Origin of the sequence: Cryobacterium sp. Hz7, from assembly GCF_004402815.1 — a bacterium.
Taxonomy (GTDB): Bacteria; Actinomycetota; Actinomycetes; order Actinomycetales; family Microbacteriaceae; genus Cryobacterium; species Cryobacterium sandaracinum.
Genome location: NZ_SOFB01000057.1, coordinates 1 through 56,605, shown reverse-complemented (window position 1 = coordinate 56,605; position 56,605 = coordinate 1). Strand labels below are relative to the sequence as shown.

General features: G+C 66.5%; 54 protein-coding genes and 7 tRNA genes (1 of these 61 cut by a window edge). 22 read left to right on the top strand and 39 right to left on the bottom strand.

Annotation, left to right across the window (positions count from 1 at the left end):
* The 19 genes from E3N86_RS15255 to E3N86_RS15165 form a co-directional block, all read right to left on the bottom strand.
* On the bottom strand, positions 1-2,019 hold the 5' portion of the coding sequence (locus E3N86_RS15255; RefSeq protein WP_104100492.1) for a bifunctional (p)ppGpp synthetase/guanosine-3',5'-bis(diphosphate) 3'-pyrophosphohydrolase. It extends 255 nt beyond the left edge of the window; only the first 2,019 of its 2,274 coding nucleotides appear in the window; it begins with the start codon at positions 2,017-2,019; the stop codon falls past the left edge of the window.
* Positions 2,020-2,122: 103 nt separating this feature from the next.
* Positions 2,123-3,136 (bottom strand): protein translocase subunit SecF, encoded by a 1,014-nt coding sequence (secF, locus tag E3N86_RS15250; RefSeq protein ID WP_104100491.1) that lies wholly within the window; start codon positions 3,134-3,136, stop codon positions 2,123-2,125.
* Complete coding sequence (gene secD, locus E3N86_RS15245; protein ID WP_104100490.1) at positions 3,136-4,872, bottom strand: protein translocase subunit SecD; 1,737 nt, start codon at positions 4,870-4,872, stop codon at positions 3,136-3,138. Before secD ends, secF begins: the two co-directional genes overlap by 1 nt.
* 67 nt (positions 4,873-4,939) lie before the next feature.
* A complete protein-coding gene (yajC, locus tag E3N86_RS15240; RefSeq protein WP_134371519.1) occupies positions 4,940-5,326 on the bottom strand; it encodes a preprotein translocase subunit YajC in 387 nt (128 codons plus the stop codon).
* Positions 5,327-5,423: 97 nt separating this feature from the next.
* Entirely contained in the window at positions 5,424-6,473 is a 1,050-nt protein-coding gene (ruvB, locus tag E3N86_RS15235) for a Holliday junction branch migration DNA helicase RuvB (RefSeq protein ID WP_369827955.1), read from the bottom strand.
* Between the two features lie 14 nt (positions 6,474-6,487).
* Positions 6,488-7,111: a Holliday junction branch migration protein RuvA gene (gene ruvA, locus E3N86_RS15230; RefSeq protein ID WP_134371517.1), complete on the bottom strand. Its 624-nt coding sequence runs from the start codon at positions 7,109-7,111 to the stop codon at positions 6,488-6,490.
* Positions 7,108-7,710, bottom strand: a complete 603-nt coding sequence (ruvC, locus tag E3N86_RS15225) for a crossover junction endodeoxyribonuclease RuvC (RefSeq protein ID WP_104100487.1) — start codon at positions 7,708-7,710, stop codon at positions 7,108-7,110. The genes ruvA and ruvC overlap by 4 nt, the downstream gene beginning before the upstream one ends.
* Before the next feature lie 6 nt (positions 7,711-7,716).
* Positions 7,717-8,481, bottom strand: a complete 765-nt coding sequence (locus tag E3N86_RS15220) for a YebC/PmpR family DNA-binding transcriptional regulator (RefSeq protein ID WP_104100486.1) — start codon at positions 8,479-8,481, stop codon at positions 7,717-7,719.
* A gap of 150 nt (positions 8,482-8,631) precedes the next feature.
* Positions 8,632-9,174, bottom strand: coding sequence for a DUF1697 domain-containing protein (locus tag E3N86_RS15215; RefSeq protein ID WP_134371515.1), 543 nt, complete (start codon positions 9,172-9,174; stop codon positions 8,632-8,634).
* 9 nt (positions 9,175-9,183) lie between these two features.
* The gene (pdxT, locus tag E3N86_RS15210; protein ID WP_134371513.1) at positions 9,184-9,777 is read right to left on the bottom strand and encodes a pyridoxal 5'-phosphate synthase glutaminase subunit PdxT; all 594 of its coding nucleotides are present in this window, start codon (positions 9,775-9,777) and stop codon (positions 9,184-9,186) included.
* Positions 9,778-9,787: 10 nt separating this feature from the next.
* Entirely contained in the window at positions 9,788-10,684 is an 897-nt protein-coding gene (pdxS, locus tag E3N86_RS15205) for a pyridoxal 5'-phosphate synthase lyase subunit PdxS (RefSeq protein WP_104100483.1), read from the bottom strand.
* Positions 10,685-10,752: 68 nt separating this feature from the next.
* Positions 10,753-11,316, bottom strand: a complete 564-nt coding sequence (locus tag E3N86_RS15200; RefSeq protein ID WP_104100482.1) for an HIT domain-containing protein — start codon at positions 11,314-11,316, stop codon at positions 10,753-10,755.
* A 1-nt stretch (position 11,317) separates the two neighbouring features.
* Positions 11,318-13,240: a threonine--tRNA ligase gene (gene thrS / locus E3N86_RS15195; protein ID WP_233191359.1), complete on the bottom strand. Its 1,923-nt coding sequence runs from the start codon at positions 13,238-13,240 to the stop codon at positions 11,318-11,320.
* A 162-nt stretch (positions 13,241-13,402) separates the two neighbouring features.
* A tRNA-Val gene (locus tag E3N86_RS15190) sits at positions 13,403-13,474 on the bottom strand.
* A 25-nt stretch (positions 13,475-13,499) separates the two neighbouring features.
* Positions 13,500-13,573: transfer RNA gene (locus E3N86_RS15185), tRNA-Cys, on the bottom strand.
* Positions 13,574-13,622: 49 nt separating this feature from the next.
* Positions 13,623-13,694, bottom strand: a tRNA-Gly gene (locus E3N86_RS15180).
* 179 nt (positions 13,695-13,873) lie between these two features.
* Positions 13,874-13,945 (bottom strand) — tRNA-Val (locus E3N86_RS15175).
* A gap of 39 nt (positions 13,946-13,984) precedes the next feature.
* Positions 13,985-14,058, bottom strand: a tRNA-Cys gene (locus tag E3N86_RS15170).
* A 49-nt stretch (positions 14,059-14,107) separates the two neighbouring features.
* Positions 14,108-14,179 (bottom strand) — tRNA-Gly (locus tag E3N86_RS15165).
* Positions 14,180-14,334: 155 nt separating this feature from the next.
* Between E3N86_RS15165 and E3N86_RS15160 the strand changes: the two genes are divergently transcribed.
* Positions 14,335-14,407: transfer RNA gene (locus tag E3N86_RS15160), tRNA-Val, on the top strand.
* 76 nt (positions 14,408-14,483) lie between these two features.
* On the opposite strand, the gene E3N86_RS15155 is transcribed toward E3N86_RS15160, so the two are convergent.
* Together E3N86_RS15155 and E3N86_RS15150 are read right to left on the bottom strand one after the other, a co-directional pair.
* The gene (locus E3N86_RS15155; protein WP_134371589.1) at positions 14,484-14,645 is read right to left on the bottom strand and encodes a hypothetical protein; all 162 of its coding nucleotides are present in this window, start codon (positions 14,643-14,645) and stop codon (positions 14,484-14,486) included.
* 61 nt (positions 14,646-14,706) lie between these two features.
* Positions 14,707-14,880, bottom strand: a complete 174-nt coding sequence (locus tag E3N86_RS15150) for a CsbD family protein (RefSeq protein WP_104100480.1) — start codon at positions 14,878-14,880, stop codon at positions 14,707-14,709.
* A 78-nt stretch (positions 14,881-14,958) separates the two neighbouring features.
* On the opposite strand from E3N86_RS15150, the gene E3N86_RS15145 reads away from it, so the two are divergent.
* Entirely contained in the window at positions 14,959-15,669 is a 711-nt protein-coding gene (locus E3N86_RS15145; protein ID WP_134371511.1) for a M50 family metallopeptidase, read from the top strand.
* 24 nt (positions 15,670-15,693) lie between these two features.
* On the opposite strand, the gene E3N86_RS15140 is transcribed toward E3N86_RS15145, so the two are convergent.
* The 7 genes from E3N86_RS15140 to E3N86_RS15115 all read right to left on the bottom strand — a co-directional run bounded on the left by E3N86_RS15140 (position 15,694) and on the right by E3N86_RS15115 (position 21,999).
* Positions 15,694-16,197, bottom strand: coding sequence for a GNAT family N-acetyltransferase (locus E3N86_RS15140; protein ID WP_104171045.1), 504 nt, complete (start codon positions 16,195-16,197; stop codon positions 15,694-15,696).
* Positions 16,198-16,656: 459 nt separating this feature from the next.
* A complete protein-coding gene (locus E3N86_RS16945; RefSeq protein ID WP_166785111.1) occupies positions 16,657-16,803 on the bottom strand; it encodes a hypothetical protein in 147 nt (48 codons plus the stop codon).
* Between the two features lie 97 nt (positions 16,804-16,900).
* The gene (locus E3N86_RS15135) at positions 16,901-17,098 is read right to left on the bottom strand and encodes a hypothetical protein (RefSeq protein ID WP_134371509.1); all 198 of its coding nucleotides are present in this window, start codon (positions 17,096-17,098) and stop codon (positions 16,901-16,903) included.
* A 339-nt stretch (positions 17,099-17,437) separates the two neighbouring features.
* A complete protein-coding gene (locus tag E3N86_RS15130) occupies positions 17,438-18,169 on the bottom strand; it encodes a YqjF family protein (protein ID WP_134371507.1) in 732 nt (243 codons plus the stop codon).
* A 152-nt stretch (positions 18,170-18,321) separates the two neighbouring features.
* Positions 18,322-19,767, bottom strand: coding sequence for a flotillin family protein (locus E3N86_RS15125; protein WP_158250210.1), 1,446 nt, complete (start codon positions 19,765-19,767; stop codon positions 18,322-18,324).
* 132 nt (positions 19,768-19,899) lie between these two features.
* Entirely contained in the window at positions 19,900-21,660 is a 1,761-nt protein-coding gene (locus E3N86_RS15120) for a LuxR C-terminal-related transcriptional regulator (protein ID WP_134512243.1), read from the bottom strand.
* Between the two features lie 72 nt (positions 21,661-21,732).
* Entirely contained in the window at positions 21,733-21,999 is a 267-nt protein-coding gene (locus E3N86_RS15115; protein WP_134371503.1) for a hypothetical protein, read from the bottom strand.
* A 566-nt stretch (positions 22,000-22,565) separates the two neighbouring features.
* Here E3N86_RS15115 and E3N86_RS17555 point away from each other — a divergent pair.
* On the top strand, positions 22,566-22,709 hold the full coding sequence (locus tag E3N86_RS17555) for an SHOCT domain-containing protein (protein WP_134371587.1): 144 nt from the start codon (positions 22,566-22,568) through the stop codon (positions 22,707-22,709).
* A gap of 64 nt (positions 22,710-22,773) precedes the next feature.
* On the opposite strand, the gene E3N86_RS15105 is transcribed toward E3N86_RS17555, so the two are convergent.
* Entirely contained in the window at positions 22,774-24,045 is a 1,272-nt protein-coding gene (locus E3N86_RS15105) for an ammonium transporter (protein ID WP_134512242.1), read from the bottom strand.
* A 213-nt stretch (positions 24,046-24,258) separates the two neighbouring features.
* Positions 24,259-25,308, bottom strand: a complete 1,050-nt coding sequence (gene zapE / locus E3N86_RS15100) for a cell division protein ZapE (RefSeq protein ID WP_134400863.1) — start codon at positions 25,306-25,308, stop codon at positions 24,259-24,261.
* Positions 25,309-25,489: 181 nt separating this feature from the next.
* Here zapE and E3N86_RS15095 point away from each other — a divergent pair, with 181 nt between their 5' ends.
* Genes E3N86_RS15095 through E3N86_RS15085 form a run of 3 tightly spaced genes read left to right on the top strand, consistent with a single transcriptional unit; the run spans position 25,490 to position 27,675 of the window.
* Positions 25,490-26,392 carry a sulfurtransferase gene (locus tag E3N86_RS15095; RefSeq protein ID WP_134420633.1) on the top strand — a complete coding sequence of 301 codons (903 nt, stop codon included), beginning with the start codon at positions 25,490-25,492 and terminating at the stop codon, positions 26,390-26,392.
* A gap of 60 nt (positions 26,393-26,452) precedes the next feature.
* A complete protein-coding gene (locus E3N86_RS15090) occupies positions 26,453-26,890 on the top strand; it encodes a SufE family protein (protein WP_104099618.1) in 438 nt (145 codons plus the stop codon).
* Positions 26,887-27,675 carry a dihydrofolate reductase family protein gene (locus tag E3N86_RS15085; protein ID WP_134512241.1) on the top strand — a complete coding sequence of 263 codons (789 nt, stop codon included), beginning with the start codon at positions 26,887-26,889 and terminating at the stop codon, positions 27,673-27,675. Before E3N86_RS15090 ends, E3N86_RS15085 begins: the two co-directional genes overlap by 4 nt.
* Here E3N86_RS15085 and E3N86_RS15080 read toward each other — a convergent pair.
* Positions 27,596-28,780, bottom strand: coding sequence for a S9 family peptidase (locus tag E3N86_RS15080; protein WP_166785110.1), 1,185 nt, complete (start codon positions 28,778-28,780; stop codon positions 27,596-27,598). The genes E3N86_RS15085 and E3N86_RS15080 overlap by 80 nt on opposite strands.
* A 111-nt stretch (positions 28,781-28,891) precedes the next feature.
* On the opposite strand from E3N86_RS15080, the gene E3N86_RS15075 reads away from it, so the two are divergent.
* From E3N86_RS15075 to E3N86_RS15060, 4 genes are all read left to right on the top strand, one after another.
* A complete protein-coding gene (locus tag E3N86_RS15075; protein ID WP_134512239.1) occupies positions 28,892-29,482 on the top strand; it encodes a DUF3000 domain-containing protein in 591 nt (196 codons plus the stop codon).
* Positions 29,475-30,671, top strand: a complete 1,197-nt coding sequence (locus E3N86_RS15070; protein WP_104099614.1) for a ribonuclease D — start codon at positions 29,475-29,477, stop codon at positions 30,669-30,671. Before E3N86_RS15075 ends, E3N86_RS15070 begins: the two co-directional genes overlap by 8 nt.
* Positions 30,672-30,746: 75 nt before the next feature.
* A complete protein-coding gene (locus E3N86_RS15065; RefSeq protein ID WP_104099613.1) occupies positions 30,747-31,952 on the top strand; it encodes a thiolase family protein in 1,206 nt (401 codons plus the stop codon).
* A complete protein-coding gene (locus E3N86_RS15060) occupies positions 31,949-34,120 on the top strand; it encodes a 3-hydroxyacyl-CoA dehydrogenase NAD-binding domain-containing protein (protein ID WP_134512238.1) in 2,172 nt (723 codons plus the stop codon). Before E3N86_RS15065 ends, E3N86_RS15060 begins: the two co-directional genes overlap by 4 nt.
* 481 nt (positions 34,121-34,601) lie before the next feature.
* Here E3N86_RS15060 and dxs read toward each other — a convergent pair whose 3' ends face one another.
* The 5 genes from dxs to dut form a co-directional block, all read right to left on the bottom strand.
* Positions 34,602-36,554: a 1-deoxy-D-xylulose-5-phosphate synthase gene (gene dxs, locus E3N86_RS15055; RefSeq protein ID WP_104099611.1), complete on the bottom strand. Its 1,953-nt coding sequence runs from the start codon at positions 36,552-36,554 to the stop codon at positions 34,602-34,604.
* A gap of 110 nt (positions 36,555-36,664) precedes the next feature.
* Positions 36,665-39,514 carry an aconitate hydratase AcnA gene (gene acnA, locus E3N86_RS15050; RefSeq protein WP_104099628.1) on the bottom strand — a complete coding sequence of 950 codons (2,850 nt, stop codon included), beginning with the start codon at positions 39,512-39,514 and terminating at the stop codon, positions 36,665-36,667.
* Between the two features lie 217 nt (positions 39,515-39,731).
* Positions 39,732-40,529, bottom strand: coding sequence for a DUF3159 domain-containing protein (locus E3N86_RS15045; protein ID WP_104099610.1), 798 nt, complete (start codon positions 40,527-40,529; stop codon positions 39,732-39,734).
* A gap of 11 nt (positions 40,530-40,540) precedes the next feature.
* The gene (locus tag E3N86_RS15040) at positions 40,541-41,170 is read right to left on the bottom strand and encodes a DUF3710 domain-containing protein (protein WP_104099609.1); all 630 of its coding nucleotides are present in this window, start codon (positions 41,168-41,170) and stop codon (positions 40,541-40,543) included.
* The gene (dut, locus tag E3N86_RS15035) at positions 41,167-41,643 is read right to left on the bottom strand and encodes a dUTP diphosphatase (RefSeq protein WP_104099608.1); all 477 of its coding nucleotides are present in this window, start codon (positions 41,641-41,643) and stop codon (positions 41,167-41,169) included. The genes E3N86_RS15040 and dut overlap by 4 nt, the downstream gene beginning before the upstream one ends.
* A gap of 38 nt (positions 41,644-41,681) precedes the next feature.
* Between dut and E3N86_RS15030 the strand changes: the two genes are divergently transcribed.
* Positions 41,682-42,137 carry a DUF3093 domain-containing protein gene (locus E3N86_RS15030; protein WP_104099607.1) on the top strand — a complete coding sequence of 152 codons (456 nt, stop codon included), beginning with the start codon at positions 41,682-41,684 and terminating at the stop codon, positions 42,135-42,137.
* A 6-nt stretch (positions 42,138-42,143) separates the two neighbouring features.
* On the opposite strand, the gene E3N86_RS15025 is transcribed toward E3N86_RS15030, so the two are convergent.
* Positions 42,144-42,437, bottom strand: coding sequence for a DUF4193 domain-containing protein (locus E3N86_RS15025; RefSeq protein WP_104099606.1), 294 nt, complete (start codon positions 42,435-42,437; stop codon positions 42,144-42,146).
* Positions 42,438-42,633: 196 nt separating this feature from the next.
* Here E3N86_RS15025 and sepH point away from each other — a divergent pair, with 196 nt between their 5' ends.
* Both sepH and E3N86_RS15015 read left to right on the top strand, forming a co-directional pair.
* Positions 42,634-43,785: a septation protein SepH gene (gene sepH / locus E3N86_RS15020; RefSeq protein WP_134512237.1), complete on the top strand. Its 1,152-nt coding sequence runs from the start codon at positions 42,634-42,636 to the stop codon at positions 43,783-43,785.
* Between the two features lie 88 nt (positions 43,786-43,873).
* Positions 43,874-44,914: an aromatic acid exporter family protein gene (locus E3N86_RS15015; protein ID WP_166785109.1), complete on the top strand. Its 1,041-nt coding sequence runs from the start codon at positions 43,874-43,876 to the stop codon at positions 44,912-44,914.
* Positions 44,915-45,161: 247 nt separating this feature from the next.
* On the opposite strand, the gene E3N86_RS15010 is transcribed toward E3N86_RS15015, so the two are convergent.
* Complete coding sequence (locus tag E3N86_RS15010; protein ID WP_134371481.1) at positions 45,162-45,725, bottom strand: YceI family protein; 564 nt, start codon at positions 45,723-45,725, stop codon at positions 45,162-45,164.
* Positions 45,726-46,043: 318 nt separating this feature from the next.
* Here E3N86_RS15010 and E3N86_RS15005 point away from each other — a divergent pair, with 318 nt between their 5' ends.
* Positions 46,044-46,589 (top strand): hypothetical protein, encoded by a 546-nt coding sequence (locus E3N86_RS15005; protein ID WP_134512235.1) that lies wholly within the window; start codon positions 46,044-46,046, stop codon positions 46,587-46,589.
* Positions 46,590-46,756: 167 nt separating this feature from the next.
* Here the strand turns inward: E3N86_RS15005 and E3N86_RS15000 are convergent, their stop codons facing one another.
* Positions 46,757-47,956: a glycoside hydrolase family 3 N-terminal domain-containing protein gene (locus tag E3N86_RS15000; protein WP_241986181.1), complete on the bottom strand. Its 1,200-nt coding sequence runs from the start codon at positions 47,954-47,956 to the stop codon at positions 46,757-46,759.
* 96 nt (positions 47,957-48,052) lie between these two features.
* Between E3N86_RS15000 and E3N86_RS14995 the strand changes: the two genes are divergently transcribed.
* From E3N86_RS14995 to E3N86_RS14965, 8 genes are all read left to right on the top strand, one after another.
* A complete protein-coding gene (locus tag E3N86_RS14995) occupies positions 48,053-48,814 on the top strand; it encodes an oxygenase MpaB family protein (protein ID WP_241976868.1) in 762 nt (253 codons plus the stop codon).
* A gap of 49 nt (positions 48,815-48,863) precedes the next feature.
* Complete coding sequence (locus tag E3N86_RS14990) at positions 48,864-49,367, top strand: Lrp/AsnC family transcriptional regulator (RefSeq protein ID WP_134371477.1); 504 nt, start codon at positions 48,864-48,866, stop codon at positions 49,365-49,367.
* Positions 49,368-49,477: 110 nt separating this feature from the next.
* Positions 49,478-50,632: a pyruvate dehydrogenase (acetyl-transferring) E1 component subunit alpha gene (gene pdhA, locus E3N86_RS14985; RefSeq protein WP_134512234.1), complete on the top strand. Its 1,155-nt coding sequence runs from the start codon at positions 49,478-49,480 to the stop codon at positions 50,630-50,632.
* Complete coding sequence (locus E3N86_RS14980) at positions 50,629-51,642, top strand: alpha-ketoacid dehydrogenase subunit beta (RefSeq protein WP_134343468.1); 1,014 nt, start codon at positions 50,629-50,631, stop codon at positions 51,640-51,642. The genes pdhA and E3N86_RS14980 overlap by 4 nt, the downstream gene beginning before the upstream one ends.
* Complete coding sequence (locus tag E3N86_RS14975; RefSeq protein WP_134371473.1) at positions 51,642-53,081, top strand: dihydrolipoamide acetyltransferase family protein; 1,440 nt, start codon at positions 51,642-51,644, stop codon at positions 53,079-53,081. The genes E3N86_RS14980 and E3N86_RS14975 overlap by 1 nt, the downstream gene beginning before the upstream one ends.
* 818 nt (positions 53,082-53,899) lie before the next feature.
* Complete coding sequence (locus E3N86_RS14970; protein ID WP_134371471.1) at positions 53,900-54,742, top strand: phosphatidylinositol-specific phospholipase C/glycerophosphodiester phosphodiesterase family protein; 843 nt, start codon at positions 53,900-53,902, stop codon at positions 54,740-54,742.
* A gap of 350 nt (positions 54,743-55,092) precedes the next feature.
* Positions 55,093-55,374 (top strand): hypothetical protein, encoded by a 282-nt coding sequence (locus tag E3N86_RS17170; RefSeq protein WP_206751014.1) that lies wholly within the window; start codon positions 55,093-55,095, stop codon positions 55,372-55,374.
* A 640-nt stretch (positions 55,375-56,014) separates the two neighbouring features.
* Positions 56,015-56,512, top strand: a complete 498-nt coding sequence (locus tag E3N86_RS14965; protein WP_134371469.1) for a GNAT family N-acetyltransferase — start codon at positions 56,015-56,017, stop codon at positions 56,510-56,512.
* The last annotated feature ends 93 nt before the right edge of the window (positions 56,513-56,605 follow it).

Genomic DNA, 56,605 nt, shown 5'->3' with positions numbered 1-56,605 from the left:
GGGCGCCCAATCGACGTCGATCATGCGCTCGGGTTCCTTGAGCAGGGACTGCACGTTGCGACAGGATGCCTGGTGCACCGATACCCCAGCGCCGCGCGTGATAAACCCCACGACTTTGTCGCCCGGCACGGGAGTGCAGCACCGGGCAAGCTTCACCAGGATGTCGGGGGCGCCGCGCACGAGGATGCCCGAGTCGCTGTTGCGGAGCGTCTGGGTGCGGCCGTGGGGCGCGAACGGCAGGTCCGTGGCGTCGCTCTCCTCGACGCTCTGCAGGGTGGCAACCACCTTCTCCAGCACCGACTGCGTCGACACATGCCCCTCGCCGACGGCGGCGTACAGCGCAGAGACGTCTTCATACTTCATCACCGCGGCAACTTCGGCGAAGGAGTCCTGGTTCATCAGTTTCTGCAGCGGCAGGTTCTGCTTGCGCATAGCGCGTGCGATGGCGTCGCGGCCCTGCTCGATCGCCTCGTCGCGGCGCTCCTTGGTGAACCACTGGCGGATCTTGTTGCGAGCCCTGGGGCTCTTGACGAAGTTCAGCCAGTCCTTGCTCGGCCCGGAGTCGGGATTCTTCGACGTGAACACCTCGACGACGTCACCGGTGACGAGAGGGCTCTCCAGCGGGACGAGGCGCCCGTTGACCTTGGCGCCCATGGTGCGATGGCCGACCTCGGTGTGCACGGCGTAGGCGAAGTCGACCGGGGTGGCGTCGGCCGGCAGACCGATCACCCGGCCCTTGGGGGTGAAGACGTAGACCTCTTTGGCGCCGATCTCGTAGCGCAGCGAGTCGAGGAACTCTCCCGGGTCGGCCGTTTCGGCCTGCCAGTCGGAGATGTGGGCGAGCCAAGCCATGTCGGTGTCGCTCTGCGGGCCCGGACCGGAACTCTTGCCGGTGGTCTGCTCCTTGTACTTCCAGTGCGAGGCCACGCCGAATTCGGCGCGCTGGTGCATTTCCTGGGTGCGGATCTGGATCTCCACGGCGCGCCCGCTCGGGCCGAGAACCGTGGTGTGCAGCGACTGGTACAGGTTGAATTTGGGGGTGGCGATGTAGTCCTTGAACCGGCCGGGAAGCGGCGTCCACCGGGCGTGGATTGCGCCGAGAACCGCGTAGCAGTCCCGCACCGAGTTGACGAGCACTCGAATGCCGACCAGGTCGTAGATGTCGTCGAACTCGCGCCCGCGCACGACCATCTTCTGGTAGATCGAATAGTACTGCTTGGGCCGGCCGGCGACCTTGCCCCGGATGCGGGCGGCCTTCAGGTCGTCGACGATCGAGTCGATGACGTGCTGAACGAACTCTTCGCGCTGCGGAGTGCGCTGCTTGACAAGACTGTCGATCTCGGCGTAGAGCTTGGGGTACAGCACCGCGAACGAGAGGTCTTCGAGCTCCCACTTGATGGCCTGGATGCCCAGGCGATGCGCGAGCGGCGCGTAAATCTCCAGCGTCTCGGTCGCCTTCCGAACCGCGGACTCGGCAGGCACGAATCCCCACGTGCGCGCGTTGTGCAGCCGGTCGGCGAGCTTGATGATCAGCACACGAATGTCCTTAGACATCGCCACGATCATCTTGCGCACGGTCTCGGCCTGGGTGCTGTCGCCGTACTTGACCTTGTCCAGCTTGGTGACGCCGTCGACCAGCATGGTGATCTCGTCGCCGAAATCGTGCCTCAGCTGGTCGAGAGTGTACTCGGTGTCCTCCACGGTGTCGTGCAGCAGTGCCGCCGAGACGGTCTTGGGGCCGATGCCCAGATCCGCCAGGATCTGCGCGACCGCGACCGGATGTGTGACGTACGGCTCTCCGCTGCGGCGAAACTGGCCCTCATGCGCCTGCTCCGCGGTGACGTAGGCCCGCTCGATGATCGAGAGGTCCACCTTGGGATGGTGCATCCGCACGGTCTTCAGCAGCGTATCGACCGCGCCGACCGGTTGGGCCCGGGAAAAGATCCGAGGCACGAGGCGCCGCAAGGATGCCGGCGGGAGCGGAGCCGGGTAGGCAGGAGGAGTCGTCAGTTCAGTCATCTGGCCACCTCCATCCGCTTGATCAATTATTACTGCTCCCGAGCCGGATCGGGTACCACTTCCGGCTCGGGTGCGGGCCTCCTCCGGCGGTGATCAGGGCCGACTAGGTGCTGACTTCGGCGGCCACCTTCAGCGCGGGGCCGGCCTTCGCGCGCTGGGCGAGAACCTTCTGGTCGGCCCGGCGCACGGCCGGCTCCGCGGAGCGGATTTGAGCGTACAGCGGCGACGCGATGAAGATCGTCGAGTAGGCGCCGGCGACGATGCCGATCAGAAGTGCCAACGAGATGTCCCGAAGGGTTCCTGCCCCGAGCACGAGCGTTCCGATGAAGAGGATCGAGGCGACCGGCAGCACCGCGACGACGGAGGTGTTGATCGAGCGCACCAGGGTCTGGTTGACGGCCAGGTTCACGGATTCGGCCAACGTGCGCGTCTCGGCGCCCGCCTCCGAGGTGTTCTCGCGGATCTTGTCGAAGACCACGACCGTGTCGTAGAGCGAGTAGCCGAGGATCGTGAGAAATCCGATCACGGCAGCCGGGGTGATTTCGAAACCGGTGATGCCGTAGATCCCGGCGGTGATGACGAGGTCGTGCATCAGCGCGGTCATGGCCGCGACCGACATCTTCCAGGTGCGGAAGTACAGTGCCATGCCGATGGCGGCGAGCACGAGGAAGATGAGGAGTCCGCGCACGGCCTGGCCGGTGATGTCCTGGCCCCAGACCGGACCGATGAAGGACGCGGTGACCTGCTCGATCGGCACGGCGTAGGCATCCGCCAGCGCGGCGCGAATCTCCCGGGTCTCGTCGCTGGTGAGCTGGTCGGTCTGCACGCGGATGCCGGTGGTGCTGACGCTCGACACCCTGGGCGTCGCCAACGGGACGACCTCGGTCACGGCATCGGCGGCAGCTCGCTGGTCCTGGTCGGCGACCTGGGAGATCTTGAACTCGGAGCCTCCCGTGAACTCGATGCCGAAGACGAAGCCGCCACGCAGCTGGGGAACGACGATGGCCACGAAGAGTGCCACGACCGCGACCAGGTACCAGGTCTTGCGCCGCCCGACGATGTCGAACGAGCGCTTGCCGGTGTGCAGGTCGTTGCCGAACTGGGAAAAGCTAGCCATTAGGAATCCTTCCCGTCGGTCGTTCGATCCGCACTGGAACCGACGAGTTCTGACGCCTTGCGCTCGGCGATGGTCTGGCGCTTGGCTGCCTCACGGCTGGCCGAGGACAGTTTGGCGGAAGGGAGGTCATCCGAGGGACGGAATTTCGCCCGCCCGCGGTAGGTCGCGCCCAGGGCCCGCGGGTCGAGGCCGCTGAACTTATGTCCGTCGCTGAAGAACTTCGTGCGTGCCAGCAGCTGGAGCATCGGGTGGGTGAAGAGCATGACCACGAGCACGTCGACGAGGGTGGTCAGCCCCAGGGTGAGGGCGAAGCCCTTGACGTTGCCGACGGCGACGATGAACAGGACGCCGGCGGCCAAGATGTTGACCGCGTCGGAGGCGAGGATGGTGCGCAGGGCGCGCTTCCAGCCGGCCTCGACGGAGGATTCGAGCCCTCGTCCGTCCCGGAGCTCATCACGCACCCGCTCGAAGTAGACGATGAAGGAGTCGGCGGTGATGCCGATCGCGACGATCAGACCCGCGACGCCGGCCAACGACAGCCGGTAGCCCTCGCGCCAGGACAGGATCGTGATCAGCAGGTAGGTGATGATCGCGGCGACCGTGAGCGACGCCACGGTGACGAGGCCGAGCAGGCGATACTGGATCAGCGAGTAGAGCACGACCAGTACGAGTCCGATCAGGCCTGCGATCAGGCCGCCGGTGAGCTGGCTCGAGCCCAGGGTCGCCGAGATGGTGTCCTGGCTCTGCACGGTGAAGCTGATCGGCAGGGCGCCGAACTTGAGCTGGTCGGCGAGGGCCTTCGACGAGTCCTGGTCGAAGTCACCGCTGATCTGCGCGTTGCCGTCGGTGATGGCCGCCAGGGTGCGCGGGGCCGAGATGACGTTGCCGTCGAGCACGATCGCGAACTGGTTCTGCGCTGCGGTGAGCGCGTTCAGCCGGGTGCTGACGTCGGCGAAGGCCTTGGTTCCGGTTCCGTCGAAGGTGATGTTGACGACCCATTCACCGGTCGTGGCGCCGCTCTGCGTGGTCTGCTGGCCGTTGGTCGCGTCGGAGACGTTCTCGCCGCTGACTTCGACCGGGCCGAGGATGTACTTGATGGAGCCGTCGGCCTCACAGGTGACAAGCGGCTCCGCCGCCGGTGCCACATTGGTGGTATCGATCTTGCTGCAATCGAAGGCCTCGTACTGGGCCTGGAGCGCGGGGGTGATCCAGTTCAGGTCGCTCCCGTCGGTGGGCACCGCGGTCGGGGTGCTTTCCAGACTCGGGTCGACCGTGGGGGTCGGTACCGGGGTCGCGACCCCGTCCTCTCCGACAACGTTTTCACCGACGCTGGCCGCGGACGGGGCACCGGCCACGAGCACCGGGCGGAACTCGAGCTTGGCTGAGGACTCGATTCGGTTGATCGTCGCGTCGTCCGGCACGCCGGGGATGGACACGACGATGTTCTGGCCGCCCTGGGTGTTGATCTCCGCCTCGGAGACGCCTGCCGAGTCGATGCGCTGCCGAATGATCTTCACGGCCTCGTTGAGCTGCTCCGAGGAGACGGACTGCCCGGACTCGAGCTTCGGCGCGAGGATGATCTGCGTGCCGCCCTCGAGGTCCAGGGCCAGCTTGGGCGTCCAGGATCCGCCGCCGGTGAGCACGCCGGCCGTGTTGAGCGCAATCAGGCCGACGATGATCACACCCAGCCACGTGAGGGAACGCCAGGCCTTCTTGGCCGGAGACGACTTTGCCACCAGAGAACTCAGCTTTCTATGCTCATGCTCATGCCCGCGCCGAGGCGCGGGCATGGAGAGGGATTGGTTAGGCGTCGCCCTTTTTAGGCTCTTCGTCGGTGTCGGCGACGCGCTGACCGAAGTCAGGTTCGCCCATAACGGTGGCGCTGCCCTGTTTCAGCTCGGCGACGCCCTCATCTTCGGGCTCGGCCACGATCGGTTCCACCACGCGGGCGATGGTCTGACGGTGCAGCTGCACGACGGTTCCCGGAGCGATCTCGAGGGCAACCTTGTTCGCCTCCTCGTCAATCGCGAGAATGGTTCCGTACATGCCGAAGTTGGTCATGACCTCGGCGCCGACGACCATCTGGGCCTGCAGGGCAGCGAGGTCCTTCTGGCGTTTGCGGCTGTTGCGGAACATGAAGAACACGAGCGCCGCGAGAACGGCGAGCATGACGAGAGTCAACGGATCCATAAAACTGTGGGACCTTCCGGTTGCGGCGCGAGGGCCGAAGTCTGTGCGTCTGGCTCGGGGGAACCAGCACGAGTGGTTCGAAGCGAACCAACTCGAATTATAGGTCATCCAGCATAAGAGGGATTGGCGGCCCGCCCACCAGAGGCGCCGTCAGGCCGAAATGCCGCCACGCTTCCGCGGTCGCCACCCGGCCGCGCGGGGTGCGCATCAGGAAGCCGATCCGCACCAGGAACGGCTCCACGACGGCCTCGATGGTCTCGGACTCCTCCCCCACGGACACCGCGAGCGTGTTCAGACCCACCGGCCCTCCCCCAAAACGGGTCAGGATGATGCGCATCACCTCCCGGTCGAGCCGGTCGAGCCCGATGGCGTCGACGTCGTACAGCTCGAGAGCCGCGTGCACCGCGGCCACATCGGCGTCTCCACCGTGCACCAGCGCGTAGTCCCGCACCCGCCGGAGCAGGCGGTTGGCGATTCTGGGCGTGCCGCGGCACCGACCGGCGATCTCGGCGGTAGCGGCCGTGTCGATCGACAGGTCGAGCAGTTTGGCTGCCCGGCCGAGCACCTGCTCGAGTTCGTCGTCGGTGTAGAACTCGAGGTGGGCGGTGAAGCCGAACCGGTCGCGCAGTGGGTTGGGCAGCAGTCCGGACCGGGTCGTGGCGCCAACCAGGGTGAACGGTGCCAGGTCGAGGGGAACAGAGGTGGCGCCGGCGCCTTTGCCGACCATGATGTCGATGCGGAAGTCCTCCATCGCCAGATAGAGCATCTCCTCGGCGGAACGGGCCATGCGGTGGATCTCGTCGATGAACAGCACCTCGCCGGGCACCAGCGAGGAGAGTACCGCCGCCAGATCACCGGCGTGCTGGATGGCCGGGCCGCTGGACATCCGCAGCGGGCGGTTGCCCTCGTAGGCGATGATCATGGCCAAAGTGGTCTTGCCGAGTCCGGGCGGGCCGGCCAGAAGGATGTGGTCGGGGGTGCGGCTCTGCATGGTAGCGGCGGTCAGGAGCAGCTGCAGCTGCCCGCGAACCTTCTGCTGGCCGACGAACTCGCCGAGGCTGCGCGGACGGAGGGCACCCTCGAAGGCGAGTTCGGCGTCGCCCCCGAGTTCCGGCTTGGTGAGCTCCACGCCGGGATCTCCGGCCAGACCCTGTGCGCCGGTCACGGGCGACGCTCCGATGCCTGCTGGGCCGGGCCGAGCCTGACGAGTACGAGGCGAAGGAGCGCTGCGACGCCGACCTGCCCGGGTTCGACGGTCTCCGCGAGGGTCTCGTCGACGGCCTCGGCGGCCACCTTCTCCGACCAGCCGAGCCCGATCAGGGCGGCCTGCACGTTCGCCGACGCGCTGGTGGGCTCCGGGCGGGCGGATGCCGCGGCCGTGACGGTCACGAACACCTTGCCGGCCAGGGAGAGCACGATCAGTTTGGCCGTTTTCGGGCCGATGCCGCTGACCCTGCGGAAAGCGCCGTCGTCTTCTGCCGAGACGGCCTGCGCGATCTGGACGGGGCTGAGCACCGCGAGTACGCCGAGGGCCGATTTCGGGCCGACCCCGGTGACGCCGACCAAAAGCTCGAAGACCTCGAGTTCGTCGGCGGACGGGAATCCGAAGAGGGTGAGCGAGTCCTCGCGCACGATAAGGGTGGTCGAAAGCCGGGCCTCCGTGCCGACGCGCAGGGAGAGCGCAGTGGCCGGGGTGACCTGTACGGCCAGACCGACTCCCCCGACCTCGATCACGGCCGTGGAACCCACGGCAGACAGGACAAGGCCACGAACGGAAGCAATCACCGCTTCAGACTACGGGGCACCGGCGACACTGCGCTGCGCTCGGCGGCGCGCCACGCCTTCTGGGCCGGGGTCAGGGTGCCGGGGACCACGTCGGCGCTGGTGGGCAGGGTGCCGCCGGCCGCCCCGGTGCGCCAGGCATGGCAGATCGCGATGGCCAGCGCGTCCGCGGCATCCGCGGGCTTGGGCACCTCGGCCAGGCCCAGCACCCGCGCCACCATGGCGCCGACCTGGGCTTTGTCGGCGGACCCGTAGCCGGTGATGGCTGCCTTGACCTCGCTCGGGGTGTGCAGGGTGACCGTCAGCCCACGCTGAGCGGCCAGGAGCAGCGCGACGCCGCTCAGCTGGGCGGTGCCCATCACGGTGCTGACATTGTCCTGAGCGAACACCCTCTCGATGGCGACGACCGCCGGCTTGTGCCGGTCGAGCAGGTCTTCCAGGCCCCGGCTGATCAGCAGGAGCCTCTGCTCGAGCGGCAAGTCCGGCGAGCTGCGCAGCACGGTCACGTCGACCAGGGACGCGGATCGGTTGGCGGCGACGTCTACGATTCCGACGCCGCAGCGGGTCAGCCCGGGATCGATGCCCAGAACCCGGACCGACACAGCGCGCTACTCGGCTTCGGCCTGAAGCTCCGCGATGACCTCGGGCGACACGTCGTAGTTACTGTAGATGTTCTGCACGTCGTCGAGCTCTTCGAGGGCGTCGATCAGCCGGAACACCTTGCGGGCGGTCTCGGCGTCGACCTCTACCTTGAGCTGGGGCACGAACGCGATGTCGGCGGAGTCGTAGTCGATCCCGGCGGTCTGCAGGGCGGTCCGGGTCGCGACGAGATCGTGCGCTTCGCTGAAAACCTCGAACTTCTCACCGTCGTCGACGACCTCTTCGGCGCCCGCGTCAAGCACGGCGAGGAGCACGTCATCTTCGCTGAGGCCGTTGCTCTTCGGCACGACGACGATGCCCTTGCGGTGGAAGTTGTACGCGACGCTGCCGGGGTCGGCCATGTTGCCGCCGTTTCTGGACATGGTGGTGCGCACCTCGGCGGCCGCGCGGTTCTTGTTGTCGGTCAAACACTCGATCATGACGGCGACGCCGTGCGCGGCGTAGCCCTCATACATGATGGTGGTGTAGTCGACTACTTCGCCGGACAGGCCGGCGCCGCGCTTGACGGCACGGTCAATGTTGTCGTTGGGAACAGAGGTCTTCTTGGCTTTCTGGATCGCGTCGACCAGGGTCGGGTTGCCCGACAGGTCGGCGCCACCCATGCGGGCCGCGACTTCGATGTTCTTGATCAACTTGGCGAAGGCCTTGGCCCGACGCGAGTCGGTAACCGCCTTCTGGTGCTTTGTTGTCGCCCACTTGGAATGTCCGGACATGAGTCTCCCGTTGTCTTTGGCTGTCGTGACGTGGCTGTCGATTGGCGCGGGGGTACCGCCGCCGTGCTGGTCGCTGCACTACTGGTGCCATTGGCCGTTGCACCGTGGGGTGCGCCTCATTCTAACCCGCGATGCCTGATGGGCCGGGCTTCACGCGCCCGGGGCCGCGGCGATCAGTTTGTTCAGGGTGCGGAGGTTGCGGGTGGTGGTGGTCGACCGGTAGCGGGCCTTGCCGCTCAGCTTGCTGAACGGACTGTTGATGCCGATGCTTCGGCGCACCTGCCAGTAGAGCACGCCGGTTCCGGGCCGAACCTGCTCCGTTTCCGGGTCCGGTTCCCCAGCCGCCTCGAGCAGTTCCTCGAGCGCGGTCCGCGCCGATCCGAACACGACATACGGATGCCAACCGTCCCGCTCCGCATCGAATGGGAACGCCCGCGCCACCCTGTCGAGTGCGTCAACGCCGAGCAGCACGATCCACGCCTGATAACCGAAGTTGTCGGAGAGAGCGCGTTCGATTGTGGCCTTGAGGGCCGCGGCATCCGTCTCGCCCGCCGTGAAGAGCACGTTACCGCTGGCCAGAACCGTGCGGACATCCGTGTAGCCGAGCCCGCGGAACACGGCCCGCAGGTCCGCCATCGTGATCGTGATCCCGTTGACGTTGATTCCGCGCAGGAGCGCCACCCAGCCGGCCATGACCGGAGCCTAGTAGCGGAAGCCGGCGGCGGCCACCTTCTGCAGGAAATAGTCGTGGAACCGGTGCTCCCCGGTGATCTCGGGGTGGAATGAGGTTCCGAGCAGGTTGTCCTGCTCGACCGCGACGCAGCGCCCGTCCGAGAGCGTGGCTATCGCGCGGGCCCGGGTCCCGACGGACTCCACCACGGGGGCGCGGATGAAAATGGCGTGCACCGGCGGCTCACCGAGCACCGGCACGTCGAGGTCGGTCTCGAAAGAGAGCGTCTGCGAACCGAAGGCGTTGCGACGCACGGCGATGTCGAAGCCGCCGATGCTCTGCTGCCCTTCGATCCCGTCGATGACGGTGTCGGCGAGCATGATCAGGCCCGCGCAGGTGCCGTAGACGGGCAGGCCGGCCCGCACGGCCTCGGCCAGCGGTTCCGCCACGCCGAACGCGCGGGCCAGTTTGTCCATGACGCTGGATTCGCCGCCGGGGATCACGAGCCCGCTGATGCGGTCCAGTTCCTCTGGGCGGCGGATGAGTTCGACTTCGGCGCCGAGGGACCGCAGTACCTCGGCGTGCTCACGAAAGTCACCCTGCAGGGCGAGAACTCCAACGCTCACGAACGGGTATCTACCAGCCGCGCTCTGAGAGGCGGTGCGGCGCAGCCAGATCGGACACGTTGATGCCGACCATGGCCTCGCCGAGTCCGCGCGAGACGGATGCGATGACGCTGGGGTCGTCGTAGAAGGTGACGGCCTTGACGATGGCGTTGGCGCGGGCCTGCGGGTTGCCCGACTTGAAGATGCCGGAGCCGACGAATACACCGTCCGCACCCATCTGCATCATCAGGGCCGCGTCGGCGGGGGTGGCCACGCCACCCGCGACGAAGAGCACGACGGGGAGCTTGCCGGTGGCGGCGATCTCGGCGACGAGTTCGTACGGCGCCTGCAGTTCCTTCGCGGCGACGTACAGTTCGTCCTTGGTCAGAGCCGACAGGCGGGCGACCTCACCCTTGATGGTGCGGATGTGCTTCATGGCCTCCGAGACGTCGCCGGTGCCGGCTTCGCCCTTGGACCTGATCATGGCCGCGCCCTCGTTGATGCGGCGAAGCGCCTCACCCAGGTTGGTCGCGCCACAGACGAACGGGACCGTGAAGTTCCACTTGTCGATGTGGTTGACGTAGTCAGCCGGGCTCAGCACCTCGGACTCGTCGATGTAATCGACGTTCAGGGCCTGAAGGATTTGAGCTTCGACGAAGTGGCCGATGCGCGCCTTGGCCATCACCGGGATGGATACCTCGGCGATGATGCTGTCGATCAGGTCGGGGTCGCTCATGCGGGCAACGCCACCCTGGGAACGGATGTCGGCGGGAACGCGCTCAAGGGCCATGACGGCGACAGCACCGGCGTCCTCGGCGATGCGAGCCTGCTCGGCGTTGACGACGTCCATGATGACGCCGCCCTTCATCATGTCGGCGAGACCACGCTTGACGCGGCTCGAACCAAAGGCGGAAGTGGTTTCAGTCATAGCTTTGATTCTATTCCTTGGGTGGTGTCGATTCCGCCCGGCGGGTGCCGGTGGAGGGGTATATACGGCTAGTTGCCATCCTGGGGCCAGCCCTCGGCGACTTCGCGCCGCACATCGCCCAGAAGACGGGGAATCGCCTTCGTTCCGGCGATGATCGGGAAGAAGTTCGAGTCGAGCGCCCAGCGGGGAACGATGTGCTGGTGTAGGTGCTCGGCAATGCCCGCGCCGGCAATACGGCCTTGGTTCATGCCGATGTTGAAGCCGTCGCAGTGCGACACCGCCTTGAGCACACGCATGGCCACCTGGGTGAGACTGCCGATCTCGGCGACCTCCTCCGGACTGGCCTCATCGTAAGTCGCGACGTGCCGGTACGGACAGACCAGCAGATGCCCGCTGTTATACGGGAACAGGTTCAGCAACACGTAGGCGTGCGTGCCGCGGGCCACAATCAGTGCCTTCTCGTCGGTCATGCTCGGGGCCAGGCAGAAGGGGCAGTCATCCGGGTGCGGCTGCTGGCCGTCCTGGATGTAGACCAGGCGGTGCGGGGTCCATAGCCGTTGGAAGGCATCCGGAACCGCGGCGAACTCGGACGACTGCTCGAGCCCCTCGAACTCGTCGCTGTGCGTGTCCATCTCAGACCTGGCCCTGGGTCGTGACCTGCGCGCGCGCATGGATCGCGGCGATGATGCGACGGATGGCCTCGTCGGCCGGTACGCCGTTCTCCTGGGTGCCGTCGCGGAACCGGAAGCTCACCGAGCGATTGGAGCGGTCATCCTCGCCGACGATCAGCTGGAAGGGCACCTTCGCCTTGGTGTGGTTGCGGATCTTCTTCTGCATGCGGTCGTCGGAGTGGTCGACCTGGGCGCGCACGCCTGCCGTCTCGAGCCGGCCGATGATTTCGTCGAGGTATGGACCGTATTGCTCGGACACGGGGATGCCGACGACCTGCACCGGGGACAGCCACACCGGGAACGCCCCGGCGTAGTGCTCGGTGAGCACGGCGAAGAAGCGTTCGATCGAACCGAACAGGGCCCGGTGGATCATCACCGGGCGCTGGCGGGAGCCGTCGGAGGCGGTGTACTCGAGGTCGAACCGTTCCGGCAGGTTGAAGTCCAGCTGGATGGTGGACATCTGCCAGGTGCGGCCGATCGCGTCGCGGGCCTGCACGGAGATCTTCGGGCCGTAGAAGGCGGCGCCGCCCGGGTCGGCCACGAGTTCGAGACCGGATGCTTCGGCGACTTCGCGCAAGGTGTCGGTCGCTTCCGCCCAGGCCTCGTCGGTGCCGACGAACTTCTTCGGGTCCTTCGTGGAGAGCTCGAGGTAGTAGTCCTCGAGGCCGTAGTCGGCGAGCAGCTTGAGCACGAAGTTGAGGGTGCTGGTGAGCTCCTCTTTCATGCCTTCGCGGGTCGTGTAGATGTGCGCGTCGTCCTGGGTCATGCCGCGCACGCGGGTGAGGCCGTGCACGACGCCGGACTTCTCGTAGCGGTAGACCGAGCCGAATTCGAACAGGCGCATGGGCAGGTCGCGGTAGCTGCGGCCGCTGGAGCGGAAGATCAGGTTGTGGAACGGGCAGTTCATCGGCTTGAGGTAGTAGTCGACGCCCTGACGGGTCATGTGGCCGTCGGCGTCGTACTCCGCGTCGAGTTTCATCGGCGGGAACATGCCATCGGCGTACCAGTCGAGGTGACCGGACGTCTCGAACAGGTTCGACTTGGTGATGTGCGGCGTGTAGACGAAGTCGTAGCCGGCCTCGGTGTGGCGCTTGCGGGAGTAGTTCTCCATCTCCTGACGGATGATGCCGCCCCTGGGGTGGAAGACGGGCAGGCCGGAGCCGATCTCCTCGGGGAAGCTGAAGAGGTCGAGTTCGGCGCCGAGCTTGCGATGGTCGCGCTTGGCGGCCTCCTCCTGGCGGGCTTGGTAGGCCCGCAGTTCGTCCTTGGTGGCCCAGGCGGTGCCGTAGATGCGCTGCAGCTGCGGGTTCTTCTCGGACCCGCGCCAGTAGGCGGCGGCCAGACGGGTCAGGGAGTAGCCGTTGCCGATCATGCGTGTGTTCGGCAGGTGGGGACCGCGGCAGAGGTCTTTCCAGAGCGTCTCCCCCGTCTTCGGGTCCACGTTGTCGTAAATGGTGAGTTCGGCGCCGCCGACCTCGACCGACTCGTTGTCGACGGTCTCGGCGGCCCCGCCCTTGAGCCCGATCAGTTCGAGCTTGTACGGCTCGGCGGCGAGTTCGTCCCGGGCCTGGTCGTCGGTGACGACGCGGCGCACGAACCGCTGGCCCTGGCGGATGATGCGGTCCATGGCCTTCTCGAGCGACTTGATGTCCTCGGGGGTGAATGCCTCTTCAACGTCGAAGTCGTAGTAGAAACCATCGGTGACGGGCGGGCCGATGCCCAGGCGCGCCGCCGGGTTCACGGTCTGCACGGCCTGTGCGAGCACGTGCGCGGCCGAGTGGCGCAGGATGCTGAGGCCGTCGGGCGAGCCGATGGTCACCGGTTCGACGACATCCGTCGGAGTCACCGTCGTGGCGAGATCCTTGAGCTCGCCGTTGACGCGCATTGCGACAACGGACCGGTCGGTGAATAGCTCAAAGCCGTCAGCCACGTGTATTACTCCTTCAGTATTGTTCGAACCCCAATAACTTTAGCGGCGCGCCTCGACCACGACGGGCACGGCCATTTTGGGCAAAGAAAAACCCCCGAGTTACCGGGGGTTTGCCTGTGGGCGATACTGGGATCGAACCAGTGACCTCTTCCGTGTCAGGGAAGCGCGCTACCGCTGCGCCAATCGCCCATTCTCTGAAAAGACATTCCAGAAGTGGAGGTGGATACGGGATTCGAACCCGTGTACACGGCTTTGCAGGCCGCTGCCTCGCCTCTCGGCCAACCCACCACATACGTTTCGTACCAAAAAGAACCGGCTTTGCGGCCGATTCCATTCGAGCGGATGACGAGATTCGAACTCGCGACCCTCACCTTGGCAAGGTGATGCGCTACCACTGCGCCACATCCGCACTCATCAACGTTTCCGCTGACTTGAAAGACTCTAGCCGATTCCGGCCGAACCCGCCGCACCCTCCCTGGCGATTCATCGCGGCGAGCCCGAGGAAGGCCCGACTGCACCTGGATTTCCGGTGCTGTGCGGGCAAAAAAAACCCCCGCTTTACCGGGGGTTATCTGTTTCCCAACTCTGTGGGCGATACTGGGATCGAACCAGTGACCTCTTCCGTGTCAGGGAAGCGCGCTACCGCTGCGCCAATCGCCCATTTCCTGAAAATCATTCCTGCATTGCGACTTCCGGGATTGGAGGTGGATACGGGATTCGAACCCGTGTACACGGCTTTGCAGGCCGTTGCCTCGCCTCTCGGCCAACCCACCACTTGGGATTCGTACCGAAAGAAACCGGCCTCGCGGCCGATCCCATTCGAGCGGATGACGAGATTCGAACTCGCGACCCTCACCTTGGCAAGGTGATGCGCTACCACTGCGCCACATCCGCAACTGCCCGCATTTCTGCGCGCTTGAAAGACTCTAGCCGATAGTCCTGTTCATATTCAAACCGAGTCGTTCCGGCGTGTTGAGGCCCCCACGATGTGCGCCTTCCACCCGGTCTGGGTTAGTATCGAGACTTGTGGCTACAGTACGAGGCCACAGGGGCGATTGGCGCAGTTGGTAGCGCGCTTCCTTCACACGGAAGAGGTCATCGGTTCGAGTCCGGTATCGCCCACAGCCAAGAAAAAGCCCCGAAAGTCGGGGCTTTTTCTTTTTCTCGGTACGGGTTGGAGACCACATGCGCGGCCCGGTCAGGCCCGCTTCCCGGAGATCGTCCGGGCAAGCCAGACGATCAGCGCGATCACGACGAGCACGATGCCGACCCAGATGAGGAAGTTGAGCGACTCGACGAACCCTCCGGTGAACAGAAGCGCGATGGCGATGATGGCAACAATGACGAGGAGTACGTTCATCCTGCTCGCCGTCCTTTCTTTTGATTGACGTGCACTGATGGTGTGGAGATGCGGATTCGACTCAATCAGTGACGGCGTCCTTGACGTTCTCTCCGGCCTGCTTGAGGTTTGCCCTGGCCTGTTCAGCCTTGCCCTCGGCTTCCAGCCGCTCGTTGTCGGTCAATTTGCCGGCGGCCTCCTTTGCCTTGCCCACGGCTTCCTCGGCCGAGTTCTTCATCTTGTCCGAAGCACTCATGGGGACCGTCCTTTCACTCGTATCCAGCTTTTGCGATCAGTATAAAGCTCCCGCCCAAGGTAATCTAGGCTGAAATCCATGGACGGGCTTGTCGATCTCTGGGGGCAACTCTCCGCCCGAAACGAGCCTCTGCCCGCGATCACGGCCTGGCTGACCATCGCGGCCGCTGCCGTGCTCGTGCTGGTGCCGGCCGCGTGGCGGGTCACCCGCCACGTCATCACGATCGCGCACGAGGGCGGCCATGCGGTGGTCGCGACGGTGAGCGGTCGCCGGCTCGGCGGTATCCGTCTGCATTCCGACACCTCGGGGTTGACCGTCAGCAGCGGACGCCCGCGCGGACCCGGCATGGTGCTGACCCTGCTGGCCGGCTATACCGCCCCTGCCCTGCTGGGGCTCGGCGCGGCACGGATGCTCAGCCTCGGCTACGACATCGGCCTGTTGTGGCTGTCGCTGGCGGCCCTGGCACTGCTGCTCGTGCAGATCCGCAACTGGTTCGGACTGTGGTCCGTCCTCGTTACCGCTGGACTGGTCTTCGGCATCACCTGGTTCGGCACTCCTCCGGTGCAGAGCATCTTCGCCCTGCTGATCACGGCGTTTCTGCTGCTCGGGGCTGTGCGCACCGTGGTCGAGCTCCAGCGGTCCCGGTCGCGGAGCCGCGGTACCGCCTCCGACGCCGACCAGCTGGCCCGTCTGACCCACATCCCGGGCGTGGTCTGGGTGGCCGTGTTCTTCACCGCGACGATCGCGTGCGCAGGGTTCGCCGGACGGCTCCTCGGCCTGCCTGCCTGATCCTGCCCCGCGGGGGTGCTGCCGTCAGGAGACCGTCGGCACGGCGTGTTTGAAGCCCACGTGGGACGCGGTGAAGCCCAGCCGTTCATAGAACCGGTGCGCGTCGACGCGCGCTGCGTCCGACGTGAGCTGGACGAGTTGAGCCCCGAAGGCCGGGGCATTCTGCACGGCCCACCGAATCATGGCTCCGCCGAGCCCGCGGCTCCTCTGATCCGAGCGAACCCGGACGGCCTCGATCTGCAACCGGGTGGACCCGACACGGGCGAGCCCAGGGATGACGGTGAGCTGCATGGTGGCCAGCACCTCGCCCAAAAGCGACGTCGCGACCAGCAACTGTTGGGCCGGATCTGCGTCGATTGCGGCGAATGCCCGTTCGTAGGCGACGCGATCTTCCGGCCGGTCGGCGTCGCCTCGGGAAGCGCTGATGGAGTCGTCGGCGAGAAGCCCCACGATTGCAGACAGATCCTGGGACAGGGCGCGCCGAAGGAGCACAGCGCCGGCGGGAAGGGTGAGGGTGACGTCGACCATTCTCCGAGTATCCCAAATGCCGCCTTCGCGTCTGTGCTCAGTTGAGCTGGGCCCGGGTCTGGGTCTGGGTCTGGGCCCGAGCCCCAGCCCCAGCCCCAGCCCCAGCCCGTGATTGTGCCACTGGGGTCTCGCTGGGTGAGCAGCCGGAACCAATTCGACGGAGATTCTCCGGAAAAACGGGATTTCCAAACGATTTAGGGCCGATTTTGACAAAATCTCCGTCGAATTCGTTCGGGAGAGCCTGCCGCTCTCACGCTGCCGACGACAACGCTCATGAAGTCCGCGCTGTGTCAGACCGCGTTGAGTCCGCGTAACGCGGCTTGACGGTTGCGGTCGACTCCATGCGCGAGCATGCGCACGAGATGTCGATCGTGGGGCTGCACCCGGGAGAGTGCGACCCAGGCGACATCCTCGGCGCAGGCGGTCGGGCCGGGGGCTTCCCCGATCGGACCGGCCCCCTCAGATCAGGGCCGCGCCGATGACCAGCAGCACTACGCTCATGATCGTGGCATGGTGGCGCACCAGGAGGTCGACGGTTCGGTCGAAGCCGAGCGGATGACCCTGGCCGGCTCGCTCACGAGCCTGCGCCCCGTCGGCGACGTCCACTCACGTAAGCCGCCGCCGCGGTGCAACATCCGCCAACCGGTCTCGCTCGTCAGCGCATGACAGCCCGCAGACAGACGTGCCAGATTGTCGTGCGCGGTCAGCCCATCGAACTATCAATCCAGGGAATGCTCGATATCGCAGTTTGCGACCGACCGGTTGCAGCCTGGAAACCGGCAGGTTTGACCCACACCCGCAGGAACCGTTTCGGGTCTTCCGGCACCATGTACCGGTCGCGGCCGACCAAGAGCACCGCCCCCGCCTCCGGACGCACCAGAATCCGGGTGAAGCTCGGCACCCGACCGCGATCCGCCGGGCCGTCTCCGCGGCGATCGGACCGCAGCGCCACCTTCTCAGCACGGTCGTAGAGCGTCCGCGACGCCATGCCGCGGGGCCTGGTACGTCAACTTCGACGCCGGCAACCTGCCTGCCGAACGCAGAACCTCCACCTCGAACGCCGGCCTCACCTCGTCGGCACCGACCACGCCTGAACGATCACCACCCTCGCATGCTGACAACTGATCTCACCCGACTCCAACGCGGCGCGGGCCAGCCCGAAGCGACGCGCGCCTCGACCGGTTCCGCCCGCCGAGCGAACGCCCCGTCCTACCTTGCCTCGATAGCGTCGGCCCGCGACTCAGCCGGCGGCGCCGAACCAGGTGGTGACCCCGGGCGAGTACAGCACGGAATCCGGCTCGCGTCCGGCCAGCCCGGGGAACCCCGCCACGGCGAGCAGGGTGTCGTCAAGGCTCACCAGTTCGGCCTCGAAGAGCTCCCACGGCTCATGGTGGTTGCGCAGGTGCACCGTGCGGCCACGCGTACGGGTGAATAGAGCCCAGCGGGCGGTCAGGAAATCGGCGAGCGGGTCGCCGAAGACCGGGCGGGCAGTCGGCCGCACCACGATCTCGGTGTGCGCCCCGGCGGCCAGGTGTCGGCGCGCGGTGTAGCGGTATTCCCCCGCCCCGACCTCAAGCTTGGTGCGGGACCACATGTACGGGATCGAGAACAATGCCCGGGCCGCCAGCACAGCCGCCAGCCGGGAGGCCTCCAGCGAGACGAAGACCACGCCGCGGTGCCCGTTCGCATCCACCGCGTACAGGCGCACGTTCACCTCAACGAAGGTGCCGAAGTAGGGAATGGGCGGACTGCCGAAGACGGTGGCCCGGTCCAGCACGAACGGGATCAGCCCAACCCAGCTAGCGCCGTCGAATTCGTCGGGCACGAGACCGTCCGGCAGCAGCGGAGCCACGAGAGCGGCGTCCACGCGCCAGTGCACGAATATCAGATTCGACCAGCGCTGGCTCGAGGACGCTCGCCCGGCCAGCAGGGGCGCAACGGCCGAGACCGGGTCCATCGCGGCATCCGTCATCTGGAAATCTCCCCTTGTTCCCGAGCCCATGCGGACCGGACTGCGGCATTCTGTGAACATCAACGCTACTCGCACCGGGACCAGGTCGACGCCCTCGAAATGCGAGCGATCCAGGCGCGAAGGCCTGAATCAGCGTCCGACCTGACTGCGTGCTATGCCTCGACGGCCGGCGCGGCCAGAGCGCTGTCGACGTCGGCCTGCTGGGCGGTCGTGAGTGAGGCCTGTGGCTTGGCGGTTTTGGTCGCGGCCGCTCCGACAGCGGCTCCACCGACGAGGTTGCCGAGCAGTTCCCGGATGCCGATACCCATGGTCGACTTGAGCACGCCGTCGACCTCGGTGATACCGGAAGCGACATTCTTGGTCAGTTGGCTGGCGCCATCCGTGGAGATGACCGTCAGGTTGTCGATGTTCGACATCGGAGCGGCCAGCTCGCGGGCGATCTCGGGCAGCATTTCCACCATGCGAAGCTGGATCAGCGCCTCACTCTGCTCGGCGACGGCCTCGGCGGACAGCCGGGTAGCGGTCGCCTCAGCGGTACCGCGGGCGAGGATGGCGTCGGCCTCGGCCTGCCCCTCCGCGCGGAGGGCCTCGGCGTTGGCGATGCGGCTGTCGCGGTCGGCGTTCGCGCCGGCCACGGCGGCCTCCGCCGCCGCGATGGCGGTCACCCGGATGCGGTACGCCTCGGCGTCGGCGATCGCGTTGACCTCGGACTCAAGCTCGGCCTTGCGGAGAGATGCGCGCCGCTGGGCGGTGAGCTCCTGCTCCTGAACGATGGCCTGCTGGGCCTTGGCCTCGGCCAGCGGCTTGGCCGCGGCTGCTTCGGCGGCGGCCTTGTCGGTGTCCAGCTGCAGCGCCGCTTTTCGAAGTGCGAGCGTGTTCTGGGCCTCGGCGATGGCCTGCTCGGCCAGAATGGCGGCCTCCTGTGCCTCCCGGTTGGCCGCGTGCTCGGCAACCTCGGCCTGGCGCCGCACCTTGGCCTGCTCGGCGCGTCCGAGGTCCCGGATGTAGTCGTTCTCGTCAGTGATGCCCTTAATCTCGAACGAGTCCACGTCGACGCCCTGGTTGGCCAGGGACTCCCGGGCGGTCGCCAGCACCGAGGAGCCGAGCTCGTCGCGCTTCTGGATGATGGTCATCACGTTCGTGCCACCGATCGACGACCGCAGGGATCCCGACAGTACTTCCTGTGCGAAGCCGTCGATGTTCTTGTCCTGGCCGAGAAACCTCTGCGCGGCGGCACGAATGGCGGCCGGGTCGTCGCCGACCTTCACAATGGCGACTGCTTCCACGGTGAGGGTGACGCCGTTCTGGTCCTGGGCGACGGCCGTGATCTCGATCGCCCGGCTGCGCAGGCTGATCTTGAACGCCTTCTGGAAGAACGGGGTGATGAACACGCCCTGGCCGTGCACGACGCGTTGCCCGGATTCCTCCAGCGTGGCGCCGTCGACGATGGTCTTCTTCGATTTCTTGCCGGTGATGATCAGGGCTTCGTCCGGCCCGGCGTTCTTGTAGACGCTCTTGGCATAGAACAGGCCGATCAGGAAGACGACGATACCCAGCATGATGAGACCGGGGATGGGGCTGAGCAGGAATTCAAACATGGGGTCCTTCCGTTCCGCCGGCACGAAGATCATGCACGTGGCCTGGCACTTCGCGCGGCGCGCGCGGGCACGAGACCCTCGAAGCCTAGTGGTCTGGGTCAGGCGGAACCATTCCCATTCGGGGGGTGCAGGTCAGAGCAGGCCGCGCTCCTGAGCAATAGTCACGGCCCGGGTGCGGTCGGTGTCCTCAAGCTTCTGATAGATGTTGCGCAGATAAGTTTTGACGGTGTTCGGGCTCACATTGTGCTTGCGGTCGATGTCCGCCACGGATTGATGGAAGGGCAGCTCGCGCAGCAGCACCCGCTCCCGCTCGGTGAGCGGTGCGACCGGGGCCGGGGCTGGGGCTGGGGCTGGGGCTGGGGCTGGGCAATTCTCCCCCGGCGCCTGAGCGGACCGAGTCACAATCCGGTTTGCGAAACCGTCGAGGTCCCGCAGCTGCTCAGCCAGGCGCGGCGCCCGAGCCAGACGGGCATCCGCTTCGGCAGATCGTTCACCCTCCTCAGCGATGCCGGCGAGCACGATCCAGGCGCTCACGAGCGTGGTCCCGCTCCAACACCGGGCGGCCGGCGTTGCGGCGGCTTCCAGCCGCCCACCGGCGCCGTGGCGGCCCGGGGCCGGCGGGTACGCCAGGGAGCGGAGCAGCACGGCCTCCAACGAGTCCGTACCCAGCACGTTCTCCACCAGGAGCGTGACACGTCGGGCCTCGGCCCGCCCGTCCAGCGCACCGGTCAGCTCGAACCAGGGGATGCAGCACAGGCTCGGCACACGCGGGTGGGCGTCCGCATTCTCCCGCATCAAGCCGTTCAGATTCTCGAGCACCGATCGCCGCCTCGGGTCCGCCGCCGGTGCCGACAGGGACAGGAAGGTCTGGGCGGGCACGATCAGTCCGGAATCCCACACCAGAGGGTCGGCCGCGACAAGCCGTTCCAGCACGCCCTGATCGATCGGCTCGCAGCGTTCGTACCGGCGGATCTGGAGCGAGACCGAGGCGCGGGCCGCTGCGCGGTTGAACGCCGCCCCCGCCACGGATGCCACGGCACCCGTGGCCGGGCGCGCTGCGGCATCCGTCGCCCGAGCGAGTTGATCGTCGATGAGACCGGCGCGGGCCCAGTCGCCCCGGCGGGAGGCCGACATGGCGGCGAGGTCGCCGGCAAGCAGGAACAGCCATTGGTTACCGGCATTCCGCGCGGTCACAGCCACCATTCGCAGTCCCGCTTCGGCTCGCTCCGCCTCGCCCAGACCGGCGCGGCACCAGGTCTCCGCGGTGGCGGCCAGCAGGTCGACACCGAGGTCTCCCCGCCGCCCCGGTGCGGCGCGGACGGCGCCCAGCCTGGCCAGACGGTCCCGGATTTCGTCAGGCGTCGCTGCGAAGAAGGCGGCAAGCGCGTCGATCACGACGGTCCAGATCTCCGCACTGCCGCCGGACGCGAGCCCCACCACCTCGAGCTCCGCCAACAGGTGGTCGGCCTGCCCCCGGTCGGGAAAGTATGGTGCCTCCAGGAGCAGCCTTAGGGACGCCGCCACGGATGCACCTGGGTTCCCGGCGCGCGCGGCCGGCTCTGCCAGGGCACGGAGGACGAGGTCTGGCGTTCCCCTGAGCACGAGATCGAGACCGAAAGCATCGAGCATCTCGGCGGTGAGGACGGGCAGCCCGGCAGCAAGCGCCTGCTCGAGAGCGTTTTGACCGTCGGCGCGGCGCGCGAACCACCGGGCCGCGGTCTCGTGAGCCGCCGCCGCCGCGAAGTCACGTCGCCGCGCATCGCCCTGCAGATAGGCCAGCAGGATCGAGTGGATGCGATACGCCCTGGTGTCGTCGCCGCTCTCCCTGGTGATAAGTGCGCTGGGCCCGGCCAGCCGGTCCAGCCCAGCCCCGGCATCCGCTCGCTTCGTCACCTCGACGGCCAGGTCGACCGAGAGGACAGGCCTGACGGCGGCGCGCAGCTTCGTGTTCTCGTCACCGTCAGCTCAGCCGGCGATGATCTCCGACCGGAGGAAACCGGCCACCGCCGGATCGTCACCGTCGAAATCCACCACCAGCCGTGCGGAATCGTTCCTCCCGTGCAGGAACGGCACGATCAGCAGCAGCTCGCTCCGATCGAACGCCAGGTCCGCCGGCGGCACGTCGACCATGAAGCCGTCGCCGCGCAGTCGCGTCGGCCCTGCGCACGGCCGAGTGCGCCCGGCGACCACGAGACGGATGCCCTCGGGCGCCGACGCGACCAGCTCGCCCACCAGCCCGGCCGATCCGCTTCGACACGGTCCAACCCACCGATGAACACGTACCGGGTGTCCCCGTCGCCTGACACCCCCGAGCGCCGCCCGACCTGCCGCCAGACGTCAGCGGGACGGAACCGGCCCGGCTGCGCGCGTACCCAGGTGACCGACTCCCCGTTCCGGTGAAAACGGCCAGCCCAGGACGCCAGCAGGGTCATCTTCCCGGGGCCTGCCGCAGCCCACACGCAGACGCAGCGCGCTTCGCCGGCGATGAGCCGATGAAATGCACCATCAAGCCGCGGCCGTTTCACCTCAGCGGTCGACGGAGCCGGGATCGGCGTGCCGACCCCCGGTGACGGTGCAGCCGGTGACGACGCTGCAGGTGTCACGGCTCCCGGTGTCAGGGCTGCGCCCGGAAGCGCCATCTGAGCCGGTACCCGATGCGAGGTCATAGAGACGCGTCCTCCATTCGCGGCCCCGAGTGGTCGTTCAGCCTCGTCACCGTGGCTCTCGGCCTGCCCCACGGCTAAGGTGCACGCAGTTCCACGGAGTCGAGGGAGTACCAGGCGCAGACCGATCAGTGCATCCGCAGTGTCGCCGGAACCAGTGCCGGGCCCACGGAGGAGATCGGCCGGGCGAAGGCTCTGCACGCTGCGGGCGCGATCACCCCGGCCGAGTTCGACGCCCTGAAGTCCCAGGCGCTGTCGAGGTCGTCCTACACCGAATAGGACAGCCACCGAATAGGACAGCCACCGAAAAGGACAGCACGCACAGGGCGGTGCTGCTTCATGGTTAGACGGCGTCGAGCGCGTAGCCCTCTTCACCGTGCACGATGGTGTCCACTCCGGCCACCTCGTCTTCGTTGTTGATTCGGAAGCCGATCGTCTTCTGAATGATCACGCCGATGCCGTAGGCCATCACGAAGGAGAAGATCGCGATGCCGAAGGCTGCGACGAACTGCACCCAGAGCTGGTTGAGGCTGCCGGTGTCGAGCAGGCCGATGCCCGACCCGAAGATACCGATGTAGAGCGTTCCGATCATGCCACCGATGAGGTGGATGCCCACCACGTCGAGCGAGTCGTCGAAGCCCCACTTGAACTTCAGGTCGATGGCAACCGCGCATACCGCTCCGACGAGGACTCCGAGGACGATCGCCCAGAACGGGGTGAGGATGTTACAGGCAGGGGTGACGGCGACGAGCCCGGCGACGGCACCCGAGGCGGCACCGATCGAGGTGGGCTTGCCGTCCTTGATCTTCTCGACGATCAGCCAGCCGAGAATACCGGCGGCGGGAGCGACGAGCGTGTTGATCCAGGCGAGGGCGGCGACACCGTCGACGGCGGCTTCGGAGCCGGCATTGAAACCGAACCAGCCGAACCACAGGAGCGAGGCACCGAGGAGGGTGAGCGGAACGTTGTGGGGCTTGGAGATGCCTTTCTTGAAACCCACCCGCTTGCCGAGCACCAAGGCGAGAGCCAGACCGGCTGCACCGGCGTTGATGTGCACAGCGGTGCCACCGGCGAAGTCGTTGACCCCGAGAGCGGCGGGAGCCCAGCCATCGGCGAGGTTGAAGACCCAGTAGGCGACCGGGAAATACACCAGGGTCGACCACACGGCGGCGAAGATCAACCAGGCGCCGAACTTGGCACGGTCGGCGATCGCACCAGAGATCAGTGCGACGGTGATGATGGCGAAGGTGGCCTGGAAGCCGGCGAACGCCAGCCCGTTCAGGTCGGGAGAGAGGGATCCGTCTTCCCCGGCGCCGAGCAGCCCACTCAGGCCGAGCAGCCCGGACGGGTTGCCGAGGAAACCGGGGATCAGCGGCGGGCCGAAGACGAGCCCGTAGCCGTAGAGCACCCACAGCACACCGACAACGCCCATCGCGCCGAAGCTCATCATCATCATGCTGATGACGCTCTTCGCCTTCACCATTCCGCCGTAGAAGAAGGCAACACCGGGAGTCATCAGAAGCACGAGGGCGGCCGCGACGAGGAGCCACAGGGAATTGAGATTCAGGGCTATTTCATCAGTTGTGGCGTCAAACAGGACTGACAGTTGAACCATGGATATGGTTACCTCTCGCTAACTAACAGTGATTGCCGTCGACGTGCACAGGGTGAGCAGTTGATCGTGTCTCGGCGGGTACAGAGTCAGTTTGAAGTTGTGAGGTTTCGGTGAGTGCGCGCGGATGTTTCGCCCGCGTTACGCGCCGAGCGACGGTGTTAACATCGCGTTTCCGGCGGGCAGAGCGGTGGCCCGGCCTCGATCAGTCGTGCATCAGTCGTGCGGTGGAAGCTCACCTGTGGTCAGCGCCACGAGACGGGACTGGGACCGCTGGTACTTCTTTCGGTAACCGCCGGAGAGCATCTCCTCGTCGAAGACCTCGTTCAGGGGCTGCCCGTTGGCGATGATCGGAATCTCCGCGTCGTAGACCCGGTCGATGAAGGCGACCAGCCTGAGGGCATCCGTCTGGTCGGTCAGCAGGTACACATCGGTCAGGGCGATGACGTCGATGCCGTGGATCAACTTGATGTACTTCGACGGATGCACCGTGCTGAGATGTCGGATCAGGTCGCCGAAGTCGTCCCGGGTCACCGTGGAGCCGCGTTCGACCAGGGCGGGCACCAGCTGGTCCACTTCGTCCCGGGACACGGCGATGGCGTGGCCCTCGATGTCGCGCCTGCGGAAGTCGAGGCCGTCGATACGCACGATCTCGAAGTTCGCGGACATCGCCTGGATCTCGCGAAGGAAGTCGATCGCGGCGAAACGCCCCTCGCCCAGCGAATTCGGCGGCGTGTTCGACGTGGCGGCGACGCGGGTACCCGAGGCCACGAGCTCGCCCAGAAGCCGGGTCATCAGCATGGTGTCGCCCGGGTCGTCGAGTTCGAACTCGTCGATGCAGATCAGGCGGGCGCCGGAGAGCTGCCTGACGGTGGCTGCGTAGCCGAGTGCTCCCACCAGTGCGGTGTACTCGATGAAGGTGCCGAAGTATTTCGGTCCCGGGGCGGCATGCCAGAGCGCGGCCAGCAGGTGGGTCTTGCCGACGCCGAAACCACCGTCCAGGTAGATGCCCGGCAGCTCCGGCTTGGGCTTGCGGGTGCGGGAGAAGAAGCCGCTGGGCCGCTGGGCCAGCCAGGCTCCGGCAAAGGTGCCCAGCCGTTCCACGGCCTCGAGCTGCGAGGGGAAGTTCAGGTCAGGTCGGTACGACGCGAAGGAGGCGTGCTCGAACTGGGGCGGCGGAACCAACTCGGCCACGATCTCCGGCCCGGTGATGCTCGGAGAGCGATCGGCCAAACGTTGCACCTGGCTGAGAGCTTGAGGAGCCATGCTGTAGTACCCGGTTTCTGTGTCGAACTGATAGTCCCGGTCGGAGCATCATCGTTGAAGAACGACCGCGGATGCGATCAGGACCCATACCGCGTAGATTCGAAAACGCGGACCGGTAACCAGCCTAAACCGCGCCCATTTGATTCCAGTGTCCATCGGACGCCACCAGGAGGTTCCCCCCATGTCTGTTGATCTCGATCCGGCACCGAAGTTCATGGCCTACGCCCACCCCGAACGTCTGGTCAGCACCGAGTGGCTGCAGGCGCATCTCGAAACCCCCGGTCTTGTTGTCGTCGAATCGGATGAAGACGTTCTGCTCTACGAAACCGGCCACATTCCGGGAGCCGTGAAAATCGACTGGCACACCGACCTCAATGATCCGGTCGAGCGCGACTTCGTCGACGGTGCCGCCTTCGCCGCAATGTTCGGCGCCAAGGGCATCTCCCGCAACACCACCGTGGTCATCTACGGCGACAAGAACAACTGGTGGGCGGCCTACGCCCTGTGGGTGTTCACCCTATTCGGCCACGAAGACGTCCGCCTGCTCGACGGCGGCCGTGACAAGTGGGTGGCCGAGGAACGAGGCCTCACCCGGGACAAGCCCGTTATCACCCCGACCGTGTACCCGGTCGCCCCGCGCAACGATTCCGCCATCCGCGCATTCCGCGAGGATGTCTTCGCGCACTTCGGGAACCCGCTGATCGACGTGCGCTCCCCCGAGGAGTACACCGGCGAACGCACCCACATGCCGGCCTACCCGGAGGAGGGCGCCCTGCGCGGCGGCCACATCCCGTCGGCGGCGTCGGTGCCGTGGGCGCGCGCCGCTGCCCCGGACGCCACCTTCCGCACCCGCACCGAGCTGGACGCCATCTACCGTGACGAGGCCGGCCTCTCCGACGGCGACAACGTCATCGCCTACTGCCGGATCGGCGAGCGGTCCAGCCACACCTGGTTCGTCCTGACCCACCTTCTCGGCTTCGAAGGCGTGCGCAACTACGACGGGTCCTGGACCGAATGGGGTAACGCCGTGCACGTGCCGATCGTGATGGGCACGGAGCCGGGCGCCGCACCTCAGCCCCGCTGAGCCGGCCGGCCCACTCGGATTCCGGGGCCTCACGGCCCGCGCATGGCAGAATGAGTGTCGATGACCGCTACCGAACTTCCCGCCAAACTGGCCGAGATCCGCGATGACTTCCTCGAACTCGAGGAGTCCGACCGGCTGCTGCTGCTGCTTGAGTTCGCCGACGAGCTGCCGGCGCTCCCGCCGCGCTACGCGGAGCACCCGGACCTGCTCGAGCGAGTCGTTGAATGCCAGTCTCCCGTCTTCATGTTCGTCGAGGTGGACGGCGAGTCCGCGGTGCACCTCTACGCGACCGCTCCCCGGGAGTCGCCGACGACCCGGGGCTTCGCCTCGATCCTGGCCCAGGGTCTGGATGGGCTCAGCGCCCAGGAGGTGCTCGATGTGCCGGATGACTATCCGAACACGATCGGATTGACGAAAGCGGTGTCGCCCCTGCGCATCCGCGGCATGTCAGCCATGCTCGCCCGCACCAAGCGCCGCCTGCGCGAGGGCGCTGCGTGACCCTGACCCGGGTGTTTCCGGAGCCGGACGCGGGCGGCGATACGGTCGACCTGCCGCGGAGCGTCGACGGGCTCGACCCGGTCAGCCGGGATTGGCTGTTGCGGCGCTACGCCCCGGCGCCGGGCGCGTACCTGCGGGTCAACATGATCGCCAGCCTGAACGGCGGCGTGGCCGGGTCCGATGGCACCTCGGATTCCCTCTCGAGCCGCCTCGACCGCCGGATCCTAGGTGTGATCAGGGAACTTGCCGACGTCGTCCTGATCGGCGCCGGCAGTGTCCGTGCGGAGGGGTACGTCGTGCCGGCCCGGGCGGCCCTCGCGGTCGTCACCTCCAGCGGAAACCTGGCCGGTCATCGGCTCGAGCACTTTACGCACCGGGACTCCGCACACCCGGAATCCGCGCATCGGCAGCCGGTGTACATCCTCTGTCCGCGCTTCGCAGTCGGCCGGGTGGAGGCCGCCACGGTCGGGGCCCGCACGACCGTCGTGCCGCTCGACGAAGAGAACGGCGTTCTCACTCCGTCCACGATTCTCGCGGCCCTCTGCGCCCTCGGCCTCCCGCGCATCGTCTGCGAGGGCGGTCCGGTGCTGGCCGGGCGATTCTTCGCGGCCGACCTGGTCGACGAATTCTGCCTGTCCACGAGCCCCCAGGTGGTGCTCGGCGGCCGGGGGTTGCTCGAATCGGCCACGGCCGGATCCACCGGATTCAGGTTGCGGCAACTTCTCCTGGACGACCAGGGAGCGACATACGCTCGGTGGGAGCGATCTCGACCAGCCAGTTCGTGATGGCCTGATTCCAACCCTCGCGGTCGTAGTTCCACAGCTTCGTGTGCCGCGCCACCGCGAACGGCAGAAAGGTCACAATGTCGGGTCGGCGCCCGGCCAGGGCGCGGGAGCCGGTCGCGGGCACGAATCCGTCGTCGTCGCTGTGCATCAGGAGCACCGGTAGGTCGAGCTCGGCGGCGCGCGTGACGAAATCGAGGCGTCCGAAGTCGATCGGTTGGGTCTGACCGGTGACGATCTTGCCCCAACGCCGTCCCAGGACCTCCAGAGCACCGCTGGCGATGACCGCGGGCAGGCCGAGCAGGCCGCCGTGGAAGCGCGCGACATCCGCCCAGTCGATCACGGGCGAGTCGAGCACGATGCCGACGATCCGGTCGCGCAGCGTTGATCGCGTCGCGCTCTGCAGCACGATCGCGCCGCCCATGGACCACCCCATCAACACGATCTCGGTCGCACCGCGGTGCACCGCGAACGCGATCGCCGCATCGACATCCTGCCATTCCGCGTCTCCGAGGGAATACCGGCCGTCGCCGCTCCGCGGTGCCTCCCCGTCGTTGCGGTACGACACAAGCAGGGACGTGAAGCCCGCATCCCGGAAGACCGGCGCCGCTCGCAGCGTCTCCTGCCGCTGCACCCCGCGCCCGTGCACCTGGATCACCCAGCGGCCGTCCGGCTCCTCGGCCGGGATCAGCCAGGCCGGAGCATCACCGACGTCGGTGGAAACGAGCACGTCCTCGAAGGCGAAGCCGAGGTCCCAGGGCCCGAGGTACGAGTAGCCGCCGAGCCGGCCGCGCTCGGCTCGGGCCAGATCCCCGTGATCGACGCGCAGGATGCGCCGCGTCACCTTCGTGGGCGTGAGACGGAGGATCTCGCCCAGGTGGGCGTGTCCTGTATCGCCCGAGAACCAGAAGCTGTAATCGCCCTGCAGTACGGAATCCGGCGTGGACTGCAGCGTAATCGTTCCCGCCACGAGGTCGACGGAGTGGATCCGCACGTCGTCGGAGCGCGTGGTCGAGGGCGTCACAATCCGACGTGCCATCACGGCCGCCAAAACACCGCCCGCGATCCCCAGCAACACCGTTGCCCCGGCGACTGCGATCCCGCTCACCGCCAGAAAACGCCTCGGGTACCGCCCTGAGCCCACCCGCTCACGCATGACTACCTCCCCTGTCCGGCGTGCCTGTCCGACTCCGCTCGAAAAAAACTCTAGTCTGCACACGTGCCCGAAACACAAGAAACGCCTTCGCCGGAGTTCGCCGCCGCCCGCGCATCCTTTGCACGTGCCCGCATCCGTACGGAGCTTGTGGTCAATGAGATTTCCGCACCCGGAAACCTCGCTCCGCACTCCATCGCCTTCTCGGCCGACGTGACCCCGGTACGTCACGGGAGCGACTCCGATCTCGGGACCGGACGCTTCATCCTGCTGTATGACCCGGCCGAGCCCGAGGAGTGGGGCGGCGCCTTCCGCGTCGTCTGCTTCGCCCAGGCTCCCCTGGAAACCGACATCGGCCTCGACCCGTTCGTCGCGGGGGTCGCCTGGTCGTGGCTGGTCGATGCTCTCGACGCCCACGGGGCACGGTATACAGCGGCCTCGGGGACCGCTACTAAGATTATCTCGTCCGGCTTTGGCGAACTTGCCAAGCAGGGCGATGGCGCGCAGATCGAACTGCGGGCCTCGTGGACGCCGCTGGACCACAATCTCGCCGCCCACGTCGAAGGATGGGGCGAGCTGCTCTGCATGCTCGCAGGTCTTCCACCCACTGGCGAAGGAGTCAGCATGTTGTCCACACGCCGAACCGGTCGTGCTTGATCACCAGGTGATCGATACGCGGGACGCCTACCTCGCGGCGACCGCAGCCCTCAGCGCGGGCACGGGCCCGATCGGCATCGACGCTGAACGAGCCTCCGGCTTCACCTACTCCCAGCGCGCCTACCTGATCCAGATCTATCGGCGCGACGCTGGCACATTCCTGTTTGACCCGCCCGCGATCGGCGACTTCCACGAGCTCAACCAGGCTCTGCGCGATGACGAGTGGATTTTCCACGCCGCGAGCCAGGACCTGGCCTGCCTGCGCGAGGTCGGACTTGACCCCCGGCACATCTTCGACACTGAACTGGCCGCCCGCCTGCTCGGAATCCCCCGGGTCGGCCTCGGCACGGTGGTGGAAGAGCTGCTCGGCATCCATCTTGCCAAGGAACACTCCGCCGCCAACTGGTCGACCCGCCCACTGCCGGAGGCCTGGCTGGTCTACGGCGCGCTCGACGTGGAACTGCTTCCCGACCTGCGTGACCGTATGGTCGACATGCTCGCCACCGATTCCAAGACCGACATCGCCGCGCAGGAATTCGCCGCCGTGCTGGCGCGTGAGGCGAAGCCCGTCGGCCCCGAACCCTGGCGCCGCCTTTCCGGCGTGCACTCCATCCGGGGACAGCGGGGCCTGGCCGTGGCCCGGGAATTGTGGCTGGCTCGCGACGCTCTGGCACAGGAGCTGGATGTGTCCCCCGGCCGGCTCGTGCCCGACGCGTCGCTGACGGCGGCAGCACGGGCCATGCCGGCGAACCGGCAGGCCCTGGCTGATCTGAGGGAGTTCAGCGGCCGTGCGAGCCGCAGCGAACTCGACCGCTGGTGGCGTGCCATCCAGAAGGGCCTGGCGTCAACCGACCTGCCGTCGCTTCGGGGAAACGGCGACCTGCTCCCGCCCCCGCGCGCCTGGTCCGACCGCAATCCCGAGGCTGACCTGCGCTACAAGGCCGCTCGCGCAGCCCTCACCGAGGTCTCCGAGGAGCTCGCCATCCCGCTGGAGAACCTCGTCACCCCGGACTATGTCCGCCGGGTGGCGTGGACGCCGCCCGTCAACGTCGATCCCGCATCCGTCGGTGAGGCGCTCGCGCACCTGGGTGCGCGCACCTGGCAAATTGAAGTGACCGCACAACGGATCGCCGATGCCTTTGTGGATGTCCACCAATCGATCGAGCTCTCTTCGGAAGCGGATTCGTAGGATCCGTCCAAGGATTCGACCCTCCACGGGAGCCCCTTTAGGATCGACCGACACCTGATCGATGATGGAGGCAAAGTGGCCGATAGAACAGAAGTCGTGTTTGTGGACGGGGTTCGTACCCCGTTCGGACGCGCCGGTGAAAAGGGCATTTACTGGAACACCCGGGCGGATGATCTCGTGGTCAAGGCCATGATCGGACTGCTGGAACGCAACCCGTCGGTCCCTGGGGAACGCATCGACGAGGTGGCGATTGCCGCCACCACCCAGACCGGCGACCAGGGCCTCACGCTCGGTCGCACGGCGGCACTGCTTTCCGGGTTGCCGAAGTCGGTACCCGGATTCGCCATTGACCGGATGTGCGCCGGCGCCATGACCGCCGTGACCACTCTCGGAGCCGGGATCGGATTTGGCGCCTACGACCTGGCCATCGCCGGCGGCGTCGAGCACATGGGACGCCACCCGATGGGTTCGGGCGTCGACCCGAATCCGCGTTTCCTGTCCGAGCGCCTGGTCAGCGAGGACGCCCTCAATATGGGCGCCACGGCCGAGCGCATCCACGACCGGTTCCCGGCGTACACCAAGGAGCGGTCCGACCGGTTCGCCCTGCGCAGCCAACAGAAGGTCGCCGCGGCCTATGCCGCCGAGAAGATACAGCCCGACCTGGTGTCGGTTGCGATCCGCAGCGATTCCGGCTGGGGTCTGGCGACCCGCGACGAGGCTCCCCGCCCCGAAACCACGATGGAGGGCCTCGCGACTCTCAAGACCCCCTTCCGTCCCCACGGACGGGTCACTGCCGGCAACGCTTCCGGGCTCAACGACGGTGCCAGCGCCTGCCTCCTCGCCAGCGGCAAGGCCGCCAAGGACCTCGGTCTCACCGTCAAAATGAAGATGGTCAGCTTCGCCTTCGCCGGCGTTGAGCCGGAGGTCATGGGACTCGGCCCGGTCCCCTCCACCGAGAAGGCCCTGCGCAAGGCCGGCCTCAGCATCACGGACATCGGCCTGTTCGAACTCAATGAGGCTTTCGCCGTGCAGGTCATCTCGTTCCTCGACCACTTCGGCATCGACGACGAGGACCCGCGGGTGAACGAGTACGGCGGCGCGATCGCCATCGGACATCCGCTCGCTTCCTCCGGCGTGCGCCTGATGAACCAGCTCGCCCGTCAGTTCAGCGAGCACCCGGAGGTGCGCTACGGCCTCACCGCCATGTGCATCGGTCTCGGCCAGGGCGGCACCGTGATTTGGGAGAACCCGAACTTCAACCGGAAGGCAAGCAAGCGATGAGCAACTACTCCGAACTCGATTTCACCCCGCTGGTCGAGCTGTCGGCCGACGAGGTCGTCACCCACTGCTACGTACACGATGTGCCTCTGTCCGGTGGAAGGACCCTGGCGCTGGTCACGCTTGACAACGGCCGGGACCACACCCGCCCGAACACGCTCGGCCCGAACACCCTGCTCGAGTTCGCCATGGCGATGGACCTTCTCCGGGAACGCGCCGCCCTCGGCGACATCCACGGCGTCGCCGTCACCGGCAAACCGTTCATCCTCGCCGCCGGCGCCGACCTGAGCAAGGTCAGCGAGATCCCATCGCTCGCGACGGGCAAGCTGCTGGCCCAGTTGGGCCACTATGCGCTGGGCAAGCAGGCCGAACTGGGTGTGCCCTCCTTCGTGTTCATCAACGGGCTCGCACTGGGGGGCGGGCTGGAGATCGCCCTCAACGCCGACTACCGCACCGTCGACGCGACCGTGCCCGCGATCGCGCTGCCCGAGGTCTCCCTTGGGCTGATCCCGGGCTGGGGCGGCTCCTACCTGCTGCCCAACCTGATCGGCATCGAGAACGCGCTCAAGGTGATCATCGAGAATCCGCTCAAGCACCGCACGCTCAAAGCGGCGGATGCTCTCGAGCTGGGCATCGCCGACGTGCAGTTCGCCTCGGCCAGGTTCCTTGAACAGTCCATCGAGTGGGCCGATGGCGTGATCGCCGGAAAGACAAAGGTCGCCCGGCCCAATACGCCCGGCAAGGTCGAACGGCTCGTGAAATGGGATGTGGCCGTGGGCGTGGCCCGCAAGATGCTGGAAAACCGCATCGGAACCGTCGCCCGGTCGCCGTACATCGCCCTCAACCTGCTCAAAGCAGCCAAGAGCGGATCTCGCCAGGAAGGGTTCGAGCGGGAAGACGACTCCTTGGCCGAACTCATCGCCGGAGACCAGCTGCAGGCCAGTATTTACGCTTTCAACCTGGTGCAGAAGCGAGCCAAGCGGCCGGCCGGTGCGCCGGACAAGGCCCTGGCCCGCCCGATCAACAAGGTAGGCGTCATCGGCGCCGGCCTGATGGCCAGCCAGTTCGCCCTTCTCTTCGTGCGTCGCCTGCGCGTGCCCGTAGTCATCACAGACCTCGATCAGGCCCGCGTCGACAAGGGCGTCGCGTACATCCACGGCGAGATCCTCACCCTGGAGACCAAGAATCGTATCTCCCCCGACGAGGCCAACCGGCTCCGCGCTCTGGTCACGGGAACGACAGACAAGGCACAGTTCGCCGACGCCGACTGGGTGATCGAGGCCGTCTTCGAGGAACTCAGCGTGAAGCAGGATGTCTTCGCCGAAATCGAGAAGCACATCTCTCCCGACGCCATCCTCGCCACCAACACCTCGTCCCTCTCGGTCGAACAGATCGGTGCGAAGCTGGCCCACCCCGAGCGCCTGGTCGGTTTCCACTTCTTCAACCCGGTGGCGATCATGCCGCTGATCGAGGTCGTGAACACCCCGCGGACCAACGACGCCACTCTCTCCACGGCGATGGTCGTGGCAGCCAAACTGCGAAAGAACGCGGTCATCACCCGGGACACCTCCGGGTTCGTCGTGAACCGCCTCCTGGCGAAGCTCCTGGGTGAGGCCATGCACGCCGTCGACACCGGAACCCCGTTCGAGGTCGTCGATGGGTCACTGGCTCCGTTCGGGATGCCGATGACCCCGTTCGAGCTGCTCGAGCTGGTCGGCCTCAAGGTCGGCGCACACGTTCTGGACACCCACCATGCCGCATTCCCGGACCGGTTTTTCGAGAGCGCGAACCTGCATAAGCTGGCCGAGCACGGAACCATTCTGGAGCGCGACGCCAAGGGCAGGATCAAGGGCTTCGACAAGGGCGCCGTCAAGATCGTCGCGGGCGGGCAGACCCCGATGACAGCCGAGCAGATCCTACGCCGGATCGAGGACGGCCTCGCCGATGAAATCAAGCGGATGCTGGACGACGGCGTCGTGCACGCCGCGGAGGACATCGACCTGTGCATGATCCTCGGGGCCAACTGGCCGTTCCAGATGGGCGGGATCACGCCCTACCTCGACCGCGTCGGCGCGAGCGAACGGGTCTTCCAGGGCACGTTCCACACCCCATCGATCCGCGGCGTCGCTGCCGCGGCCGTGCCTGCTACCCGCACGAGCGTAGGCGACTGACCGCAGGCGACTGACTGCATCCACTCCGCCGACCCGTAACCTCGGCTCCTTTCTCTTCACGGAAGGGGAGCCGAGGTCGTGGCTCGGCGCGGTGGTCGGCGGTATTTTTGTGCGGCCGGCGGGGCCGGAAGGGTGAGGCCTGCCAAGTGTGGGCGTTGGGGGTCGCACGGGCCGGGGTTTCCGAACCGGCCGTTTCCCTTGCCGATGTAGACGATCAGGGGACCTCGATGTGGGCAGAACGTGCATTCCACGCCCTATCCGAGTCCGGGCCCGGCCCGGCCAGCAACTCTGCCCTGAACGAATTCGACGGAGATTCTGCCGGATTTGGCCCACAAACCCCCGAGAAAGCGGTTTTCCCCCAGAATCTCCGTCGAATTGGCTCGACGCCGGGCACGGCACCCCGCCTGTGATGAACAGCGATCACGCGGTGATCTCAGCCCCAGCCTTCCGGAAACGACACAACCATTCGATGGGGAATCGCCTAATCCTGCTGAAGGTTTGCCGGGATGCTGGCGGTGTCGGCGCGGTCCGCCGGCAGGGGCCGCGCATGCGGGATCTTGCTGCCGAGCACCATTGCGACGACATCGCGGGCGATGCGCTGCGGGGTCAGCCCAACACGGTCGAGGATCTCGGCGCGGGTGCCGTGGTCGAGGAATTCGTCGGGCAGCCCCAGTTCGGTGACCGCCGTGTCCACGCCGGCTTCACGCAGATCTTGACGGACACGGGTGCCGACGCCGCCGACCCGGACGCCGTCCTCGATGGTCACGACGATGCGGTACTCCGCGGCCAGGGCCACGATGCTCCGCGGTACCGGGACGACCCAGCGCGGGTCGACGACGGTGGCTCCGATGCCCTGGGCTGCGAGCCGGTCCGCCACATCGAGACCGATCGTGGCCATCGGCCCGACGGTGACGATCAGCACGTCTTTCTGGGCTGATTCCAAGAGCACGTCTACGCCGTCGCCCAGGCGGCGCACGGCGTCGATTGGGGCGCTCACGCTGCCCTTGGGAAAGCGCAGCACAGTGGGCGCGTCGTCGACGGCCACGGCCTCTTCGAGCTCCTCTGCCAGGCGCACCGAGTCCCGAGGTGCCGCGAGGCGGATCCCGGGGACGACCTGAAGGATCGCCAGGTCCCAGATGCCGTGATGGCTGGGACCGTCGGGCCCGGTCACCCCGGCCCGGTCGAGCACGAATGTGACGCCGGCCTTGTGCAGGGCGACATCCATCAGGACTTGGTCGAACGCTCGGTTGATGAAGGTGGCGTAGAGCGCGACGACCGGGTGCAGGCCGCCGAAGGCGAGGCCGGCGGCACTGGTGACGGCGTGCTGCTCGGCGATGCCCACGTCGTGCACCCGGGCGGGGAATCTCTCGGCCATCTTGTGCAGGCCGGTGGGACGGAGCATGGCCGCGGTGATGCCCACGATCTTCGGATCGAGTGTGGCAAGGCGCAGCAGCTCGTCGGCGAACACCGACGTCCAGGAGGGTGCGCCGGCGGATTCGGTGGACTCCCCTGTTTCCGGGTCGATCTGGCCGACCGCATGGAACTGGTCGGCGGTGTCCTGAACGGCCGGGTCGTATCCCTTACCCTTCTGGGTGATCGCGTGCACGATCACCGGCGCGCCGTAGCCCTTGGCCTGATGGAGCGCCTCGACCATCGCCGCCATGTCGTGGCCGTCGATCGGACCGATGTACTTGATGTCGAGGTTGGAGTAGAGCGCCTCGTTGTTGGAGAACCGGGCGAGGAAGCCGTGCATGCCGCCGCGCACGCCGCGGAAGAACGCCCGGGCGGGCGCGCCCATCCGTTCGAAGGCCTGACGGCTGGTCAGATAGGCACTGTGGTACGCCTGTCGGGTGCGCACGGTGTTCAGGAAGCGGGCCATGCCGCCGATGGTGGGCGCGTAGGAGCGGCCGTTGTCATTCACGATGATGATCAGGCGACGGGTGTTGTCGTCGCTGATGTTGTTGAGGGCTTCCCAGGTCATGCCCCCGGTCAGGGAGCCGTCGCCGACGACCGCGATCACATGGCGGTCGCTCTGCCCGGTCATCTCGAAGGCTCGGGAGATGCCGTCAGCCCAGGACAACGAGCTGGAGGCGTGGGAACTCTCCACGATGTCGTGCTCGGACTCGCGCCGCTGCGGGTAGCCGGCCAGGCCGCCGGCCTGGCGGAGGAGGCTGAAGTCCTGGCGCCCGGTGAGCAGCTTGTGCACGTAGGCCTGATGTCCGGTATCGAAGACAATGGCGTCACGCGGGGATTCGAAGACCCGGTGCAAAGCGATGGTCAGCTCGACCACGCCGAGGTTGGGACCAAGGTGCCCGCCGGTCTTGGAGACTTCCCGAACGAGGAACGCCCGCACCTCGGCCGCGAGCTGGACGAGCTGTTCCATCGAGAGGCGATCCAGATCTCTCGGCCCGAAGATCGTGTCCAGTAGCGCCATCGATAACACCTTTCACGTTGCGCTATCCGCCACCAGAAAACCGGCGCATAGATTCGGTCAAGCCGAGTCTACGCGCCGGTTTCGGTAGCTGGCCTAAGGGCTCCTGCGTGCTAGGCGACCAGCGAACGCAGGACGTACTGCAGGATGCCGCCGTTGCGGTAGTAATCGGCCTCACCCGGGGTGTCGATGCGGACGACCGCGTCGAACTCGACTGTGGCCTTGCCGGCGGCAGACTGCGCACTCGGCGCCGCCGTGACGCGCACCGTCTTCGGGGTGACCCCGCTGTTCAGCTCGACGAGACCCTCGATTGTGACGACCTCCGTGCCGTCCAGTCCAAGTGACGCCCAGCTCTGGCCGGCCGGGAACTGCAGAGGCACGACGCCCATCCCGATCAGGTTCGAACGGTGGATGCGTTCGAAGCTCTCCGTGATGACGGCCTTCACCCCGAGGAGGCTGGTGCCCTTCGCGGCCCAGTCGCGGGACGAACCCGAACCGTATTCCTTGCCACCGAAGATGACCAGCGGCGTGCCGGCGGCCTGGTAGTTCTGCGAAGCGTCATAGATGAACGCCTGCGGAGCCCCGTCAACGGTGAAGTCGCGGGTGTAGCCACCCTCGACTCCGTCCAGCAGCTGGTTGCGGAGACGGATGTTCGCGAATGTGCCGCGGATCATGATCTCGTGGTTGCCGCGGCGCGAGCCGTAGGAGTTGAAGTCGCCCCGTTCGACGCCGTGCTCCAGCAGGTAGGCGCCGGCCGGGCTATCGGCCTTGATCGAACCAGCAGGGCTGATGTGGTCGGTCGTGACCGAGTCGCCCAGTTTGGCCAGCACACGGGCACCGACAATGTCGACCACCGGTGTGGTCTCCATGGTCATGCCGTCGAAGTATGGGGGCTTCCGCACATACGTGGACTCAGGGTCCCACTCGAAGACCTCGCTGTCCGGTGTCGGCAGGCCGCGCCAGCGCTCGTCGCCCTCGAAGACATGGCCGTACTGCTTCGTGAACATGCCGGTGTCGATCGAGCCGTCGATCGTGGACTGCACCTCGGCGGAGTCGGGCCAGATGTCCTTGAGGAACACCTCGTTGCCGTCGCTGCCGATGCCGAGCGCATCCGTCTCGAAGTCGAAGTTCATCGAGCCTGCGAGGGCGTAAGCGATGACCAGCGGCGGGCTGGCCAAGTAGTTCATCTTGACGTCGGGGCTGATCCGACCCTCGAAGTTGCGGTTGCCTGAGAGCACCGCGGTGACGGCCAGGTCGTTGTCGTTGATCGCGGTCGTGACCTCGTCGATGAGCGGGCCGGTGTTGCCGATGCAGACCGTGCAGCCGTAGCCGACGGTGTAGAAGCCGAGGGCCTCGAGGTCGCCGGTGAGGCCGGCCTTCTCGTAGTAGTCGGTGACGACCTTCGAGCCCGGAGCCAGGGTGGTCTTGACCCACGGCTTGCTCGTGAGGCCCTTCCTGACGGCGTTTCGGGCGAGCAGGCCCGCGGCGAGCATGACACTCGGATTGGACGTGTTCGTGCACGAGGTGATGGCCGCGACAGCGACCGCTCCGTGGTCGAGCGTGTAGTTCGCGCCGTCCTGCGTGGTGATCGCGACGGGCCTGGACACGCTGATCGGAGCGTGGCTCACGTGGTTGTGTGAGGCCTTGTGGTCAAGGTTCTCGTCCTCGGCGGTGAAGCCGATCGGGTCTGAAGCAGGGAAAGAGGCCTCGACGGCCGCGTCCACAACAGTCCAGTCCTGCGTCGCGTAGCTCTGCAGGTCAAGTTCGAACTGCGACTTCGCCTCGGTGAGGATGACGCGGTCTTGCGGGCGCTTCGGGCCGGCAATCGACGGCACGACGGTGCCCAGGTCGAGCTCGAGGTACTCGCTGAAGACGGGCTCCTTGTCGGCATCGTGCCACAGGCCCTGCAGCTTCGAGTAGGCCTCGACGAGTGCAACCTGCTCGTCGCTGCGACCCGTCAGGCGCAGGTAGTCGAGGGTGACGTCGTCGATCGGGAACATCGCGGCCGTGGATCCGAACTCCGGGCTCATGTTGCCGATCGTGGCCCGGTTGGCCAGCGGAACCTGCGAGACACCCGCGCCGTAGAACTCGACGAACTTACCGACCACGCCGTGCTTGCGCAGAATCTGGGTGATGGTGAGCACGACATCCGTCGCGGTGACGCCGGTCGGGATGGAGCCGTTGAGCTTGAAGCCGACCACCTTGGGAATGAGCATCGAGATGGACTGGCCGAGCATGGCTGCCTCGGCTTCGATGCCGCCCACACCCCAGGCGAGCACGCCGAGGCCGTTGACCATGGTCGTGTGCGAGTCGGTTCCCACGCAGGTGTCGGGGTAGGCCTGAAGCACGTCGTTGCCCTCCGCGTCCGGCACGGTGCGGGTCATCGTGACGCGGGCCAGATACTCCAGGTTGACCTGGTGCACAATGCCGGTTCCGGGCGGCACGACCTTGAAATCGTTGAACGCGGTCTGGCCCCAGCGCAGGAACTGGTACCGCTCACCATTGCGCTCGTACTCGATCTCCACGTTGCGCTCGAGGGCGTCCGCGGTTCCGAACAGGTCGGCGATGACGGAGTGGTCGATGACCAGCTCGGCCGGAGCCAGCGGGTTGATCTTCTTCGGGTCGCCGCCGAGTTCGGCGACGGCCTCGCGCATGGTGGCGAGGTCGACGATGCACGGCACGCCGGTGAAGTCCTGCATAACGACGCGGCCAGGGGTGAACTGGATCTCGGTGTCGGGTTCCGCCGTTGGGACCCACTCGCCCAGGGCGCGAATGTGGGCCTCGGTGATGTTGGCGCCGTCCTCGGTGCGAAGGAGGTTCTCCAGCAGCACTTTCAGGCTGAACGGAAGCCTCTCGTAGCCCGTTACCGCGTCGAGACGAAAGACCTCGTAGTCCGTCGACCCGACCCGCAGGGTGTCCTTGGCTCCAAAACTGTTTACGACCGCATTATTAAGCGCCGACACGATGCCCTCTCCTTCGTGGAAACCGACGGCGAAACCGTCCGCAATCCTCAATCCTGACGACCAGACGCCTGCCCCTGCCAGCAAGGGTAACCTAACCGGCGGATGCCACGTGCGGACGATGTCCAACGCCGAACTATCTTGACGTAGAGATAACTCTAGCGGTGCCACCGCGTTTCCCGCGCATATTTCCGGCGGGTGTCGCGGAATCGCGGTGAATTTATTCGGGCCGGCGACCCGCTGCGTCGTCGGTCTCCCGGTCGTCGGCGCGGTAGACCGCCCGGACCACCAGCCACGAGATCACCAGGAGTGGCGCGTAGAGCGGAATCCCCATCAGGAGCTTGACGGCGCCGAGCCACTCCACGTTTCCGGAGTAGTAGAGGGGAAGCTGAACAGCCAGGCGCAGGGCGAACAAGCCCGCCCAGCAGAGCGTGAGAATGGTCAGCACCCGACGCCTGGACCGGTTCGACCGCCAGGCGATTCCCTCGCCCATCAGGAATCCGACAGCCAGCCCGATCAGCGGCCAGCCGACGACCGCCGAGATGAAGAGGGCTCCGCCGTACAGTCCATTGGTCCAGAATCCGGGCAAAAAGAAGTCTTCGGCGCGGCCAGTGAACAGAGCGAGCACGGCGCTGACGATCAGTGCCACCAGGCCGCCGACGGCAGGCGTCACCGTTTGGCGGCTAATCCGGCGCAGAACGATGAAAACGACGCCGATCAGCACCGGCACAACAAGGGACAGCACCAGCGACTGCTCGGGAAAAAACTGCCGGGTGAAGGTGTAGGTGATCAGGAAGACGAGTCCGGGCAGCAGGGCCTCGACCAGTCCACGGATGCCGCCCATCGCGGCCAGCAGGGCGCGCCCGCTGATCGGATCACCCTCGGCCGCCGGCGTGAAGCCGGCCCGCCGGGCCGCCGCCGCCATACCGTCGGCGAACGCGGCCGGCACGGGCGAGTCAGGCGCGTTCTCTGATGCGTCGGGCTCGCGGGCCTCATCGGGGAGTGGTGCGTCCGTCATCCCGGCGTTCTTCAGGACTGGCCCGGCTCGGCCGCAGTGGCGGGGGTGGCCGGCATCCGCAGCGGAATGAGGTCACGCGGCGGCATCGGGGCGGATCCGCGCACCACGACGATGCTGCGGAACAGGTTTTCGATCTCGGTCGCGGCGTCGGTGTTGATGGCACCCTCGCCGGCAATCACGCCGCGCAGGAACCAGCGCGGGCCGTCGACTCCGATGAAGCGGGCCAGCCTGCTCGTTCCGTCGGATCCCTGACCCGCGGCCACGGGGATCTCGGCCACCAATTCGGGGCCGAACGGGCCTTCGCGCAGAGTCGTCGTTCCGCCCTGCTTGCCGATCTGATCGGCGATCTGGGCGCGGATTTCGTTCCACAGGCCACTTGAGCGGGGCGCGGCGAACGGCTGTACCTGGAGGGTGGAGCCGGCGTAGTCGAGCCCGATCGCCACGACCCGCTTGCTGCCCTCTTCGATCTCCAACCGTAGGTGAAGCCCCTCACGCGGGAGGATCTTGACCCCGCCGAGGTCCACGTAGGGCCGCACCGGGTTGGCTTCGGCTTCGTCGAGGGGACCCTCGGTCGCACGATCGCCCGGCGCCGACTTGGCCGTCTCGTCCGGGTTCTCCTCCGGGTTCGCGGTGTCGCTCACTGGTTGTCTCCTGACGTTGAGGTGCCCGTGCTGATGTTCCGGCTCAGGCCGGTGGACCCGAATCCGCCAACCCCGCGCTGGCTGCCGGGCAGCCGATCCACGGGAATAAACGTGGCCCGACTGACGGGCATGATGATGATCTGGGCGATGCGGTCGCCGATCGCGATCGCATGGGGCGTGGTCTGGTCGGTGTTGAGCAGCGTCACCTTGATCTCGCCACGATACCCGGCGTCGACGGTGCCCGGCGCGTTCACGATCGTGATGCCGTGCTTGGACGCGAGACCGCTGCGGGGCACGACGAATGCCGCGAAACCGTCGGGCAGGGCGATCGCCACGCCCGTGCCGACCAGTGCTCGTTCGCCGGGGGCCAAGACTAGAGCCTGGGAGGAATGAAGGTCCGCTCCCGCGTCACCCGGGTGCGCGTAGCTCGGGAGGATGGACGCGGTAATCAGGACTTCGACGCTTTCTGCCACGTGTCGAGGCTAGTGCAGAAGTCTGATCGAATAGACCCATGCCTGAATATCGCGAAAAACTCTGGGCCTCTCCCGCACCTTATGTGGCGACTGCGCTCATCATTCCTGCCAGCATCCTCGTGTTCGCACCGATTTCGATGCTGGCCGGGGTGCTGCTGGCCGCCGGTCTGTACGCCGCTTGCGTTCTGGCGCTGCTCTTGTCGGCACCGGTGGTGCAGGTGCGGGGCGGTGAGCTCACCGCCGGGCGCGCGAGCATATCGATCGATCTGGTCGGCGAGGTTTTGCCCTTCGACGGAGATGAGGCCGCCCTGGAACGTGGCCAACGGCTCGACGCCCGGGCCTGGCTGCTCATCCGCGGGTGGATTCGGCCCGTCGTGCGAATCCCGATCGTGGATGCGACGGATCCGGCGCCGTATTGGCTGGTGTCGACGCGGCGCCCACAGAAATTGGCCGCCGCGATCAATGGATCGCGACGGCCAGCATCACATGATTGAGCGCGTTTAGGAGTCGCACTCCAGGCATACCAGGCCGAGCTTGGTCTCGTGCGACATCTGCGAACGGTGCTTCACCAGGAAGCACTCCACGCAGGTGAACTCGTCCGCCTGCGGAGGCAGAACGACGACATCGAGGTCGAGGTCGGACAGATCAGCGCCGGGAAGGTCGAAACCACCGGGGTTGTCCGAGTCGTCGACATCTACGACACCGGACATCTTGTCGGGTACGCGCTCCTTGAGGGCCTCAATCGACTCTGAGTCGTCTTCGGTCTTCCGTGGTGCGTCGTAATCGGTTGCCATACCCATCCATTCAGTTACGCCGAGAAAGGATTTCGGCGGCCATAGTTTCCAACAATCCGGGCGGAATAGCAAACTACACGCCGCGTCATTTGCTCGGCACAGTCATCAACTTGCGGCACGCCCGGCGTATTCCCCGAAGATTCACTCTTTACATGGCAGTCTTAGGCGCACTAGTGATGGCGAAAGGGCTTTCAACATGCAGGAATTGAAAGTTATTGGAGTCGAGAGCGGTGCGTTGCTCGCAGCGTCTGAAGAGGGAGACCGATTCAGGATCCCCATCGACGAAGTTCTCCAGTCCCGGCTTCGCCAGGCCCAGGTGGAACCAGCGTCGGGGCCGAAGCTGAGTCCCCGGGAAGTGCAGGCGCACATCCGTGCCGGCATGTCCGCCGAGGACGTCGCCGCGGTCACGGGTGCGTCCCTCGATTTTGTGCGCCGCTTCGAGGGCCCGGTCGTCGCCGAACGCGACTACATGGTCTCCTGCGCGCTGAGCGTGCCGGTGCACACCGCCATCGACCTCGACCCGATCGAGGGCGGCGCCACCTTCGGCACCGTCATCCGTGAGCGTCTGGCCTCGCTCGGCGCCACGAACGAGCGCTGGGCCAGCTGGAAGGAACCCGGCGCCGGCTGGATCGTCAAACTGGCCTTCACCGCCGATGACATCGACCACGACGCCCGGTGGGGCTTCGAACCCAAGAAGAACTCGCTCTCTCCGGTCGGCAGTGAAGCCATCGCCTTGTCGCAGCAGGGTGAACTGAAGGGTGCCCTGATCCCGCGGCTGCGGGCCGTCGGCGCCGAGACCAGCCTCGCCGATGTGTCCCGCTTCGACAGCGGCGCCTTCACCTTCAAGGAATCACTGTCCGAGGAGACGTTGCACGATACGGCGCCGCTTCTGGACCCGGTGCCGTATTCCCGGTCGGCCGGCACGACGGATGCCGTGTCCCGTGCAGCCATCAAGCGCGCCGACGAACCGCCGCAGAGCCTGAGCGAGACGGCCGACCTGCTGGCGTCACTGCGCCGCCGCCGCGGGGAGCGCGAAGCCGCCGCTTTCGAAAGCAACCAGGTCGAGAGCCACTCCAGCCACAGCAACCCCGCCAGCACCAGCCCGGCCCCGGGCATCCGTCTGGTGAACCAGCCGGTCGAGGCCGCCGCGGAACCCCACGCCGCTCCCTCGGCTCTCGCCGCCCCGCCGACCGAGGCCCCCCGCAACGCCTGGTCTGCCCAGGCCGCCGGGGGTCAATCACCGGCCGCGACTCCGCGAGCGTCGGGTCATGGCAAGCGCGGGCGGGCCTCAATGCCCAGCTGGGACGAAATCGTGTTCGGTGCCCGCACCGACGACGACCTGCCCTAGCACGCAGGGTTTCAACGGCGCCGGCACCGGCACCGGTCCGACGAGCCTGTGCATACGACTCGCCCACGCATTCGACTACCCTAGGCAAGTGAGAATCAACACCCGGCTGCGATCCACAAGCCGGATTCCTCTGCTCCAGGCAGTGAAGACATCCGTGGCCGTCGCCCTCGGCTGGATCCTGTCGCAACTGCTACTGGACACGGAGCAGCTGCCCGTCTTCGCCGCGATCGCCGCCCTGCTGGTGGTGCAGCCGAACATCAACCAGACCCTCGGTCGCGCGGTCGAACGCAGCCTGGGTGTTATCGGCGGGGTCATCATCGCCTATGGCGTCGGTGTCGCATTCGGCCAGTCCAGCTGGGTCGTTCTCCTGGCCATCGTGTTCTGCATCATGCTGGCGTGGGCGCTTCGGCTGGCCCCCAGCTCGGCGAGCCAAATTCCGATCAGCGCCATGCTCCTACTCACAATCGGCACGGCTACGGCTGAGTACGCGCGGGACCGCATCGTCGAAACCATCATCGGGGCGGCGGCCGCACTCCTCGTCAACGCCCTGATCGTGCCGCCAGTGCTTCTTCGTCCGGCGCACGCGGCTGTGATCCGACTTGCCTACGAGATCGCGGACACCCTCGACCGGATCGTCGACGCCCTGCGGTTTCCGCAGAAGGCCAGCCAGATCGAAGAGATGATGATTAAGGTGCGTCTGCTGCGCCCCATGCTCGCCAAGGCGGATCAGGCGCTCAAGCAGGCCGAGGAGAGCCTCACTCTCAACCCGCGGCACGCGGTGAACCGGCGTCTCCTCGACATCGACGAGGAGCTCTTCGCCCGGCTGACCTCGCTCGTCGCACGCGCGATCGGCATGACCCGGTCCCTGCGCGACCACTACGACCATTCCCTGCACCTCGAGCCCACGGTGCTCGCGATCACTGTCGAGCTGAGCCGTGCCGCCCATGACCTGAGGCTCCTCGCCGAACAGGTGGACCACCCCGGCGTCCAGCAGGTCAGCCTGCCGCAGGAACCACCCACCCTGACCGCCCCCCTGATCATTGCGACGCCTCATCCGCAGCACTGGATCCTGATCGGATCCCTGATGGAGGACCTACGACGGGTGCGTGAGGAGATCAAGGGCGAATAGCCGATGATGTCCGAGGTGCACAATATGCCCGTCGGATAGAAAGGGAGCGCCCGCGTTTCTGGCCCCGAACGCCTGCGCTCGGCCCGAGCAGCGTGGTCTCTCATTCACGACCAATACCCCGGGGTGTAGAGGATCGGAGCGGCCGCGTCGGTACCCTGACCAAAGGTCGACACGAGAGGGACCTCACTCTCGTGGGGTCCCTCTCGTGTTTATTATCCACCCTGCGCAGACCTCTGCGCGGGGACGACTACGCCTGGTTGAGCGCGGCCTGAAGTTCGATGGTGATGATGACCTTTTCGCCGAGCAGCATTCCGCCGGTCTCAAGGGCCGCGTTATAGGTGAGGCCGAAGTCGGCGCGGGTGACCTCGGTCTTCGCCGTGGCGCCGGCCTTGTAGTTGCCGTACGGGTCGGTGCCGAAGCCGCCGAACTCGAAGTCGAAGGTTACGGGCTTGGTGACGCCCTTGATGGTGAGGTTGCCGTCGACGAGGAAGTCGTCCTCGACCTGACGCACGCCGGTAGAGACGAAGTTGATGGTCGGATAGGTCTCGGCGTCGAAGAAATCGCCGGTGCGCAGGTGGCCGTCGCGGTCCGCCTGGTTGGTGTCGATCGTCACGACCTGGGCCGTGGCCGTGACGGAGGAGTCGAGCGGGTTCTCGCCGGTAACGAAGGTCGCGTCGAACTTCTCGAACGTGCCCTTGACCTTGCTGATCATGAGGTGGCGGATGCTGAAACCGACCTCACTGTGGGTCGGGTCGATGGTCCAGGTTCCGGCCTTGTAGCCGGGTATGCTCGCTGCGGTGGTCTGAGTCATGGGTTCTCCTCAATTCGCGGAACGGTGGATTCTCGTCCTCACATTCATGCAAGCGCATAGGAAAGTGAAATATTCCGAATCGGGGAGAGTTCTTTTCGACAGTGGTCCGGCCGCTCCTGCCGGAATCCCTTGACTGCCTCCGGGGCCGAGGGTACCGTCGGTCGCTCAGGGGCTGGTGCATGGGTGGAACGGAGGGCTGAAATGCGCTCACGGTTTTTGCTCCCCCTGGGTCTGCTGATCGCCCTGCTCGCCGGATGCGCGCCCCCGGCCCCTTCGTCGCCCTCCTCTGCTTCGGCAACGGCAACCGAGAGCGTGGTAATGCGCCCCATCACCGAGGGCGGTCTGCCTGCCGCGGGCTTCACCGTCACCGAGGAGACGACCGTCACGCTCGACTGTGGCAGCGCGTCGTTCGATGATCGGCCGTCCGCAGTCGCCGTCGACGACAACATCCACGCCTGCACACCGTCGAGCGCGTTCGCCGTAGCGTGCTGGCAGGATGCGGCGCCCGGCTTTGTGGCCTGCTACCGCGACCCGTGGACCACGGCGGTGGTGCGCCTGCCGAGCACCGGGAGCCTGCCGGCGGCCACCGCGCCCGAGCAGGCGCGACCGCTCGGGCTGTTGCTCAGCGACGGGGACCGCTGCCTGATTCGCAGCGGTGGCGTTTGGAACGACCTGACCGAGCACCCCGCCTGGTACGGCACCTACTCGTGCACGGAAGATGGGGCGGTCTGGGCGGAGAGCGCAGACGGCATCGATCGGTCAGGCCCCCGATGGACGGTGCGCGTCGCGCCTATTTCGGGGGGAGATCCGCTCACCACCCGCGAAGTCGTCACGGCGTACTTCGTCGGCACGGCAGAGGGCTAGCGGACTGAGAGCTGACCGGGCGCCCGATGGACTGGGTCATGACTTTGGTGACACCCAGCTGAGGACACTCCGGTGCCTCCGACGAAGACGAGAATGCGTGATTAGAGTGTGCCGGCATCCATGAGTTCCTACTCGGTGCGGTTCGCTGCACAATCTGGATTTGGGGTTCACTCCTGGGATGCGCTGAGGGCGGCCCGGCCGCGCAGCACCAGGAGCTTGTAGGCAGCATCATCGATCTGCTCCAGCGTGAGCCGCCCGGTATCGACCGCTTCGATGATTCTGCCGATCAGAACTGTGACATCGGTGCCGTACCGCGCGGGATTCGCCGGCAGAACGGAGAGCAGCATGGTGTTGCCCGCTGCCAGGGCGGCGATCCCGTTCTCGGCCGGGTCGGCGTACTCCGGCAGGCCGAAGTCCTGGAGCATCAGCAGATCGTCGGTAATCGTGACGCCGTCGAAACCGAGTTCGGTGCGGAGGATCTCGTGCCAGGCCGGCGACAGGCTCGCCGGACGCGGATCGACGCTCGGGTAGGCCAGGTGGCCGAACATGATCAGCGCCGCGCCAGCCTCGATTCCGGATTGAAACGAAGGCGCCTCACGGGTCAGCCAGTCCTGATAGCCAAGCGGAGTCGACGGGATGCTTCGGTGCGAGTCCCCCGGCGCCGCCCCGTGACCGGGGAAGTGCTTGAGCGTGCTCAGAACCCGCGCACGCTCACCGGTGACCGCCGCAGCCACCCGGGCGGATGCCGACGCCGGGTCGGTGCCGAGCACCCGGCCGGCCAGGAACGAGCTCGGGTCGGCCGTGACGTCGGCGACGATGCCGAAGTTGACACTCACGCCGACGGACTGGAGCAGGGTCGACCGACTGCGAAAGGCGTCTTCTGTGGCCGGTGCGGGAAGCGTCTGCAGCTGGGCAGCCCCGGGCGCCAGGTCGGCGGGCAGCGGGGAGACCTCGCCGCCCTCCTGGTCGATGCCGATGAGCAGCGGGAGTTCCGGGTCGGGACTGAGGGCATCCGTCATTGCCCGCATTTCTTCCGGGGAGACCGGCACGTTGTCACCCATCAGGATGAGTCCACCGAGGCCGTTCGCCCCGGCGAAGGTGCGCAGCTCGGCCGCATCTGTTCCCGGCTGGTGCAGCATCAGTAGGCTGGCGACCTTCTCGGTCAGGGACATGGCGGCCAGGCGGCGAGTGGCGTCTTCGGCAACGGGGCCGGCCGACCAGCCGGGCCCGAGCGGGGCGGCGGTGCCGCTTTTCGCGTCTGTTCCGCGCGCCGCGGTGCAGCCGGAGAGGGTGAGGGCCAGCAGGGCCATGGCGGCGAGCGCCGCCAGGCGGCGGGCTGGGGCCGGGTGTCGTCGGCCGGAGATCACCGGTCCAGGCTAACCTGCCGGCAGCTACCGCGGCGAAGTGCCCATCCGCTTCACCGCTGGCGGCGTTACAATCGGTCTTCGAGCGGGGAGGCGCGCATGCAGATGAGGGACATGGCCGGCGAGGCCGTGCTGATCGCCGCCGGCGGGCGGTCCATCCTCCTGCAGATCGCCGACCCGGCGATCGGCCACGGAATTGCGCACCACAGCGACTTCGCCTCCCGACCGCTCGATCGGCTGCGCGGCACCCTGACCTACGTGTACGCGGTCGTGTTCGGAACGCCGGAGGAGGCTGCCCGGGCACGACGCCGGGTCGATCACGCCCACGCCCCGGTGTCGGGCTTGGCCACCGAGGCTCGTCCGGCTTACACCGCCTTCACCCCAGAACTGCAGCTCTGGGTGGCGGCGACCCTGTATGACTCCGCCATGACCATGCGGGAGCTGGTCTACGGCCCGCTCGACGGAGCCACGGCGGACGCGCTCTACCGGGAGTACGCCGTGCTGGGCACGGCGTTGCAGATGCCCGCGGAGCTGTGGCCGCCCAACCGGGCCGCCTTCGCCGCCTACTGGGACCGACGCGTCGGCGAGTTGCAGACGGATGCCGCCACGCGCGCCGTGGCACGCCAGCTGCTGCATCCCCGCACCGGGCCGCTCTGGCTGCGGCTGATGATGCCACTGGGCCGGTTCGTGACCGTCGGACTGCTCCCCTGCTCGGTGCGGGAACTGTTCGACCTGCCCTGGACCGTGGGGGCGCAGCGCCGCTTCGACCGGCTGATCCGGCTGACCATACGTGTCTATCCCCGGCTTCCGCGCCGGCTGCGCCACTGGCCCAAGAACCACTACCTGCGCGCGATGCGGTAGTCGCCTGGGCTCGCGGTAGTCTGAGGGTTTCCCCAGCCTGAGGATTCCAATGACGCAGCACTCGGCCCCCGCCGCCCCGGGCACGCCCGACGGTCTCGACGCGATCGACCGGCAGATCGTGGCCGAACTCAGTCGCGACGGCCGCCTGTCGATGCGCCAGCTGGCCGTGCTCGTGCACATTTCCCGCACCACCGCGCACACCCGGATGCAGAATCTCGTGCGTCACGGTGTGGTCACTGGATTCGGCGCACAGATCGACCGCCGGGCGCTCGGGCTCAGGATCTCCGCCCTCGTGATCGTCAAGATCGGCGATGTCTCCTGGGCCGAGATGGCCCGGCGCCTGAGTGAACTGCCCTTCGTCGAAAAAGCTCAGGCCGTGAGCGGCGACATCGACATCATCCTCACCGTCAGCGCTCCGGACCACGAGCAGCTGAGCCAAGCCATCCTGCGCGATATCCACAGCATGCCCGGCGTGATCTCCACCCGGTCCCACCTCATCCTCGAGGAAATCACCGGCCTGCCCCCGGCCCGCGCTGCGGACAGCTGGCGCTGAACGGTCGTTTTCCGCGGACGAATGGTCCGGCGCGACGCCGCTTCGGACCAATCGTTCGTATCCGTTGCCGGGGCATCGTCGGCGGCGCGGAGATGCCCCACCATTGCGACATGAGCCTCAATGTCGAGAGCCTGGTTGAGAGCCCCCTCGCCGCGCCGCGTCCCCTCCGCCTGATCGATGACACCGGTCGCGCCGCGCCACTTGATGAGGCCGGCGGGTTTGACCTGCCGGACCCGGCCACACTGCTCAATCTCTACCGGCGCATGGTCGTCGCCCGCCGGTTCGACGTGCAGGTCACCGCGCTGACCCGGCAGGGACGCCTGGCGACGTACCCGTCAGCTCTCGGCCAGGAGGCCTGCGAGATCGCCGTGGTCGCCGCCCTCGGCGCCGAGGACTGGCTCTTCCCCACCTACCGGGACAGCATCGCCCTACTGACCCGCGGCGTGCCGCCCGAGCACATCCTGGCCTCGTTCCGCGGGGACTGGCACAGCGGCTACGACCAGAACGCCCACCGGATCGCCCCGCAGGCCACCCCTCTGGCTACCCAGGCGCTGCACGCCGTGGGGCTCGCGACCGCGTCCAAGCTGAAACGGGAGCGCACCGTCGCACTGACCCTGCTCGGCGACGGCGCCACCAGCGAGGGCGACGCCCACGAGGCGTTCAACTTTGCTGCCGTCTGGCAGGCCCCGGTCGTCTTCGTGGTGCAGAACAACCAGTACGCGATCAGCGTGCCGCTGGACAAGCAGATGCGCTGCCGCACCATCGCCGACAAGGCCATCGGCTACGGGATGCCCGGCTACTTCGTGGACGGCAACGACGTCGCCGCAATGTACGCGGTCACCTCGTCGGCAGTGGAGAACGCCCGCGCCGGCCACGGCCCGACCCTGATCGAGGGTCTGACCTATCGGATGGAGGCACACACGAACTCCGACGACCCGAGCCGCTACCGCGATCCCGGGGATCTGGAGATCTGGCGACGCCGCGACCCGATCACCCGCCTGGACACCTACCTGTGCGAGATCGGTGCGCTGAGCGACGCGGAGCGTGCGGACATCCGTGCCGAGGCCGAGGATCTGGCGGCGGACACCCGCGAATGCATGACCCGGTCCGCGCCAGTGGATCCGCTGGAGCTATTCGACCACGTCTACTCGACCCCGCGCGCCGCCCTGGCGGAACAACGAGCCTTCCTCGCAGCTGAGCTCGACGAGCACGCCGAGCACGCCGTCGCAGCATCCGTCGCCGCTCACTCAGGAGTCAACTCATGACGCTCCCCGACACCGCACCGACGCCCCTGCGCGCACCGGTCACTCTCACCATGGCAGCGGCGTTGAACGCCGCGATCCAGGACGCGATGCGCGACGATCCGACGGTCGTCCTGTTCGGTGAGGATGTCGGCCCGCTCGGCGGCGTCTTCCGTGTGACCGACGGGCTGTACGCCGAATTCGGGGAGAGCCGCGTGAGCGACTCGCCGCTGGCCGAATCGGGGATTGTGGGCACCGCGATCGGCATGGCCATGTACGGCCTGCGCCCGGTGGTCGAGATGCAGTTCGACGCGTTCAGCTACCCGGCGTTCGAGCAGATCGTTTCGCACGTGGCCAAGATGCGCAACCGCACCCGTGGGCGCATCCAGCTGCCCCTTGTGATCCGGATCCCCTACGCCGGCGACATCGGGGGTGTGGAACACCACTCCGATTCCTCCGAGGCCTACTGGACGGCCACGCCCGGCCTCACGGTGGTCTCGCCATCGAATCCGGCGGATGCCTATTCAATGCTCCGCGAGGCCATTGCTTGTGACGACCCGGTCATTTTCCTCGAACCCAAGAGCCGGTACTGGGCCAAAGCCGAGCTCAGCCTGCCTGTGCGCACCGCGCCGATGACCACTGCGGTCGTGCTGCGGGAGGGCACCGATGTCACGCTGATCGCCTACGGTCCGACCGTGAAAACGGCCCTCGCGACGGCCGAGCTGGCCGTCGCCGAGGGGCTCTCAATCGAGGTGATCGACCTGCGCAGCCTCTCCCCGTTCGACGACGAGACGGTGGGCGCCTCCCTGCGGAAGACCTCCCGCGCCGCTGTGCTGCACGAGGCGGCGCAGTTCGGCGGCTACGGGGCCGAGGTCGCCGCCCGGCTGACCGAGCGCAACTTCTACCACCTGGCAGCGCCGATCCTGCGGATCACGGGTTTCGATATCCCCTATCCCTCCCCCAAGCTCGAGCAATACTTTCTGCCCACTCCCGACCGCATCCTGACCGCCCTCGGAACCTGGGAGTGGAACTGATGGGTCAGAATTTCATCCTGCCCGACCTCGGCGAAGGACTCACCGAAGCCGAAATCGTCTCCTGGCTGGTCGCCGTGGGCGACACCATCACCATCGACCAGCCCGTGGTGGAGGTCGAATCGGCCAAGTCCATCGTGGAGTTGCCGTCGCCGTTCGGCGGTGTGGTCGAGGCCCTGAACGGGGTCGCCGGCCAGATCATTCACGCCGGGCAGGTGCTGCTGACAGTGACGGATGCCGCCGAGGCCGACGCCGCACGGCCGACCGCTCGGACTGCTGTTAAGCCCGCAGCGATGGCAGCCGGGGTTCCGGTCGCGGAGGTCGACGGGTCGGCATCCGGTGCTGTGCTCATCGGCTACGGCACGAGGGAGAACACGGGTCCCGTGCGGCGCCCTGCCACTGCGCGCTTCGGCGTGCGACCCGGCTCAGCGGCTCCGGTCGTCGCGGCAATCGTCGAACCGGTCTCCGAGGTGACTCCGGCCACCCCGGTAACGGCTCCGGCCTCTCCGTCTTACCCGGCCGGCCGCTCCCCCGTGGTCTCACCGCTGGTGCGGCGTCTGGCCCGCGAAAACGGCCTCGACGCGACCCTGCTAATCGGCAGTGGGAGCAACGCGCTGGTGCTGCGCCGGGACGTGGAATCGGCAATCCGGGAACGGGCCGCAGCGGTTGAGTCCACACCGGTGGTCGAGCCCGCGGCACTGGCCCAACCTGCACCCGTGGCGGAGCCTATCGGAACCCGGGCCGCGCCCACCGACGACATCCGGATCCCGATCACCGGCCTACGCAGGGTGGTGTCGGAGCGGATGACCACCTCGCGCCGGGAAATCCCCGAGGCAACCGTCTGGCTCGATGTGGACGCCACCGAGCTCTTCGCCGCGCGGGACCGTCTCTTCGACGCCACAGGCGAACGCTTCAGCGTGACCGCGCTGATCGCCCGGTTCACGGTCGCCGGACTGCGCCGGTTTCCGCTGTTGAACTCCTCAGTCGACACGGCCAGCCAGGAGATCCTCCAACGCGGTGCCATCAACCTCGGGCTTGCCGCTCAGACCCCGCGGGGGCTGATGGTGCCGGTCGTGCACGACGCCCACTCACTGACCACCCGCGAACTCCGGGATGCGATCGCCGGTATCGTGACCCAGGCAACGGATGGCTCGTTTCCCCCATCTCGACTCAGCGGCGGCACCTTCACCCTGAACAACTTCGGTGCTCTGGGTGTCGACGGGTCAGCCGCGATCATCAACCACCCCGAGGCCGCCATTCTGGGCATCGGACGGATGATCGAGCGCCCCTGGGTGGTCGATCACACCCTCGCGGTGCGCACTGTGGTCGAGCTGTCGCTGGTCTTCGACCACCGGGTCTGTGACGGAGGCACCGCCGCCGGTTTCCTCACCTACATCGCACGCTGCATCGAGAACCCTGTGAGCATGCTCGCCGACCTTTGACCGAGCCGCAAACGGCCTCGACCCTGCTGTGGTGCCGCCTGGGGTCGAGGCGTGCGCCAGGTCGTCTACGACACGCCAGGACATCTCGTGGCAGGGGTTTCCTGCCGCTGGGGTTTGTTGCGGTCGACGCCCTCAAGTGCGAATCCTCACCGGGCGGACTATCCTGGCGGGCTATCCGGGCGCTCCGCCCGGCTGCGTTTGCTTCTGGCCCCGAATTCCGGGCCCGAGTGCGCTTAAGGTCCGGCTTGCGGGCAGCCTGGCGGGCCGTGCCGTTCGCAGGCGAGCACGCTCGACTGCGCGCAGTTCGGCGCGACACGACAATCGAGCAAGTCTCTCGATATGACTCCGAGGCTGTGATCTGTATCGGAGTGCCATTCGGACACAGCAGACCCAGTGGATCGTCCCGCACGGCAATACGATCCGGCTCGATGGCAGAGCCCGCACAGTCAGCGCTGACAACACCTGAAGTCAGCGCGGCAAGCATGACAAGGTATGCCAGCGCTGCGACTATTCGACTGTTAGAACCAACCCGGTGGCCCTCCAGTGAATACCGAATCTGCCGGCGCGACGCGAGGACGGACTGGTGGAGCTAGGAGCGTGATTCTTACGCGAGCAGAAGGTCACGCACGCCCAGACCGTTCATGGTGCGTTGGTTCGACCGGCGCCAGCACTTAACCCGACGGCGATAGAACTGTAGCCGTTGCGCATTCGAAACCGAACCAGCTTGTGCACTGGAACACGCGTGGAGCCGATAACGCGGTCAATCTCATTTCGACGGGACTTTCTCGGCGGAACACACTTCGTAGAAATGGACTTCCATGATCGTCAAAAATTCTGCTTTGGTTCTCGTTACCCTCGTCGGCCTCGCTACCGTCAGCGGCGCGGCCGCACCATCACAGGCCGACATCGTGCCCGGCGAACCGCAGGATGCCGCCCACGCGCACAATGACTATGAGCATGAGCGTCCGTTATTTGATGCCCTCGAGCACGGATTCACCAGTGTGGAAGCCGATGTTTGGCTCGTAGATGGCGAGCTTCTCGTCGCTCACGATCTCGAGGATGTCCAGGCGGGGGTTACTCTCGAAAGCCTCTACCTGGATCCGCTCGACCGCCTCGTGGACGGCCGTGCTGGCAGTGTCTACTCTGGCTGGGATGGCAGCTTCCAACTTCTGATCGACATAAAGAGTGACGGCGAGAGTACCTACGCTGCGATCGAGGAAGACCTGGCTGAGCATCGCTCGATCATGACCAAGTACACGAACGGCAAAACCAAATCCGGACCGGTTGTCGCCGTGGTCAGCGGCAACCGCCCTCTAAAATCCATGCAAAATCTTGACTCACGATTGGCTTTCTATGACGGCCGCTCCGGCGACTTGACATCTGGAATACCAGCCGATCTCATGCCGCTGGTCAGTGAGAATTGGAACAAGCTATTCGTGTGGCAGGGCGTCGGTCCGATGCCGGAAAGCGAAAAGGTCAAGCTGCGCGAATACGTGCAGTCGGCGCACTCTCAGGGCTACCGCGTCCGTTTCTGGGGGACCCTCGATGTTCCGAGCGAAGCCCGCGAAGCGATCTGGACTGAGCTGCACGAGGCCGGCGTTGACCACATAAATACCGATGACCTCGCCGCGCTGGAGAAGTTCCTGGGGAGCCGGAGCTAGCGGAAATCGCCATCCACTCGCCTGGACCTGAAAGAAGTACTGTGAACACAGTAGAAATCGATCGGTGTACCCAGTTCGCGAACGAATTCCGCGGTTAACGGCACTGGCCTCCACGGCAAAATCTCTCAACGGGCTGCTGGGAGATTCATGCGGAGACCGTTTCCAAAGGCCCTTTCCCCGAGACGTCGAAACGGTCCTTGTTGCCCGAAGTTGGGCAAGGCCTGTAGCTTTCGGAAATGACGACCGACCGTGTAAGGCCGACAGGGAACCACCGCCTACCCTCCTGGGCCGCGGGGTCGATGGGCGCCTACCTAGTGTCAGTCGCCGGGCTCATTGCGGCAGTGTCCGTGATGCGCGCCTTCGAACTGGGCGGCGGGACGGCCGCACCCGAAGCGATGGTTCTGCTCATCGTGGTACTGACGTTGCCGTTATCTACTGCGTACTATGTCGTCGGTTCACTGGGTTCATCGCAAGTGTCGGGGCCAGAAGAATTCGCCGTCGGAGCATTGACCATGAGCGCGGCGTTGTACTACTTGGGATTCTTTCTCTTGGCTGCCATTAACGCTGCCGTCTTCAGATGGATAGTTTTTAGCACTCGACGACGGCGGGCGAAAGCTCAGTCTGATCCCTGACGGTCAACCGACGCGCTAGGGCGCGCGGAGACAGCGCGAAGCAGTGGCCTGGCGAGGACAAGCCCGCAAACCAGGCCAGCGAGGGCAACAGGGAAAGCCACCAAAGCGCTGAGGTGTGGGAACAGAGAACCTCCGAAAAACAAGGTGAGGCCGCCGACAAGGACAGCCGGGGCTGCGACGAGGGCGCAGGACCAGATGGGAGCGTGCATCGACCGAGCCCAGACCGCGGCAGCGAAGAGGGCGACCGAACCAACAAGAATGAGATTCTTCCCCACACGATCGCGTTCGAGAGCCCCACCGGTTGGCTCAAAAAAGAACGTTCTATCGAGACCTGTCCCCAACAGGACCAGCCCGACGAGGATGAGCGCGGACCATGCGACCAGGGCGGCAACCCAGAGTGAGAGGCGGACCCAGCTGGCTGTCATCGCTGCACTCATCTCTGTTGCAGTCATGTGCGGAACCTGAAATCCGCCTTTTCGAAAGCCGCCGGTCGTCGAGTGTCACCTCGTCAGGTTCCCGCCCAACTGGACGCGTCAACTGCGGCCCCAAGGCCCGACCCTACTGTTCAGAATCGCTATCCGCACCGCCCAATTCGGGGAAGAAGCCTCGGCGTTGCCCGACGCTTTGATCTGACGATCGCGTGCAGAAGTTTCGCCCATGGGACGAATCTGACACCGGGCACCTGCTTCGCGCCTTCGGTGCCAACGATGACCTCGCAACCCAGGTCGGCGACACCGACCTGTCAACGCTCGAGCGCTGCCAGGAATTCATCGCACTTCAGCTCGCCCCGTCCAGCCCGTCCGTGCGCAACTTCGCAATCAGCGTCGACGGCAGGGCTGTCGGCAATGTGGGCATCGAAAACATGGAGCATCGACACGCCACCGGTAGGGTCTGCTACTGGGTGTCCGCCGAGGCCCAAGGCCAAGGCCTTGCCTCATGCTCTCTCGCCTCGGCTACCCGCTGGGCATTTGAAAGGCGCGACTTGCTCCGGCTCGAGCTCGGCCACAGGGTCAACAACCCGGCGTCCTGCATCGTCGCACTGAAAGTGGGATTCAATATCGCAATCTCCCAGCGGGCTGCTGGCAGGTTGATGCGGAGACCGTTCTGCTATCGGTGTCTCTTGGTTACGTCCCCGTGAGTGGTGTGGTTTCCCGCTCTTGAGTGTTGCTTCGTCAACGTGAAGAGCCACCGTGGGATGGTCAGTGAGTACCGATCAAAGAACTCACAAAGG

Excerpts from the sequence above, each read along its gene's own strand:
- pdxS (WP_104100483.1), bottom strand. The coding sequence starts at position 10,684 with ATGACTGAAACCACTTCCGCCTTTGGTTCGAGCCGCGTCAAGCGTGGT.
- E3N86_RS15060 (WP_134512238.1), top strand. The coding sequence starts at position 31,949 with ATGAGCAACTACTCCGAACTCGATTTCACCCCGCTGGTCGAGCTGTCG.
- dxs (WP_104099611.1), bottom strand. The coding sequence starts at position 36,554 with ATGGCGCTACTGGACACGATCTTCGGGCCGAGAGATCTGGATCGCCTC.
- pdhA (WP_134512234.1), top strand. The coding sequence starts at position 49,478 with ATGAGCCTCAATGTCGAGAGCCTGGTTGAGAGCCCCCTCGCCGCGCCG.
- E3N86_RS15010 (WP_134371481.1), bottom strand. The coding sequence starts at position 45,725 with ATGACTCAGACCACCGCAGCGAGCATACCCGGCTACAAGGCCGGAACC.
- E3N86_RS17170 (WP_206751014.1), top strand. The coding sequence starts at position 55,093 with ATGCGCGCCTTCGAACTGGGCGGCGGGACGGCCGCACCCGAAGCGATG.
- E3N86_RS15155 (WP_134371589.1), bottom strand. The coding sequence starts at position 14,645 with ATGAACGTACTCCTCGTCATTGTTGCCATCATCGCCATCGCGCTTCTG.
- E3N86_RS15030 (WP_104099607.1), top strand. The coding sequence starts at position 41,682 with ATGCCTGAATATCGCGAAAAACTCTGGGCCTCTCCCGCACCTTATGTG.
- E3N86_RS15150 (WP_104100480.1), bottom strand. The coding sequence starts at position 14,880 with ATGAGTGCTTCGGACAAGATGAAGAACTCGGCCGAGGAAGCCGTGGGC.
- E3N86_RS15145 (WP_134371511.1), top strand. The coding sequence starts at position 14,959 with ATGGACGGGCTTGTCGATCTCTGGGGGCAACTCTCCGCCCGAAACGAG.
- E3N86_RS14970 (WP_134371471.1), top strand. The coding sequence starts at position 53,900 with ATGATCGTCAAAAATTCTGCTTTGGTTCTCGTTACCCTCGTCGGCCTC.
- yajC (WP_134371519.1), bottom strand. The coding sequence starts at position 5,326 with ATGGATCCGTTGACTCTCGTCATGCTCGCCGTTCTCGCGGCGCTCGTG.
- E3N86_RS14975 (WP_134371473.1), top strand. The coding sequence starts at position 51,642 with ATGGGTCAGAATTTCATCCTGCCCGACCTCGGCGAAGGACTCACCGAA.
- E3N86_RS15045 (WP_104099610.1), bottom strand. The coding sequence starts at position 40,529 with ATGACGGACGCACCACTCCCCGATGAGGCCCGCGAGCCCGACGCATCA.
- secF (WP_104100491.1), bottom strand. The coding sequence starts at position 3,136 with ATGGCTAGCTTTTCCCAGTTCGGCAACGACCTGCACACCGGCAAGCGC.
- E3N86_RS15005 (WP_134512235.1), top strand. The coding sequence starts at position 46,044 with ATGCGCCCCATCACCGAGGGCGGTCTGCCTGCCGCGGGCTTCACCGTC.
- E3N86_RS14980 (WP_134343468.1), top strand. The coding sequence starts at position 50,629 with ATGACGCTCCCCGACACCGCACCGACGCCCCTGCGCGCACCGGTCACT.
- E3N86_RS15130 (WP_134371507.1), bottom strand. The coding sequence starts at position 18,169 with ATGACGGATGCCGCGATGGACCCGGTCTCGGCCGTTGCGCCCCTGCTG.
- E3N86_RS15220 (WP_104100486.1), bottom strand. The coding sequence starts at position 8,481 with ATGTCCGGACATTCCAAGTGGGCGACAACAAAGCACCAGAAGGCGGTT.
- E3N86_RS15140 (WP_104171045.1), bottom strand. The coding sequence starts at position 16,197 with ATGGTCGACGTCACCCTCACCCTTCCCGCCGGCGCTGTGCTCCTTCGG.
- E3N86_RS14995 (WP_241976868.1), top strand. The coding sequence starts at position 48,053 with ATGCAGATGAGGGACATGGCCGGCGAGGCCGTGCTGATCGCCGCCGGC.
- E3N86_RS15105 (WP_134512242.1), bottom strand. The coding sequence starts at position 24,045 with ATGGTTCAACTGTCAGTCCTGTTTGACGCCACAACTGATGAAATAGCC.
- zapE (WP_134400863.1), bottom strand. The coding sequence starts at position 25,308 with ATGGCTCCTCAAGCTCTCAGCCAGGTGCAACGTTTGGCCGATCGCTCT.
- E3N86_RS15095 (WP_134420633.1), top strand. The coding sequence starts at position 25,490 with ATGTCTGTTGATCTCGATCCGGCACCGAAGTTCATGGCCTACGCCCAC.
- thrS (WP_233191359.1), bottom strand. The coding sequence starts at position 13,240 with ATGCGCGTCAACGGCGAGCTCAAGGATCTCGCCACGACGGTGACTCCG.
- E3N86_RS14990 (WP_134371477.1), top strand. The coding sequence starts at position 48,864 with ATGACGCAGCACTCGGCCCCCGCCGCCCCGGGCACGCCCGACGGTCTC.
- E3N86_RS15215 (WP_134371515.1), bottom strand. The coding sequence starts at position 9,174 with ATGGCCGGCTGGGTGGCGCTCCTGCGCGGAATCAACGTCAACGGGATC.
- E3N86_RS15200 (WP_104100482.1), bottom strand. The coding sequence starts at position 11,316 with ATGGACACGCACAGCGACGAGTTCGAGGGGCTCGAGCAGTCGTCCGAG.
- sepH (WP_134512237.1), top strand. The coding sequence starts at position 42,634 with ATGCAGGAATTGAAAGTTATTGGAGTCGAGAGCGGTGCGTTGCTCGCA.
- E3N86_RS15025 (WP_104099606.1), bottom strand. The coding sequence starts at position 42,437 with ATGGCAACCGATTACGACGCACCACGGAAGACCGAAGACGACTCAGAG.
- E3N86_RS15125 (WP_158250210.1), bottom strand. The coding sequence starts at position 19,767 with ATGTTTGAATTCCTGCTCAGCCCCATCCCCGGTCTCATCATGCTGGGT.
- E3N86_RS15090 (WP_104099618.1), top strand. The coding sequence starts at position 26,453 with ATGACCGCTACCGAACTTCCCGCCAAACTGGCCGAGATCCGCGATGAC.